At 60.6% G+C, this 57,671-nt stretch carries 52 protein-coding genes and 2 pseudogenes (2 of these 54 running past the window's edge); 6 read left to right on the top strand and 48 right to left on the bottom strand.

Annotated elements, in window-relative coordinates:
* The 3 genes from DIE03_RS10715 to DIE03_RS10705 form a co-directional block, all read left to right on the top strand.
* On the top strand, positions 1–738 hold the 3' portion of the coding sequence (locus DIE03_RS10715) for an aldehyde dehydrogenase family protein (protein WP_124450044.1). It extends 696 nt beyond the left edge of the window; only the last 738 of its 1,434 coding nucleotides appear in the window; its start codon lies beyond the left edge, outside the window; its stop codon occupies positions 736–738.
* A gap of 90 nt (positions 739–828) precedes the next feature.
* Entirely contained in the window at positions 829–2,463 is a 1,635-nt protein-coding gene (locus tag DIE03_RS10710) for a bifunctional 3-(3-hydroxy-phenyl)propionate/3-hydroxycinnamic acid hydroxylase (protein WP_124450042.1), read from the top strand.
* 125 nt (positions 2,464–2,588) lie between these two features.
* Positions 2,589–3,284, top strand: coding sequence for a GntR family transcriptional regulator (locus DIE03_RS10705; protein WP_124450040.1), 696 nt, complete (start codon positions 2,589–2,591; stop codon positions 3,282–3,284).
* Between the two features lie 80 nt (positions 3,285–3,364).
* Here DIE03_RS10705 and DIE03_RS10700 read toward each other — a convergent pair whose 3' ends face one another.
* The 6 genes from DIE03_RS10700 to DIE03_RS10675 form a co-directional block, all read right to left on the bottom strand.
* A complete protein-coding gene (locus DIE03_RS10700) occupies positions 3,365–4,495 on the bottom strand; it encodes a porin (RefSeq protein WP_260434851.1) in 1,131 nt (376 codons plus the stop codon).
* 476 nt (positions 4,496–4,971) lie between these two features.
* The gene (locus DIE03_RS10695; RefSeq protein ID WP_124450038.1) at positions 4,972–6,426 is read right to left on the bottom strand and encodes an MFS transporter; all 1,455 of its coding nucleotides are present in this window, start codon (positions 6,424–6,426) and stop codon (positions 4,972–4,974) included.
* A gap of 25 nt (positions 6,427–6,451) precedes the next feature.
* Positions 6,452–7,648 (bottom strand): cytochrome P450, encoded by a 1,197-nt coding sequence (locus tag DIE03_RS10690; protein WP_185658139.1) that lies wholly within the window; start codon positions 7,646–7,648, stop codon positions 6,452–6,454.
* 10 nt (positions 7,649–7,658) lie between these two features.
* Entirely contained in the window at positions 7,659–8,114 is a 456-nt protein-coding gene (locus DIE03_RS10685) for a flavodoxin domain-containing protein (protein ID WP_109342635.1), read from the bottom strand.
* A 24-nt stretch (positions 8,115–8,138) separates the two neighbouring features.
* Positions 8,139–9,392 carry an oxidoreductase gene (locus DIE03_RS10680; RefSeq protein WP_124450034.1) on the bottom strand — a complete coding sequence of 418 codons (1,254 nt, stop codon included), beginning with the start codon at positions 9,390–9,392 and terminating at the stop codon, positions 8,139–8,141.
* Between the two features lie 104 nt (positions 9,393–9,496).
* A complete protein-coding gene (locus tag DIE03_RS10675; protein ID WP_124450032.1) occupies positions 9,497–10,996 on the bottom strand; it encodes an APC family permease in 1,500 nt (499 codons plus the stop codon).
* Positions 10,997–11,417: 421 nt separating this feature from the next.
* On the opposite strand from DIE03_RS10675, the gene DIE03_RS10670 reads away from it, so the two are divergent.
* Entirely contained in the window at positions 11,418–12,116 is a 699-nt protein-coding gene (locus DIE03_RS10670) for a LuxR C-terminal-related transcriptional regulator (RefSeq protein ID WP_124450030.1), read from the top strand.
* Between the two features lie 757 nt (positions 12,117–12,873).
* Here the strand turns inward: DIE03_RS10670 and DIE03_RS10665 are convergent.
* The 24 genes and pseudogenes from DIE03_RS10665 to DIE03_RS10550 form a co-directional block, all read right to left on the bottom strand.
* Positions 12,874–13,092, bottom strand: a pseudogene (locus DIE03_RS10665) (transposase); the annotation flags it as partial.
* Between the two features lie 85 nt (positions 13,093–13,177).
* On the bottom strand, positions 13,178–14,506 hold the full coding sequence (locus DIE03_RS10660; RefSeq protein WP_124450028.1) for a hypothetical protein: 1,329 nt from the start codon (positions 14,504–14,506) through the stop codon (positions 13,178–13,180).
* A gap of 106 nt (positions 14,507–14,612) precedes the next feature.
* Positions 14,613–15,737 carry a porin gene (locus DIE03_RS10655; RefSeq protein WP_109342718.1) on the bottom strand — a complete coding sequence of 375 codons (1,125 nt, stop codon included), beginning with the start codon at positions 15,735–15,737 and terminating at the stop codon, positions 14,613–14,615.
* A gap of 247 nt (positions 15,738–15,984) precedes the next feature.
* Complete coding sequence (locus DIE03_RS10650) at positions 15,985–16,869, bottom strand: alpha/beta fold hydrolase (RefSeq protein WP_048985707.1); 885 nt, start codon at positions 16,867–16,869, stop codon at positions 15,985–15,987.
* A gap of 78 nt (positions 16,870–16,947) precedes the next feature.
* Positions 16,948–17,721, bottom strand: a complete 774-nt coding sequence (locus DIE03_RS10645) for an SDR family NAD(P)-dependent oxidoreductase (protein ID WP_109342642.1) — start codon at positions 17,719–17,721, stop codon at positions 16,948–16,950.
* Positions 17,722–18,231: 510 nt separating this feature from the next.
* Positions 18,232–18,936, bottom strand: coding sequence for a response regulator transcription factor (locus tag DIE03_RS10640; RefSeq protein ID WP_124450026.1), 705 nt, complete (start codon positions 18,934–18,936; stop codon positions 18,232–18,234).
* Positions 18,937–19,200: 264 nt separating this feature from the next.
* Complete coding sequence (locus DIE03_RS10635; protein ID WP_124450024.1) at positions 19,201–20,133, bottom strand: LysR family transcriptional regulator; 933 nt, start codon at positions 20,131–20,133, stop codon at positions 19,201–19,203.
* Between the two features lie 591 nt (positions 20,134–20,724).
* A complete protein-coding gene (locus tag DIE03_RS10630; protein WP_109342645.1) occupies positions 20,725–21,798 on the bottom strand; it encodes a Gfo/Idh/MocA family protein in 1,074 nt (357 codons plus the stop codon).
* Positions 21,799–21,817: 19 nt separating this feature from the next.
* The gene (locus DIE03_RS10625) at positions 21,818–22,783 is read right to left on the bottom strand and encodes a Gfo/Idh/MocA family protein (RefSeq protein ID WP_109342646.1); all 966 of its coding nucleotides are present in this window, start codon (positions 22,781–22,783) and stop codon (positions 21,818–21,820) included.
* Between the two features lie 60 nt (positions 22,784–22,843).
* A complete protein-coding gene (iolG, locus tag DIE03_RS10620; RefSeq protein WP_109342647.1) occupies positions 22,844–23,836 on the bottom strand; it encodes an inositol 2-dehydrogenase in 993 nt (330 codons plus the stop codon).
* 49 nt (positions 23,837–23,885) lie between these two features.
* Complete coding sequence (locus tag DIE03_RS10615; RefSeq protein WP_124450022.1) at positions 23,886–24,866, bottom strand: Gfo/Idh/MocA family protein; 981 nt, start codon at positions 24,864–24,866, stop codon at positions 23,886–23,888.
* Positions 24,867–25,082: 216 nt separating this feature from the next.
* On the bottom strand, positions 25,083–26,249 hold the full coding sequence (locus DIE03_RS10610) for a Gfo/Idh/MocA family protein (protein ID WP_181365762.1): 1,167 nt from the start codon (positions 26,247–26,249) through the stop codon (positions 25,083–25,085).
* 165 nt (positions 26,250–26,414) lie between these two features.
* The gene (locus DIE03_RS10605; RefSeq protein ID WP_124450020.1) at positions 26,415–28,127 is read right to left on the bottom strand and encodes a biotin carboxylase N-terminal domain-containing protein; all 1,713 of its coding nucleotides are present in this window, start codon (positions 28,125–28,127) and stop codon (positions 26,415–26,417) included.
* Positions 28,124–29,728 (bottom strand): urea amidolyase family protein, encoded by a 1,605-nt coding sequence (locus DIE03_RS10600; protein ID WP_109342651.1) that lies wholly within the window; start codon positions 29,726–29,728, stop codon positions 28,124–28,126. Before DIE03_RS10600 ends, DIE03_RS10605 begins: the two co-directional genes overlap by 4 nt.
* Positions 29,721–30,506, bottom strand: coding sequence for a LamB/YcsF family protein (locus DIE03_RS10595; RefSeq protein ID WP_124450205.1), 786 nt, complete (start codon positions 30,504–30,506; stop codon positions 29,721–29,723). Before DIE03_RS10595 ends, DIE03_RS10600 begins: the two co-directional genes overlap by 8 nt.
* 65 nt (positions 30,507–30,571) lie before the next feature.
* Positions 30,572–30,868 carry a putative quinol monooxygenase gene (locus DIE03_RS10590; RefSeq protein WP_109342653.1) on the bottom strand — a complete coding sequence of 99 codons (297 nt, stop codon included), beginning with the start codon at positions 30,866–30,868 and terminating at the stop codon, positions 30,572–30,574.
* A gap of 54 nt (positions 30,869–30,922) precedes the next feature.
* A complete protein-coding gene (locus tag DIE03_RS10585; protein WP_109342654.1) occupies positions 30,923–31,372 on the bottom strand; it encodes an OsmC family protein in 450 nt (149 codons plus the stop codon).
* Between the two features lie 73 nt (positions 31,373–31,445).
* Complete coding sequence (locus tag DIE03_RS10580) at positions 31,446–31,763, bottom strand: hypothetical protein (protein WP_124450018.1); 318 nt, start codon at positions 31,761–31,763, stop codon at positions 31,446–31,448.
* 16 nt (positions 31,764–31,779) lie between these two features.
* On the bottom strand, positions 31,780–32,619 hold the full coding sequence (locus DIE03_RS10575; protein ID WP_409364418.1) for a putative hydro-lyase: 840 nt from the start codon (positions 32,617–32,619) through the stop codon (positions 31,780–31,782).
* A complete protein-coding gene (locus DIE03_RS10570; protein WP_050011214.1) occupies positions 32,600–33,013 on the bottom strand; it encodes a heme-binding protein in 414 nt (137 codons plus the stop codon). Before DIE03_RS10570 ends, DIE03_RS10575 begins: the two co-directional genes overlap by 20 nt.
* A 27-nt stretch (positions 33,014–33,040) precedes the next feature.
* Entirely contained in the window at positions 33,041–33,838 is a 798-nt protein-coding gene (locus tag DIE03_RS10565; protein WP_260434850.1) for an SDR family NAD(P)-dependent oxidoreductase, read from the bottom strand.
* A 35-nt stretch (positions 33,839–33,873) separates the two neighbouring features.
* Positions 33,874–34,995 (bottom strand): acetoin dehydrogenase dihydrolipoyllysine-residue acetyltransferase subunit, encoded by a 1,122-nt coding sequence (locus DIE03_RS10560; protein WP_124450016.1) that lies wholly within the window; start codon positions 34,993–34,995, stop codon positions 33,874–33,876.
* 6 nt (positions 34,996–35,001) lie between these two features.
* Complete coding sequence (locus DIE03_RS10555; protein ID WP_048985726.1) at positions 35,002–36,009, bottom strand: alpha-ketoacid dehydrogenase subunit beta; 1,008 nt, start codon at positions 36,007–36,009, stop codon at positions 35,002–35,004.
* Positions 36,010–36,021: 12 nt separating this feature from the next.
* A complete protein-coding gene (locus tag DIE03_RS10550; RefSeq protein WP_124450014.1) occupies positions 36,022–36,999 on the bottom strand; it encodes a thiamine pyrophosphate-dependent dehydrogenase E1 component subunit alpha in 978 nt (325 codons plus the stop codon).
* A gap of 548 nt (positions 37,000–37,547) precedes the next feature.
* On the opposite strand from DIE03_RS10550, the pseudogene DIE03_RS39060 reads away from it, so the two are divergent.
* Together DIE03_RS39060 and DIE03_RS10545 are read left to right on the top strand one after the other, a co-directional pair.
* A pseudogene (locus DIE03_RS39060) lies at positions 37,548–37,724 on the top strand (LysR family transcriptional regulator); the annotation flags it as partial.
* A gap of 36 nt (positions 37,725–37,760) precedes the next feature.
* A complete protein-coding gene (locus DIE03_RS10545; RefSeq protein ID WP_260434849.1) occupies positions 37,761–38,441 on the top strand; it encodes a substrate-binding domain-containing protein in 681 nt (226 codons plus the stop codon).
* A gap of 78 nt (positions 38,442–38,519) precedes the next feature.
* On the opposite strand, the gene DIE03_RS10540 is transcribed toward DIE03_RS10545, so the two are convergent.
* From DIE03_RS10540 to DIE03_RS10455, 18 genes are all read right to left on the bottom strand, one after another.
* On the bottom strand, positions 38,520–39,983 hold the full coding sequence (locus DIE03_RS10540) for an APC family permease (RefSeq protein ID WP_185658138.1): 1,464 nt from the start codon (positions 39,981–39,983) through the stop codon (positions 38,520–38,522).
* Positions 39,984–40,216: 233 nt separating this feature from the next.
* Entirely contained in the window at positions 40,217–41,206 is a 990-nt protein-coding gene (gene lipA / locus DIE03_RS10535; protein ID WP_409364417.1) for a lipoyl synthase, read from the bottom strand.
* A gap of 297 nt (positions 41,207–41,503) precedes the next feature.
* On the bottom strand, positions 41,504–42,397 hold the full coding sequence (locus DIE03_RS10530) for a LysR family transcriptional regulator (protein WP_124450006.1): 894 nt from the start codon (positions 42,395–42,397) through the stop codon (positions 41,504–41,506).
* Between the two features lie 79 nt (positions 42,398–42,476).
* Positions 42,477–43,793 carry an MFS transporter gene (locus DIE03_RS10525; protein ID WP_221623679.1) on the bottom strand — a complete coding sequence of 439 codons (1,317 nt, stop codon included), beginning with the start codon at positions 43,791–43,793 and terminating at the stop codon, positions 42,477–42,479.
* Positions 43,794–43,864: 71 nt separating this feature from the next.
* Positions 43,865–44,338, bottom strand: a complete 474-nt coding sequence (locus tag DIE03_RS10520; RefSeq protein ID WP_124450004.1) for a RidA family protein — start codon at positions 44,336–44,338, stop codon at positions 43,865–43,867.
* Positions 44,335–45,402 (bottom strand): DUF4392 domain-containing protein, encoded by a 1,068-nt coding sequence (locus DIE03_RS10515; protein WP_124450002.1) that lies wholly within the window; start codon positions 45,400–45,402, stop codon positions 44,335–44,337. The genes DIE03_RS10520 and DIE03_RS10515 overlap by 4 nt, the downstream gene beginning before the upstream one ends.
* A gap of 51 nt (positions 45,403–45,453) precedes the next feature.
* Positions 45,454–46,440 (bottom strand): threonine/serine dehydratase, encoded by a 987-nt coding sequence (locus DIE03_RS10510; protein WP_124450000.1) that lies wholly within the window; start codon positions 46,438–46,440, stop codon positions 45,454–45,456.
* Between the two features lie 123 nt (positions 46,441–46,563).
* Positions 46,564–47,703 (bottom strand): MFS transporter, encoded by a 1,140-nt coding sequence (locus tag DIE03_RS10505; RefSeq protein ID WP_124449998.1) that lies wholly within the window; start codon positions 47,701–47,703, stop codon positions 46,564–46,566.
* A gap of 211 nt (positions 47,704–47,914) precedes the next feature.
* Positions 47,915–49,366 carry an APC family permease gene (locus DIE03_RS10500; protein ID WP_185640982.1) on the bottom strand — a complete coding sequence of 484 codons (1,452 nt, stop codon included), beginning with the start codon at positions 49,364–49,366 and terminating at the stop codon, positions 47,915–47,917.
* A 589-nt stretch (positions 49,367–49,955) separates the two neighbouring features.
* Positions 49,956–50,291, bottom strand: a complete 336-nt coding sequence (locus tag DIE03_RS10495; RefSeq protein WP_124449994.1) for a ribbon-helix-helix domain-containing protein — start codon at positions 50,289–50,291, stop codon at positions 49,956–49,958.
* A 60-nt stretch (positions 50,292–50,351) separates the two neighbouring features.
* Positions 50,352–51,938: a GMC family oxidoreductase gene (locus DIE03_RS10490; protein WP_124449992.1), complete on the bottom strand. Its 1,587-nt coding sequence runs from the start codon at positions 51,936–51,938 to the stop codon at positions 50,352–50,354.
* 17 nt (positions 51,939–51,955) lie between these two features.
* Positions 51,956–52,567, bottom strand: coding sequence for a twin-arginine translocation signal domain-containing protein (locus DIE03_RS10485; RefSeq protein WP_124449990.1), 612 nt, complete (start codon positions 52,565–52,567; stop codon positions 51,956–51,958).
* Positions 52,568–52,632: 65 nt separating this feature from the next.
* Positions 52,633–53,031 carry a VOC family protein gene (locus DIE03_RS10480; RefSeq protein WP_109342671.1) on the bottom strand — a complete coding sequence of 133 codons (399 nt, stop codon included), beginning with the start codon at positions 53,029–53,031 and terminating at the stop codon, positions 52,633–52,635.
* A 10-nt stretch (positions 53,032–53,041) separates the two neighbouring features.
* A complete protein-coding gene (locus tag DIE03_RS10475; RefSeq protein ID WP_124449988.1) occupies positions 53,042–53,620 on the bottom strand; it encodes a DJ-1/PfpI family protein in 579 nt (192 codons plus the stop codon).
* 51 nt (positions 53,621–53,671) lie between these two features.
* Positions 53,672–54,052 carry a cytochrome c gene (locus DIE03_RS10470; RefSeq protein ID WP_260434848.1) on the bottom strand — a complete coding sequence of 127 codons (381 nt, stop codon included), beginning with the start codon at positions 54,050–54,052 and terminating at the stop codon, positions 53,672–53,674.
* An 809-nt stretch (positions 54,053–54,861) separates the two neighbouring features.
* Complete coding sequence (gene ptsP / locus DIE03_RS10465) at positions 54,862–56,838, bottom strand: phosphoenolpyruvate--protein phosphotransferase (RefSeq protein ID WP_221623678.1); 1,977 nt, start codon at positions 56,836–56,838, stop codon at positions 54,862–54,864.
* A gap of 51 nt (positions 56,839–56,889) precedes the next feature.
* Entirely contained in the window at positions 56,890–57,267 is a 378-nt protein-coding gene (locus DIE03_RS10460) for a PTS glucitol/sorbitol transporter subunit IIA (RefSeq protein WP_124449986.1), read from the bottom strand.
* A 19-nt stretch (positions 57,268–57,286) separates the two neighbouring features.
* Positions 57,287–57,671 carry the final stretch of a PTS glucitol/sorbitol transporter subunit IIB gene (locus tag DIE03_RS10455; RefSeq protein WP_124449984.1) on the bottom strand. It continues 632 nt past the right edge of the window, so only the last 385 of its 1,017 coding nucleotides appear in the window; its start codon lies beyond the right edge, outside the window — the gene reads right to left on this strand; it ends in the stop codon at positions 57,287–57,289.

The raw sequence follows: 57,671 nt of genomic DNA, 5'->3' as shown, positions 1-57,671 counted from the left end.
CTGCAGGGCGCGCGCCAGTTCAAGCGGATGCAGCTCGAGATGGGCGGCAAGAATCCGCTCGTCGTCCTGGACGACGCGGACCTCGACGTCGCCGTCGACTGTGCGATACAGGGTGCATATTACTCGACCGGGCAGCGCTGCACCGCATCATCCCGTTTCATCGTGCAGAAAGGCATTTACACGCGCTTCGTCAACCGTGTTGCGGAGGCGCTCGGGCAACTCCGCATCGGGCATGCGCTCGACGCCGACACGCAAATCGGACCCGTTGTCGACAGCGAGCAACTGCGACTGGATGAAGCGTACGTGGAAATCGGCAGGAATGAAGGGGCGACGCTGACCTGCGGCGGTACAACCGTCGTCCGCAGCACACGAGGCCATTTTCTGACGCCAGCGCTGTTCTCCGATGCGGCACCAACAATGCGCGTCGCGCGCGAGGAGATCTTCGGCCCGATCGCGTGCGCTATCCCGGCAAAGGATTACGACGAGGCGCTGGAGATCGCGAACGACAGCGAGTTCGGATTGTCAGCCGGCATCTGTACGACGTCTCTGAAACATGCGGCGCATTTCAGGCAACACATGCGCAGCGGGATGGTGATGGTCAACGTGCCCACCGCGGGCGTCGACTATCACGTGCCGTTCGGTGGCACGAAGTCGTCGAGCTACGGCCCACGCGAGCAAGGCCGATACGCCGCCGAATTCTTCACGACCGTCAAGACCGCCTACACGAAGGCATACTGAGATCAGTCGGGCGACGGTCCGGTGGACCCGCCCGCACCGCCGGGCGAACGTAGTCGGCTCTGGCGGAACGAATATGAACATGGAGGAGATGTGGACTTCGATTTGATCATTGTCGGTCTCGGCCCGGTCGGTGCAGTCGCCGCCAACCTGGCCGGTCAGGCCGGCCTGCGCACGCTGGTCGTCGACAAGTCGCCTACTGTCTACGACAAGCCGCGGGCAATGGGATTCGACCAGGAAATCATGCGGATCCTGGCCAACCTCGGGATCGCAGACAGGATCGCGCAATACGTGATGCCGTACCGCCCGTCCGAATACCGGACGACCGACACGCGGGTGATTCGCCGCATCGACGCGGCAGCCCCGCCATACCAGCTCGGCTGGGCACCGAACTACGTGTTCATGCAGCCGCAAATCGAAGGGATCCTGCGCGACAATCTCGCCGGCTACCCGTCGGTCAGAGTCGAGCTCGGTGCGGAAGCGACCGCGGTCGAATCGCACGACGATGCCGCATCCGTGACGATCTCGCTGGCGTCGGGCGAGCAACGCACGTTCACCGCGGGCCATGTGCTGGCCTGCGATGGAGGAACGAGCCCGATCCGTACGCGGCTCGGCCTGAACATGGAGGATCTGGACTTCGACGAGCCGTGGCTCGTCGTCGACGTGATGCTCAAGGACGGCGCCGGCGAGCGCCTGCCGGCAACCAACGTGCAGTATTGCGAGATCGCGCGCCCGTCGACGTTCGTCGTCGGCCCCGGCCGCTGCCGCCGCTGGGAGTTCATGATCAACGCGGACGAGACGCCTGCCGAGGCCTGCCGGCCCGAGTTCGTGAAAAAACTGATTTCGCGCTGGCTCGCCGACGACGAATACGAGATATGGCGTGCATCCGCCTACCGGTTTCACGCGCTCGTGCTGCGCCGCTGGCGAGCCGGGCGGATCTTCTTCCTCGGTGACGCAGCGCACATGACACCGCCGTTCCTCGCGCAGGGAATGTGTCAAGGCATCCGGGATGCGTCCAATCTCGTGTGGAAGCTCGCGATGGTTACGCGTGGCAAGGCCGGTACGGCACTGCTCGACAGTTACCAGGCTGAACGGTTGCCGCACGTCAAGCGCACGACACTCGTGACGAAGGGACTGGGCAAGCTGATCTGTGAACGCGATCCGGTCGCGGCCAGCGCGCGCGACGAGCGCTTGCATGCGGAGATGGCCGCCAATCCGCAGGGAATGGTCCGGCAATCGTTGATCCCGGGGTTGAGCGACGGCTTTCTGTCCGCTTCGAGCGACGGGCCACGCGGGCTGCTGTTTCCGCAACCACGCGTGCGGACATTCACCGGCGACGAGCGCCTGCTCGACGACGTGACCGGCGCGACCTTCCGGCTCGCGGTGGACGCACGTACTGATGCCGCGACCGTCGCGCAACTTCGGCTGGCATGCGATCGCCTGCAGTACCCGGCGATCCGGTTCGTCTCGATCGGGCCCGACGCGCTCGCGCCCGATGCCTCGCCGGATACGTATCAGGACGTCAGTGGCGTGCTGACCGGCTGGATGGCGCAACACGATTGCCGTGTGGTTCTCGCCCGCCCCGATCACTATGTGTACGGTGGTTGCCGTGAGCCGCATGCGGCGCTTGCGCTGCTCGACGAGCTCGTGGGCGCGCTGGCGACCAACGGCTCGCAAGCACTTGACGCGCCGGCAACGAGCCTTTGGTCCGGAACCCGCATCATGTAACAGCCCTCAGCGCTCGGTGCTTCGCCCGAGCGCTTTTTTTGTCCGACGAGCCTTGCGACTCAATCTTGCATAGAAGTGAGCTTTGCGCATAAAATTACCGCATTGACAATCCGGAATGCCACGCCATGGATTCGACACCTGCCTCCAATGGTGCCCCGCTCATCGATGTTGCCTTCGCGCGGATGAAAACCTCGATCATCCGGTGTGAACTGGAGCCAGGCACGCGCCTGAAAGTCGAGAGTCTGTCGAAGACCTACGGTCTCAGCAGTTCACCGATTCGCGAAGCACTGAACCGCCTCGCGCAGGACGGAATCGTGCAGGCGACCGAGAATCGCGGCTTCTGGGTCGCACCGATCAGTATCGACGACTTCAAGGACATCACGCGCCTGCGCATCCTGCTTGAACACGAAGCGCTGATGGATTCCATCGAGCATGGCGACGACGACTGGGAAGTTGCCGTGCTGACGGCGTTCCATCGGCTGAGCCTCGCCGAAAAGCGGATGGGGACCGGCCCGGTGGCCCTCGACGACGACTGGTCGGAGCGCCATCGCGCCTACCATATGGCGTTGCTGTCCGCGACGCCGAGCCCGCTGCTGCTGAACATGGTCGGATCGCTGTTCGACCGCGCCGAACGCTATCGGCGCTACTCGGCGCTCCATCGGACGGAGGAACGCCACAAGGGAGCGGAACACGAGGCGCTGATGAAAGCGGCGATCGGACGGGAAAAGGACAAGGCAGCGAAATTGCTGCGCAAGCATATCGAAGGAACGTTGACTCGTGTTGCCGCCGCACTGGAACAGCAATTGGCCTCTGTGCAGTAAGTCGCGCGCAGTGCCCCGATACTGCGTCTGCGAATGCACCCCATTGCGACGACGACTCCCGCCGCCGTCGCACGGATCAATCAGAACATCGTTTGCATGCCGATCCGGCCGATGAACTGCGAGCGACTGCTCGACGGGCCGAACGTCCCGTTGATCGACGCATTCGCCCCCCCGTTCGTCAGCTGATACCCCGATTGCAGATAGACGGCCGTCCGCTTCGACAGATGGTACTTCGCAACGGCCCCCCACTGATGGGCGTGATTGCGGTCGACAACCTCGTTCCCCCACATGTAGGTGTAGGCGACGCTCGCCGAGAATGCCGGCGTGAACTGATACAGTGCGCCGACCTCCGCCGCGTTGACAACCGCGCCGTTGTGCGTGTTGCGCGTGTCAGTGAACAGCGCCGTCAGCAGCAACTTGTCGCCGCGATATTTCGCGCCGAGCCCGTAGTTCCTGATGCTGTCGCCGAGCAATGACGCATAACGCACGTCGGTATAGGCCGCGCCGAACGCAAACGCGCCAGCACTGTAGCTGGCACCGAAGCTTTCCGCGCTGTTTTGGCGGAAATCCCCGGCCACGCCACCGAATGCGTACATTCCGCCGAACCGGAATCCTCCCAGCAACGGACTCGTGTACTTGACCGCGTTGCCAAGAGGCGTGTCGCCGTTCATGCGGTCGAAGTCGAACGCCTCGTTCGGCGGAGAATCGGGAATGCCGAGCTTCGCAAACGGGCCATCCCGGAAGCCGTAGAATCCGCCGCCATACATCGCCATATCGGCCCCGACATCGGCGAACAGCGTGTCGACCATGAAGTCGTACTGGCGTCCGAGCGTGAGCTTGCCGAAGCGAGTGTTATCGAGGCCGACCCATGCATTGCGCGCGAAAAGCCCGGTTCCGGTACCGCTCCCGTTGCTCTTCTGAGCAACCAGATTACCCTGCAGCGTGAACTGCGTTACCAGCTGGAACACCGCGCGGGTGCCGCCACCGAGATCCTCGGTCCCGCGAAATCCCAGCAGGTTGGGCAACGCGATGCCGTCGTCGAGCCGCCATGCAGGGTGGCCCGACGTATTGCTGATGTATGACACACCAGCATCGAGCAAGCCCCAGAGCGTCACGCTGCTTTGCCCATAGGCACACGATACCGGGCCCAGACCCGCTATCGCGCAGGCAATTGACGTAATGACCCACCTTTTCACCATCGTCTCCTCCATACCGTTTACGTAGTCGCCAATATGCACAAGAAATGCCTAAGATGATTTTTTGTGCATATTTATATTCTTTGCGCACACTCTACATGGCTTTGCAAGACGCAAAACTCCGTGTTTACGCGTGAGTGCGCTGCAGCATGAAGACGCACGCCGACGTCGAAGCTGCAGCTACTCCACATGCTGCGGCGGTCGCTACGTGGCACGTCAATGAAGTTGCAAAGGGTCAGCGATCAGCATCCGGGGGGCGAAGGCCGAGAAGCGAGGCTTCGCTTCAAACCGTGATGGTCTTTCAACGCTGCACGTGTTCGTGACTCAATGACTTTCATAACGGTCAAGATGGCGGCGAGTTCGTATTCCCCGATCGCGGCAAGTACGTCATGTCCGGTTGCGATGGGGACACCATGTCGCACGATCCCATCAACTCCAGACCGCGATCTGAAGGGGGAAATGGTTAGGCGAATCGTTGGATTGGATGGCGATTATTCAGAGACTGGCGGGCGATTTCGGCGTGACGAGCCAGGGTGTTGGCCGACTACGGTTCTACCCGTAGCAGGCGAAAACGCCTGCTGCCCGCACGATGGGGCCTTCAGTGTGCATAGGGTCACCAACCCGAGCACGGAGGAAATACACCCGATAGAGAAATCTGCTCGTATGCCCATATGATCGACGATCAGCCCTCCCACGGCGGACCCGATCGCGATGGCGACTTGAACAACGCAAATGAAGAGCGCCGAACCGACTTCGGGGCAGTCAGCGGCATCGTGCTGAGTCCAGATGCTGAAGCACAACGGGATTGCACCGAACGCTACGCCCCAGAGCGATAATGCTGCCGCCTCGCCGATTCGCGCGTGATCCAGTACCACCATCAGCAACAATGCGAAGAACAGCAGAGCCGTCGCGATCGCGGTGGCGACTTTCACGTGGCCATCCATCACCGCCGAAAGCGTCACGTTCGACACGAAGCCGACAATACCAAACAGCATCAGCAGGCTTGAAATCTCCGATACCGAAAATTCCTCTCCGAGACGAGGTTCCAGGTACGTATAGGTGGAAAAATGCGCGCCGAATACGAACCCCACCATCATCAGGCTCAGACGTACGTGCGGCCGACGCAGCAGCGAAATGAAGTCCTGAATGCCCACGGTGGTTTCAGCTGTCAGCTTCGGCACGAAGGCGACCTGCGCAAAAAGCGCTACCGTTGCGAGGACACCGGTCGCAATGAACGATTCCCGCCAGGATGCGAGCGTAGCGATCAGTGTCCCGAGCGGCACACCAATGACAGTAGCCGATGCAACCCCTCCCAGGATGCATGCGATCGCACGCGCAGTATCCCGGGCTTGCACCATGCGCCCCGCCGCCGCGGTCGCGAGCGTCCAGAACGCTCCCAATGCGATCCCCAACAGTGCCCTGCCGGCAAGCATCGTCGTGAAGTTCGTCGAGTACGCACTGACGAAGCTTGAGCACGTCAGCAATCCGGTTAATATCAAAAGTATGTACCTGCGATCCCATTTTCCAGCAACAACCACCGAGGTCGGCGCGGCCAAGGCAGCCATCACACCGGGCAAGGTCATCATCAGGCCCGCCGTCCCGGACGTGACATGCAGATCCAGAGCGATGTGCGCCAGAAGGCCGACCGGTAGAAATTCGCAAGTGACGAACGCAAATGCGCTGACCGCGACGGCAAATACGGCGAACCATTGATGTCGCGAGGTTGGGACATCGATGGGAAACTTCCCGGACGAGCAGCTATTGGAAGGCATGCTATCGGAGCGCGGATGAGGAATGATGGAAGCAACGGACGATACGGTCGACAGCGTGCGCATGACGACACCGGGCTGGTCGCCGATAGCGGAATGAAGGGAGCGCCCCGAGCAGTTGTTGCTCGCGAGACGCTCCTCGAGCGCCAATCCGGAATACACCCGATCAGCGAGCATCCCCCGATTCGCGCCCTTGGTCGCTTCAGGAAAAGCGCAACGGCAAAGTCAAATAGTTGCGAATGCGATCGTCGTGCTGAACCGCGGGAGAGCCGGCGAGTTCCACGCGTGAATAGCGTTCCGCTATGGCTGACAAGATCACCTCGATCTCGACGCGGCTGATCAATTGCCCCGCGCAGCTGTGTGTTCCGATGCCGAACGACAGCATCTGGCTTTCACGCATCGAACGAGTATGGTCGAATGTGTTCGGATCCTCGAACACATCAGGATCCCGATTGACTGCCGCAGTCATGAAGCGAATGACGCTATTTTCCGGGATCACCGTGCCTCTGATCGTAACCGCGGCTTTGTTGTACCGAGTGAAGGACATCTCTGGCGGATACAGACGCAAGAATTCGTTGATCATCGCCTGGCGGCTTTCGCGATCGGCTTTGTAGAGGTCGAAGAGTTCAGGCTCGCGCGTGAAATGCTCCAACGTCGACGCGAGCACGTAAGCCGGATTAGGTGCACCGGAGAAGAAAAAATTGACCATGGCCTGGACGACTTCAGCCTCGGATAGTTCGCCTCGCGCTTGTGCCTCGATTAGTGCGTCCGCAAGACCGTTTCCAGGATTTCGGCGCTTCTCGGCAACAAACGCGTTGCACCGGTCGAACAGATACTTGAAGCCCTCTACCGCATCGTCCAGCTGCGCCTTCGTTGAAGCCGGAGACTGAGCCATGACAATACGCAACCCGTTCTCTATCACACCTTCGATGTCATCTTCCGGTATGTCGAAGATGCGGCACATCGTGACGTGAGTGGGTACGACACAAATAGTGTGATGGGCCTCGACAATGCCATCTTGCGCGATATTGTCCAGCGCGTCGCTCACAAGCGCCTTTGTATGCTTCGCCCACTCCGCGACCATCTTCGGCGTGAACCACTTGTTGAAGTGCCGCCGCAATAGCGTCTGCCGTGGCGGGTCGTAGAACAGCACACTTTCCTTGAACACGTGCCACGGATGGGGTTTCACCCAGTTCGGCTCCTCCATGCTCATCGCCGAATGCTTGGCAAACTCCACATAGTCGGAATACTTCGAGACGACGAACTCACGTTCGCTAATCCGATACACCGGTGCCTCGCGTTGCAATCGCTCATACCACGGATACGGGTTGTCGCGAAACGCGAGGTCCGCCCACGGAAGGTAAGGATCGTTCATGAAATCGCCCGTTTGATTTTTCATCGAAACCACCTTATTTTCCCAAAATCGAAAGGATGCCTTGGGACCATGCCACCGCCACCTGGTTTGCAGGCATGCCTTTCGATGCATTGTGTCGTCCCGTTTCGCCAATTTGCGTGGCACCGCACGAAGCGAGCATCTCAGTCAATAGATCGATTGCACGGTTGTAATTCTCGTAGCTGGAATCCCCGAGCCCAAACGCGGCAAATCTCATCGAAGCCAGATCCGGACGCTTCGCGACGAGCGCGCGATAGAACGGCTCGGTCGTCTCCGGCATATCGCCCTCGCCGTACGTAGAAGTAACAACGATCGCGAAACTGACAGCCTCCAGTTCGTCCACTGCTTGATCCGCCATCGATTTGACGACGCTCGGTATATCTTTCTCGGCGAAGCACATCGCAATATCATCGGCAACCATCTCTGCGTTACCGCTCTCCGTGCCAAACAGAATCAGAATTGATGCATTCATTTCTTTTTGCTCATATTTAGACGATTACCCCATGCTCACGACCTGCCTTGCCACTTCCAGCAGGCGCCTGCGATCTGCAATTTTCTTGCGGAGCCTGTTCGGCCCCGCCGCATCCCGTTCATACCGGTCCACCTCCAGCCAGCCGGCGTAATTCACGAAATCGGCTGGAAACTGGTCTCCGAGCGCGGCCAGTCCAGGCCGGCCGATCGGCAGCGCTCCGTCTTGCACCATCGCAACGATTTGCGCGGCCACGGCTTGTGCGTCTCTGCGATTCGCGGCAACCCCGCCCTTTCCGCCGTTCTTCGCCCAACCGACCTCGAATACGTTCAACGCACGCCACGGCCCGCATCGCGCGCCGATATCGCCGACCTCGTTCGTAAAACCAATCGCAGTAACGATCGTGTCGACGTGAAAACTCACGATACCTTCCGCTTTCGAGTGTCCGCGCAAAACGCTTTTCGTCAGCAGTGCGTCGACCTGCACCGGCGTACATTCGAAGTGGAAAACAATTTCCACCAGCGGTTTGGCATATACGATGCGCCTCGCGGCATTCCGCAGCACTTGTGCCTTTTCGCTCTGATCGTCGTCCGAAAGACCCGATGCAGATACCTTTACATGTCCCAGATCACAGAGTTCACGCAGCATGGCAAGGTCAAATTTCGCGTCGCCTGCGCTGGATCTTCCGACGAGATGAATCCGCTCGAGATGATTCGAGCGAAGCATAGATAGCCGCTCGTCGTCGATATCGGAGTTATCGAATTGCTCGATGCGTTTGGCCAGCAACCGGGCAACGTCTATGGCGACGTTCCCGTGCCCGACAATCGCCAACGATTCACCCAAGGAGCAAAATCGCCCTCTGTTATGGGGCAACCGAGGCTCGGGATAGCCGTTCAGCGCCCTAAGTATTTCGCCTGCCCCAACGACGTTTGCTTTCGGGTGTTGTGGAACCGGAAGAACCGAATCCGTTGCCAAACCAGTCGCGAGCGCCACAATGTCGAAACTCTCTGTCAATCGCTCAAACGACAGGTCTTTTCCGATAGTTACATTCCCGAAAAAATTGACCCCATCGCGTCTAAACAGACGATCGAACTGCATCGCCACGGATTTCGAACCCTGATGATCGGCCGCGATGCCGTAACGCAACAGACCGAATGGCACCGGCTCCGATTCAAACACCGACACTGCAGAATCCGGCCAAACCTTTATCAACGACTGAGTCAGGTAGCACCCGGACGGTCCGCTTCCCACAACGGCAATGGATGGATTAATGATGCGCATGAACGTACCTGGACTGGTCTCTTGAAACAGAGATGAATCGGATGCCGAGTTGCTTCGCGACTGAAGCCGAAGCTATCGAGATTCACATCCGAAGCATGGATATGTCATTGGGTTGCGGCGAGAACGGCCTCGTCGTCCGTGCCACCATCTCGCGGCTCGACGTCAGGATTGCGCCCCAACCGCCGGAACACTTCCGGCTTGGCCTTCCTGAAATAAACGGCCAATGCCATCCCGAAAATCTGCACTGCGCACAGGCTGTAGAGCATCCACGTGCTTTGGCCTGCTTCGCCGCCGACGAGAAGCTCGAAGTGCTTGCCAACGAGGACGACGAGCGCAACGAACAGGACTGCGGAGATGCCGGGCGCAACGCAGGCCTTGAAAACGCCTGCACCGATGAACCGTCCCTCACGGAAATACCAGACGAGACATGAAACATTCACGACGGTCATAAGGATCAGTCCTCCTGCGGTACCGACGCCAGACAGTCGACCGTAAAGCAATTCCGGTTGGGCCCCGGTCACGATGAACGGCAGAAGAACAAGCAGCGTCAGCGTCGAAACCGTGATGGACGAGCGGTGCGGTGACAAATGCTTCGGATGGATCGCACTCAGGTACTGCGGAAATGCACCGTCGATGCCGAGGTTGTGAAGATAACGCGTCAGCACGTTATGAATGGACAAGCTGGATGCAAACGCCGAGGTCAAAACCAGGATCGCAACCGGCGTGCGCATCCGCGCACTGACGAATTTGTCGAAGGCATTCTGAAACATGGTGGCGGGCGATTGCGTTGCGACGGAGATTACGTCGTGTCCATACACGCGAATCAGTGCATATGCGCAGAACGTATACAACAGACCGATGAAGATAACTGCACCATAAGTTGCTCGCGGAATGGTTCTATCCGGGTCGCGCACCTCATCACGGAACAATGCTGTCGCCTCGAACCCCATAAAGAAAGAGACGGCAAACAGCATGGCAAACGGGCTGTTCGCGTTGAACAATCCGGATGGGGAAAAAATGGCGTTCGGCGGCAAGACGCTTGGGGGATTGCTGCCAATAACTCCAGTGCAGAACGCGATGCAAACGATGACTTCGGCGACCATTACCCAAGTCAGGAATTTCGCGGATACTTCGATGTGCAGATATCCGAAAATCGCGATGGCAAGCCAACATGCGAGCGTAAAGTAGTACCAGGGAAATGCCCATCCCGTAAGCGTCCGCTGCAGATCAGCGGACGCAACGCCAAAATACGCCGGAACGCCGGCCAGGATGATGAAGTACGTAATCGTGGCGAGCAATCCGGCTCCAAGCCCGGCACTCTTGCCCAAGCCATGCGTGATGAATGCGTAGAAGTCGCCCGGTCGCTTCGCAGCATGGTTGAGTGTCAGATACCCTAGCGAGAACAGCATCAGCAGAACCATCGTCGCGATGAAGATGGTGGGGCTGGCTGCACCGCCATACATCAACGCGACCGGCACATATCCCGATACGGTCGTGAGAGGGGCCGAGAAAGCCAAAACGCTCAGCGCAAGACCAAAGGCGCCCATGTTCCCGGTAAGTTTATTTCCCTTCTCTGCAATCGCCCTGTAACCGCTTGTCTTCATTCGAGCCACCTCTTTGCTGTGCGCGGTTCTCTCGGTATCGCACTTTGATGCGCGTACCGCAGAACCCGTTGACTTGGTAGCCGAACTATATTCAGCGAATTTCTGGCCAGCATCCTCCGAAAGTATCTATACGTTGCTTCAAGATGGAGCGCCGATCGCACGTGGTGCGCCATGCACGAGCAACGTGCAACGACGCGCTTCCAGATCGTGCGTCTACCTCTACGGCACCCGGGCACTCTGTCAGATTCATCGCCACCGTCGCCGTATACGGGAGCGTGTGACCTGTCAGTCTTCTTGGTTCGGTTCTTGCTTCCTATCGCTGAACATCGTGCTAGCAGCCTTTTCGCGTAGGCCGCCAGCGTTCCAGCCTCCGTCAGACAGGTTCGGAAAGGATCTTTTGTCTATTCCACTTGGATAAACCATGCGATATCACCTGAACGACGATTGCAAGGACTTCGCCAAGCGGACCATTGCGTTTTCCCAAACCCTTCTGGAATCGTCTGCCGCAATCTTTACCTGGATTGACGCTACCCAGAAGATTCCACCGTGCACGGAACACGGCCTCGGCGACGTGATGATTCGCGACTATTACCGAGACTTCAGAGAGTTCGATCCGATCTCCCCCGACTTTCTTTTATCAAACAGATCTTCGGTCGTTACTCTCAGAAAGATCGCAGACAATAGATTTAGAGATTGCCACATCCCATACGCACATTTTATGGCGCGGTATGAGTTCGTGGACGAGGCCGCTTTTGTCTTTTGGCAGGACAGCCGAGCCATCGCTTTTCTCAATGTTCTAAAAGGCAGACACGACAAAACGCTCGACAATGAATCCGTACTACAGGAAATGCACAGCTATATCCAGTTCAACCTGCTCGGATTGGATTCGATAAAAACCCATCGACGCAATCGGAAACTCACCGAGCACCATCTATTGACAGCCCGCGAGCTAGCGATCGCCAATTTGATTGCGAGTGGACTTTCCAACAAGGAGATTTGCCACGAATGCCAGATCGAGCTGGTGACGGTCAAAACGCACGTGGGAAGGGTGCTGGCAAAGCTCGGATTGAATACGCGGTCACAAGTCGCTTCATTTCTGCACTCGATAACCGCAGATTGACCGTTGCAGTTCCGCCTCGTGGCAGCGAAGTCTGATGCGTGAGGTCCATTGCGGTTCAGTTGGAGGCGGGGCGAACCGACTCTGACATCAACCAGGCCGTCGAAACGACTTGCGCCCCGCTCCAGGCACCATACGAAGGCACGCGGCACGCTGAACCTGCAAGCTTTCGCAATACCATCAGCTTGACACGCTATGGTTTCGACAGCTTCGTCAAAGGTACAGACGGGAGACCGGGTCCGACTTGGCACGTTCAGTGGCGTTTCCACCGCGTACTTTGACGGTGGCCGCTTCCATGCCGTGATCTGACGTTGGACCGGTTTTTTATTTTCGGCTACGCTCGGCCGGACTCTGCTCTCCATTCCGCGCGTCGAAACGCAGGTGCGCAACCACTTGTCCGAGGCTGTAGTACGTAACCAGGCTGTTTCGGTCTGACTCAATGTTACGTATACCAGCATCGGAATCCGCCTGACAAGCAGAGACCTCTGCTGAGTCAATCGAATGACGGCTATGCAGCGATCGCAGGAATATCTTTCGCATGACTCGGTTCCCTGTTGAGTCCACTACTGAGGTCTGCGCGCCAACCCGACATTGAAGCGCAGAGGTGGTTACGATCGACAAAGCGTGAAGATCATGATCTGTTCAAGTCGAACGCCGGATCGCTCGACGCCAATCACAACGGCATCGGAACGACGACGACCCAGGCGACGTGGATGATCTACACATCGTCTCTAGCGATACCCGATGCCCCTTGCTTGGCCAAGGCTTCCGCCAATAGTTTCCTTAGTCGATTATTCTCCCCCTCAAGGTACTTCAACCTTTGCGATTCAACGCCGTCGTTGCCACCAAACTTCGCCCGCCAGGAGTAGAAGGAGGTATCGCTGAAACCGTACGTCCTGCACAGATACTGGACCGCCTCGCCAGCTTCGGCCTCTCTCAAGAAGCCGATGATTTGCTCGTCCGTAAAGCGCTTCCGCATTCTCAAACCTTCCTCGAAAGTGACCTTTGCTGGCGTCAGGTAGCCTAGCGCTCCAGAGAACAGGTCCGTTTCTCACGTGGCCCCTCTAACTTGAGGCAGCATGTGACGACAGTTCCCTTCGTCGATTGCAGTACGATTCGATACCAACAAAGAGGATCACCTGGACAAGCACCGACACCGGTGTCGCCCACTGGTACAACGATGGGAAGAGCGATGCGTTACCGATGCACACTCCACATAGGGTTGCGATCAGGCATGAGCTCAATCCCGTCCATCGCCAGTTCTTGATCACTTGAGGCACGACATCGGGCACATCTCGGGATCGTCCAACCCAGAACTGATCGACGAGAAGCAACGTGACGAAGCAAGCCATGGACATACCAATATAGTTCAGGGCACTCGCGAGCAAGTGCGTACCATCTGAAATCAGCACAGTGGCCGCAACCGCGCAGAAAGCAACGATAACGACTCTTCTGCTGACGGAAACGCCAAATAGATGCTCGAGTGCGTTGACGAAGGCAACGGTGCCTGAGTAGATGTTCCCGAGATTGATTCTGAGCTGCGTCGTACACGCGAAAATGATTCCCCCCGCACCCAGCAACGAAACGAAATAGACGCCAGGATTGCTTTCCCGCATCTGGATAGCGAACCAGATCCCCAAGATCCCGGTGATCCCATAACAGAACGCAGGAAACAACGCGCCGACAAACACGGTCCCTGCTCGGAGTTCTCGTTTTCGCACAAATCTTGCATAGTCGGCCGTCACGAGACCAATGATGAAGGCGAGGCCGTTAACGATGCCCAATACTTCAAGCTGGCTGGTGAAGGGGTCTGCAGCAAGCCGAATCTCCGGGAGCGGAGCTCCAGCCACGGGAACATCAAGCGCGTTTCTTATCGCCCACACAACAAACACAACGAACAGCACCAGACTCATCGTCTGGAATCTTGCAAGGACCTTCATGCCCGACCACACGAGCGGCAACATGACGAAGACAAGGCAGATGTATATCAACGCATGAGGAGCTTCCGGAAAGAGAGCCTGCAACGAAGCCCCCATGATGCTGGCTTCTGCGACGAAGTAAGTGAGGCAGGCCACTCCGTAAGCCAGGCTGAACAATCCCGCTCCACGATACCCGAGCACGGTTCTGGCCCAGATATTGATGCCAAACCCTGTCTGGATGGATCGACGAACGAGCAGCATACCGACGAATGTCGAAACGCAGTATCCGTAGGCCAGTCCGATCAGCGCTGCCGCTACGCCAAACCTCACGGTAATGATCGACGCAATCTGAGCAAAGAAAAGCGCGGTCGCAATACCTAACGTAGCGAAAAATATGCCCTGCCAACCGGTCCTTGCATCTTCAGGAACCGGACTGGACGCGTAATCGTCATCGGAGTGAGTTGATGCCGGCATACAGAAATCCGAATACCTTCATGTCAGGGAAAGGAGCAACGCGGCGCCACGGAACTCACGAAGGAATCGCCCTCGTATCGGTCCGCGGCGCCTCATACAGATTGCTTCAGAACTTGTGCCGCAGGCCGACGGCTACAACTTCCTGAGTACCTTTGCCCGCCGCAATTCCGTACGACCCGATGGAAGCCTCGGCGGCGCCTTGCCCGTTCTGCCCGCTTGCATGCTGATACCCTGCGAGCGCATAGACGTCGGTGCGCTTGCTCAAGCTGTAGTCGGCCCCGATATTCACCTGGTGGTACTTGGCAGACGAATCCCCCAGTGCGCGCGTGTAGTTGTAGCCGGCGATGAGCAGGAACGCAGGCGTCACCTGATACTGGGCAAAGACAGAACCGTTGTGATACTTCTCCGACCCCGTGAACGTCGATGCCGAATCGGCCGAATACTGGGCATAGCCATACGCCGCGCCCACCGTGAACGGGCCCGCAACGTAATTGGCACCGATCCGGGCGATATTGATCGACCGGGCTGACGCATACGCCGCATTTACCGGCGAATTGAACAGCGAGTCGGACGAGGAGGTGCCGCGATTGCCCAACGTTGCGTTGCCGTTGTCGATGTGGAGAACGCCGCCGCCGACGCTAAACGACGTGCTTTGATAGCCAACTGCTGCGCTCCACGTCTGCCCCGACCCCGTGGATCCGGCGACGCCACCGAGCGCATACATGACCTCGGCCGAAACACCGCCCCACGACGGACTCACCCATTTCACGGCGTTGTTGAATCGAGCACTCGAATCGTAATTGTCGACGTCACCCGGCGTAGCGAACCAGCCGCTGTAGACATCAGCGGTCAACTGCTGTTCGAGATCCGTCAGCGGATCGTACTGACGACCGAGCGTCAGGGTGCCGTACTGGCTCGAAATGCCCACGAACGCTTGTCGGCTGAACAACTTGCCCGGTGTCGCAAGCGCGCCGTTCGTGCCGTCAAAGCCGCTCTCTACTGTAAAGATGGCCGAGAGCCCGCCACCCAGATCCTCCGTTCCCTTCAATCCCCACAGGGAAGCCGAAAGATTGCTGGGCAACATCCTCACTTGCGAACTCTGCCCGCCGCTGTTGTGTATATAGCCCACACCCGTGTCGATGATCCCATAGAGCGTTACGGAACTTTGAGCCTTTGCTTGCGAGTAAGCTACGAAGCTCAGCGCGGCGACTGCAATGATCTTCTTGTTCATTTCCCCCCCAAAAATCACCAAAGTTAATTTCACTCGGAATACTAATTAAATGAACCATCGAATTTCGTCGATGCCAGCCGTTTCCATCTCAAGATCGACAATCTCTCATCGGGCAGAGCGCAGCGCCCGCGACGCACTGACATCGCTCGGCAGCATGCAGCGCGCTCCATACCCGTTCGAACTGGGCGACGAACTTCTCCAGACGCTGGCCAGATCGTCAGAAGCGGCACCTGCTTGTCCGCGCGTACTAGCCGAAGAAACTCTCGAGTTCCTTTGCAAGCGCCTCGGGCGCCTCTTCGGGGATGTAGTGTCCGGAAGCGACCATCGTGCCGCGAACGTCCGCCGCGACCTGCTGCAGCTGCGGGACCAGGTCGGGCATTGATCCCTGATCTGCACGGACCGCGAGAACCGGCATCTTGAGCTTGCCCTTCGCGCTCAATTCGCGATTCTGCTCGGCAGACACCGAGATAGCACGGTAGTAAGCGAGGCCACCTTTCAGGCCATTCGTCAGGAACACGCGATGGTATTCCTCGAAGTCCGCTTGGGAGAACACCTGCGGATTTGCCGCCTTCCGTTGCAAATACCACTCGAGATAGATGTGCTCGCGACCGGCCAAGAGCGCTTCGGGAAGATCCGGGATGTTGTGGAATGCGACGTGCCACGTCCGCCACGCAACGTCGGAAGCCCACGGCAGCGTATCCGGAAGACTGATGCCCGGGATACCCGTGTCGAGGATCGCGAGGCCGGTGACCTTGTCGCCATTCATCGCCGCATAGGGATAACCGACCCATCCGCCGATGTCGTGTACGACAAGTGCATGTCGATCGACACCGAGTTTCTCGACCAGGCCACGAAGGAGCCTGGCGGCCTTAGCCGTGTCGAGCGTACCCGCGGGACGATCTGAGTCACCTTGCCCGGGAAGATCCGGGGCAATAACACGGTACCGATGCCCCAGCAGAGGCAAAACCTTGCGCCATGCATACCAGCTTTGAGGGAAACCGCAAATCAGAACCAGCACGTCGCCGTCCGCCTTGCCGCCGCTCACATAATGCATCCGCACGCCATCAACCGTCTGAAAGCCTCGCTTGAAACCTTCGATGCCGGTCTCCGGCCATTCACGATTCGAAAACATTCACAAGCTCCTGTTGTTCCACCGACATGTGCAGGCGCGGGTACCTGCGCCGCGCCACGCGTGTAGCCAAACGCCCGCTCAGAAGGGATCCCGGGCAGCAGCAAGCCAGCCGCCGTCCATCACGTACTCGCTGCCATGCACGAAGTCGGCATCGTCGCCGCCCAGATACGCGGCGAGCTTGGCAATTTCTTCCGGCTGACACCAGCGGCGGGCCGGGAATTTCTGAAGGGCCGCCTCCATATCAGGCGAATTCGCCGTCGTGTGCTCCGACATCGCCAGCGGGGTTGCGGTTGCGCCCGGGCAAATCGTATTGACGCGAATGCCACGCGCGCCGTATTCGAACGTGAGTTGTCGAGTCAGACCGATCACACCGTGTTTGGACGCCGTGTAGGCAGTCCCGCCGCCCGCAGCACTGAAGCCCGAGGTGGACGAAGTGTTCACGATCGCCCCTTTGCCTTGCTTCAACATCTGCGGAATGACCGCTCGGGACATCAGGAACGGTCCCGTGAGGTTAACGGCGATGACGCGGTCCCACTCTTCGACGCTCACCTCGTGAGCCGTCGCGTGTCCATCCAGAATGCCGGCGTTATTGCACAGAAGATCGATGTGCCCCCAACGCTCGATCACCGCCTTGACAGCGGCCTCGACGCTACGCGGGTCGCTGACGTCCACTTGATGTGCGTACGCCATCGACGGATTCGCCAACGCTTCGACAGTGGCAACGGCATTCTTGAGATTGATGTCGAGTGCGGCTACGTTCGCCCCTCTCGAAACGAACTCGCGAACCATTGCTCGCCCCATGCCGGAACCAGCACCGGTTACGACAACCACGCGGCCGGAATAATCATTCACCGAAACGTCTCCTTGACTTCACTTTAACCAGCACGTGCGCTGCTCACTGAGCCGGCGAATCGTGCGCTTTCTGTTTCCAGGATTCGCGTGCATGCATCGTCTTGCGCCAATTAGACGAGGTCCAATTGTGATTCTCGATGAATGCAGATCACGAATTTCTATCAATTCAGCGAACTGGACCGAATACGGTCCACAATCAACCGGCACTCGGCAAACATCCGTCACGCATCGTAAGTTAATTCGTTATGCGAATTGACAGCCGGACGCCGCTCAAGCCATGTGTAACGCGCACCATCCTCAAGGTTGAAGATCGTGATCGATGAAGTGAGCTGTCAGGCACCGCAACAGGCGTGAACCATTGCGAGCGTTACGACCGTCTGGATGATGTCCGGCGGCCTTGAAACCATTGTATGTATGGCCAAGACGCCGTTCGTCCATCCAAAGGATGAGAAAAATTTCCATTTATGCAACCGGCGGCGAGGACGAACGCACCGCCCCGGTGCACTCAGGCTATTTCGTTGTCGATGTGCCCAGGTCGGCGGAGAATGCCGCAAGCTGGGTTCGGCTCTCGATGCCCAGCTTGCCCAGGATTCGAATGACATGTGACTTGACCGTGGCAAGCTCGATGCCCAGTGTCTCGGCGATATCCTTGTTGGACAGGCCGGCGGTCATCAGGGACGCGACTGCAAGCTCCCGCTCCGTCAGGAAATACTCGTTTCTCAGCGCCTGGTCTGCCTGGACCTTCTTGACGGATGCAAGCATCGAGAAGCTGTGCTGCATGTAGTCGTACATCTGTCCGAAGGGTTCGGGAGTCGAGAACGGGCTATCGCCTTGCTTCTTGATGACGGAGAGGCACGCTAGTGGCGTATCTCCCGCCCAGAACAGGAACCCGACTTCGTCCACGAGCCCGTACTTCCGCTGGTAATCCGACCAACTGGAGTGCTGGTCGTCGCGCTTTGCCCCTTTGAGGGTCACTACGGTCGCACGCTGTTTGATCAGACGATAGACGTTCAGCGGATCGGCCGACGCGAATACCGTGTAATAGTCCTTGATGGTCTCTTCGGGCCATCCCATCTGGGTGTGCGGCAATAGCTGGTCGTGCGAATCGAGCCATGTGAACACGGCTGCCGAACAGTTGAGCATCGACCGCGCAAAGTTAACGGTCTGAAGAGCGAACTCCTGGGATTCTCTGAATTTGCTGACTTCGACTAACATCGCCAATTCTCTTTGCCGGTAGGGATGAGCGCGAGCGCTGATCGCCCGAAATCAGCGGCCCGACAGGTGCGCCAGCACCGAAACCGCAAGCCTCACGAGCGGAGAGCATGAAATTCGCACCAGACTAACATCTGATACCTACTGCGACAGCCTACCGTAACGCGCCGCCAGATCATATTAGGGAAGTCATATACCCGCCGGCGACCATATTCCGAAAGTCAACCGGTACCCCCCTGCCGGACCGACCGCAATCGGGATGATCAGTCACGCCGCCCGGATCAGCGTCTCGGGTTTTCCTCGGCAGTATGTGGCGCACACCTCCCGGGCCGCGTCGGCTGCCGCCACGACGGCCGGTGATGCATTGACCGGCATGCACAACGACACGTCGATCGCCGGCGGCTGCGGCTCCAGCGCGAACTCGGCGATTCGCCCGTTCTCCAGTTCGTCATGCACGAACAGGTGCGGGACTGCCCCGACACCGTATCCATCACGCACCAATTGCACGATCGCAGCGACCGAAGAGGCACAGGTTATGCGTATCGCCTCGTCCGGGATGCCGGCTCCACCGGCCAGTGTTCGGACGATGCGTTCCACCGCCAGGTGCGACGTCGTGCCCCTTCCGAATGTCAGTATCGGCCGCGCCAGGGCGAGGCGAACCGGATCCATGTCCGAACCGGAAAGCAGCTCTCGGCTGACAATCCATCGAACCGGATAGCTTGCAATCCTGCTCGACGTGACCTTGTCGCTACCAACGACCTCCGCGCAGACAGCCAGGTCGAGCTCGCCCTGCAAGATTTTCTTGTTCAGCGCCGGGCTCGAATCTACGGTCAGCTCGACCACCAAGCCCGGGACGCGCTCCCTCAACTGCGTCACATACAAGGAAAGCCAGCTGTGAACGATCGTGTCTATCACGCCGAAACGTATCGGTCCGCGTAATGCGAGATCGAGACCGGCTGCCTTCTTGAGCGCACGGGTCGCGTCTACCACGTTCATCGCCAGCGTCAACAAGCTCTGCCCAGACAGGGTGAGACGAAAATCCGCCGCCGTTCGATCGACGAGCTCGGTCCTCAACTCGTCTTCCAAAGCCTTGATACGTGTCGATATCGTCGCGGGCGAAGTATGAAGAAGACGCGCCGTAGCCCGGAAGCTGCCTTGTTGCGCGAGCATCACGAACGTCTCCAGGAAGCGTGTATTCATTGCCTCACCATCGAGGATGCGGGGTTTCGTCCCGTCACACACCACAGAACACCTGCCTGCGCCCGTCGATCTTCTCTAGTCAACACGGCGAAGACAGCGCATTGGCGTCGAACATCGCTACGTTCGTCTCCGCTTGTCAGGAAAATGTTGACAGCTGTGTGCGGAATTTCTCGTTGGCTCAAGATCATTTCCGATCCTATTATTTATTCGCATTCCTTCTTTACGACGTAGAGTGCGAAAGCCATTCGGCAAACCGCGAATCTCGAAACGACGGATATATCTGGACCCTCGCCCCATGACGCCACGGAAAGTTCTCGGCACCGCCCTTCACAGCGCTGCCCCGATAACCCGCACGAACCATCGAAACGTATCCGCCACGGACCAGCGTAACGTCTCTCCGTACACCGCCCTTCTGCGTGAACCGATGTCTTCCATCGCGGCGAATGTTCCCGATCGGCCCGATCTCCGGTCGGTATCGATCCTCGGCTACAACTAAGTCTCGCGCCACGGATCTGCATCCGCGACAGGAATTCGAGGTTCGCCGAGCGAGCCTCGGGCAGCATGTCGCGCAAGTTCTCCCGACTTGAACGCCTACAGCAGCAGCCGCTTCTCCGTTCTCGGTACGGCGCGCACATCATCGAGCGTCAGGTTTCTGCGGCTGAAACGCGTCGGTTCGACGGACACCACCGTTCCCGTGCGAGCAGACGCCTCGATCGCCAGCAAGGCCCTCAGGTCAGCCAGGCCCTCTTCGACACTTGACGCAGGTTTGCTGCGTTTCTCAATGCATTCGGAGAACTGCTGAATCAACCCGCCGAAGTGATCGCAGTGCCGGAAATGCATCGTCTCCGAAGCATCCTTCGTGTTCAGTACCATTCGCGTCGGCGTTTCTAACCTGAAACCGGGCTCCATGGTCAGGTCCCCATCGGTTCCCAGCACCCTGTACATATCGATCGACGCCGTGCCAAAACTGCAATAGAACTGCGCGATTCGATCGCGAGGGAAGCGCAACGTGACAGCAATGGCGTCGTCGATGTCCGAGAAGCGAGGATCTCCGGGCCGGCGCGTCGTGATCGCCGACGCATCGACAGGTTCGTCGGAGAAGACATGCCGCGCCGCGTTGACGCAGTAAATCCCGATGTCCTGAAGCGGGCCGCCCCAGTTCCTGCTGTCCAGCCGGTGATTGCCCGTCGCGGACTGAAATCCGAACATCCCGCTGAAGTACTTCGGATCACCGATGCGGCCTTCCCGGATCGCTTCCAGTGCCGCGATCGTCCCTGCCTCGTGATGCAAGCGGTAACAGGTGCTCAACAACACGCCGGCCTCGGCTGCTGCCACAATCATCGCCTCGGCATCCGCGACGTTGGTCGCCATCGGCTTCTCAACCAATACGTGCTTGCCGGCCCTCGCCGCGCGAATCGCGTAATCGGCGTGAAGTGGGTTGGGTACCGCGATATAGACGGCATCGACGACATTGCTGTTCAGCATCCGCTCGTAGTCGTCATACCCGACGATCGTGTCGACACCATGGAATCTCGCGAGCTTCCGCGCCCCATCAGGATTTCCGGAGACCAACGCGCCGATCGTCGAATTTCCGGTCTGAGCAACGGCCGGCATGAACGCCTCTTGCGCTATCCATCCAGCGCCTACAACAGCGTATCTGATCATGTTTGCGCCTCTGTGTGGCTCAAGAGCCGTAGATGACCGGCACAACGCTCCGCTCGCGCAGAGACCGGCGTGCCGCGTCCAGAACGGCGGCCGCGTCAAATGCGTCGTCGAGCGTCGACAACGGAGCCGTGCCTTTCGCGACGCACTCGTTCACGAAGAAGCTTTCGACCTGAAGAAAGCTGTCCCAGTAGGTCGCGTCATCCCAGAACGGAAGTCTCGCGGCGCCGAACTTCGTTACATCCCAAGGGATGACACCGCTTCCGTCGGAACCGATGATCTTGAAATAGACGGACCAGGGATCGCGACTACGATCGTCAGCTGAAAAACTTCCCCACAGATTCGCAATCGTTCCGTCCGGATATTCCGCGGTGATCATCAACTGGTCGTCGGCATTCGGATCGTCGAAGTGCACATTCGAACCGGTCGCGAATACCGACGACGGACGGCCGACGAAGTACAGCATGCAGTACGCGTGATGCACCATCAGCTCGCGCATCGTGAGATCCCGCGCGCCAATCGATGCGTCATGCCGCTTGTTGTAGATCGCCCAGAAACTGACGATCCGTCCCATTTTCCCGGAAGCGACATGGGCGTGCAGTCGCCGCATGCTCTCTGCATAGACGTAATTGTGGGAAGGCATGCAGATCCTCGATTGCGAACGTGCGATCTCCGCAAGCTCGCAAATCTGCGCCGCCTGCTCGCACAACGGCTTCTCGAGCAGTACGTGTTTTCCTGCCAGTAGCGCACGCCTGGCCATGTCGAAGTGCGACGCGGCATTCGTGCACACGACAACCGCGTCGACCGCCTTGTCGCCTAGCAGTTCGTCAACGGTTTCGTATGCGCGCCCACCGAACCGGTCGACGAATGCCAGCGCCTTGCTGTAAGTCCGACTCCAGCCGCCGCAAAACAACTGCGGATCCATTTCCGCGAGAGCCGTCACGTGTAGCTCTGCGACGTTGCCGAGGCCGACGATACCGATCTTCATGGAAGCACCCGATATGTATGAAATGGCGACCGGCCGGTTTTCCCGTGCCGGCCGTGTCGATCAACCGGCGATGTCCACCGGCTGCCCGCGCTGCCACGAAAGCGTGGCCGCGTCGGCAATCAGCTGGGCCTTCAGGCCGTCGCTGGCGTCCGGTTGCGGCATTTTTCCTGCCGACAAGGTTTCGACGAAGTAGCGCATTTCGGCAAGATAGGCGGCACCGAAGCGCTCGAGAAAGAACGGCTGCGCGACCGGCATGGCAAACCCGGATTCCGTGGCACGCTCAACCTGAGACTCGTGCACGTTCTTGACTCGCAGCATGCCGCGCGACCCATGAACTTCGATTCGCTGGTCATAGCCGTAGGTCGAGCGGCGCGAATTCGAAATCTGGCAGAGCCGCCCCGACCTCGTCGTCAGGATCACTGCCGCCGTGTCCACGTCGTCCACCTCCTCGATGGACGGCTCGACCAGCACCGATCCGGTGGCGAACACACGCACCGGATCTTCCCGCAACAGAAATCGTGCGAGGTCGAAATCGTGAATCATCATGTCGCGAAAGAGGCCACCGGACGTCTTCAGATACGACAGCGGCGGCGGCGCCGGATCGCGAGACGTGATCGCGATGGTCTCGACATCGCCGATTTCACCCTCGTGTACCCGGCGTGCCAACTCGCCGAAGTGCGGGTCGAACCGCTGGTTGAACGCCGTCATGAAAGGCACCCCCACGTTCTCGACGGCTTCCATGCATGCTCTTACCCGAGCCGACGACAGGTCGATGGGCTTCTCGCAAAAAATGGCCTTTCGCGCGACCACTGCCGCGTGAACGAGATCGAAATGCGTCGACGACGGTGTCGCGATCACAACCGCATCGATGTCCTTCCCGTCGAGAATTTCCGATGCTGTGCGTGCGTCAGCCCCGAATCGGTCGGCGCAGATGCCCGCGGCACGCTCGTCGACGTCTGCAACCGCGACCAGCGTCGCCGACGGAATCTGCTTGATACCCAGTGCATGAACCTGACCAATGCGCCCACATCCGAGAATGCCGATTCTGATCATTTTTCCTTCCGAGTCGCATAAACCGCTTCATTTCCGTGGATCGGTACGACTACGCGTACATCGTCGGACGGTAACGCTCCGTCGCGAACGTCACTGACGTTCCGCGGCCCATTGCCACGACGATCTGCTCCGCGACGGACGTCGTGACATAGCCGTCCCAGGCATGTGCGCCACCACTAGACATGCCGGTTCCGATCGATCGGACCCACTCATTGAGCTGCTTCACATAAGCCGGCCTGAACCGGTCGATCCAGTTACTTGCATAGGCCGTCATGCCGTAGCCGTCGGCATTCCTGCCAACACATCCGAGCGGAGCAGTCTCGATCGTTCCGTTTCGCCCTACGACCTGTACGTGCACGTGATAGCCATACTGGCAATTCATGAACACCTCCGATGACACGATTACGCCGTCGGCCATTTCCATCACGACGACCAGCGGATCGCCGTTTCCAGCACTGTAGACACGTGCGCCAACAGGTTCGGAATCGAGCAACCAGCGGCTTGCATCGATTTCGTGAACGAACGCATTGGTGATGGACATCGGGCCGTTGAACCAGTCCGGCGCGATGGGATTTCGGTGGACGTTGTGCACGACAACCGGTGCGCCGATGTCGCCCTCCCGGACAGCACGCTTCATCTCGATGAACGGTTGGTCGAAACGACGCATATAACCGACCTGGACCAGCCTTCGGCCCTTCGCAATTTCCGCGTCGACGACCTTAAGTGCCTCGGCCGCCGTACTGGCCAGCGGCTTCTCGCATAGAACCGGCTTGTCGGCCTCGATGCACTGCAGTACGAGGTCGCCGTGCAGCGTGTCCGGTGCGGCAACGAGAATGGCGTCGACATGCTCGGAGCGAATCAGCTCCCGCGGGTCCGTATAGACTCTCGAGCCGCCCGCCACGGTCCGCGCGCGCCCTTCATCGGCATCGCAGACCGCGACCAACTCCGCACCCGACGTCTCTTCACGCAGAATGCGCGCGTGCTCCGATCCCATTACGCCGACACCGATCACCCCAATTGCCAAGGTCATCCCCTGCCTCCGATCTATTGACACGCTATCGTTCGAACGCGGCCGTAGTGGAGGCCGCATCCGGATCTATCGCAGTTCGCCGCCGGGACGGTGATGCTTCGACGCTGACCGCAGATGAGGAGGCGCTCGCCGGATCCATTACCGACGAGCCGCGTTACCGATTCGCCACTCACCGAGGAACTCACCGCCTCCGCACGGCTTCAGGCGGCGGCCGTGTTATCCGCGAGCCGGCTGCTGGATGTGTTCCCACACGCCGCTTTTCCCCGACACGAGGATCGCATCCGCGATGCGCTCGATCTGGACACCGTCCTCGAAGTTCGGCGCGGCAGGCTGGTTCCCGGCGATGGCCTGCAGGAAGTTGTACCACTCGATCGACTTGATATCGATGTAGCCCTGCCCCATCCCGGCAACCGGCCACAGCTTGTCGCCGAACGGTTGATGCGGGCCCGAGTAGATCGTGCGGAAGCCGAACGCGTCCGACGGATCGTCCGCGAACGCCACACGCAGTTCGTTCAGGCGCTGATAGTCGAACGCAATCGAGCCACGGGTACCGTGGATTTCGAAGCCGAGCTGGTTGTGGTGGCCCCACGCATTGCGCGTCACTTCGATCGTTCCGCACACGCCGTTGCTGAACTTGATCATCGTCATGGCCATGTCGTCGACGTCGACCTTGCCCTTTTCCGACGATGCCTGACCTGCCGGGCCGAAGAAACGGCCAGCCGGCAGCGGCCGCTCGGCGATGAAGGTCTTGACGATCGAGTTCACCGATTCGAACTCGCCGACGAGCAGGCGCGCCGCATCGATGACGTGCGTGCCGATATCGCCAAGCGTGCCCGAACCGGCCTTCTCCTTGTTGAAGCGCCACGACAGCGGCGTGCTCGGATCCGCGCCCCAGTCCTGCAGGTAGTAGCCGCGGAACGTCAGGATCTCGCCGATACGCCCTTCGTCGATCAACCGCTTGGCCATCTGCAGCGCCGGCGTGTGGCGGTAGTTGTACGAAATCATCGTGACCACGCCCGTTTCCTTCGCGGCCGCATGCATGGCTTCCGCGTCGGCTACCGTCATCGCCATCGGCTTCTCGCACATCACGTGCTTACCCGCCTTCGCGGCGGCGATCGCGATCGCCGCGTGCGTGTCGTTCGGCGTGCAGATGTCGACGATATCGATATCCGGGCGCGACACGACTTCTCGCCAGTCCGTCGCGTGCTCGGCGAACCCATATTGCGCAGCTGCATTGCGTGCGAGTTCGTCGTCGATGTCGACCACGACCTTGCGTTCGATTTCCACCGGCGAGCCGAACAGGATCGGCACCACGGCAGTAGCGATGGAGTGGGCCTTGCCCATGAAGCCAGTGCCCACCAGAGCGACATTCAGTTTTTTCACGGTTTTCCTCCAATAAGGCTGTCGTACTCGTGACGCACTCAGCCGATTCCTTGACTCTTCCGACATCAATTTGATTGTTCGCCAGTCACTCAGGATTCCGAATCACATGACGTATACCTTCTACATCTCGACAACTCAAATTCGATTCAATGTCTCCTTCGCTCCTTACTCGATAACCGCGATCTTTTCGCCCGCCGTGACCGGACATCCGGCTTCCCCCTGGATCCGGATTCGCCCACCTCTCGGTGCGACTACACGCATTTCCATCTTCATCGCTTCCATGATGGCAACGGCATCGCCCTCCGCTACAGTCGCCCCTTCTTCCACCAGCCATTTCTGCAGCGTGCCGGGAACCGGCGCGGTCACGATGTCGGCACCCGTTTCCGCCTTCACCGCGTCGTCGAATGCGCGCGAGGAACCAACGTTCGCAAACAGCGACGCGGGCAAACCGATCGTGTGACGCTTTCCGTCGATCTCGATGAAGCTCTGCAGCAGGCCTCCGTCAGCCGGCGCGACGCGTCCGGAAGGCTCGACCCCGCCGAACTCCGTTTCGATCCAGTTGGTATGAACCTTGAAGCCATCGTCGCCCGTGAAGCGCTTGTCCTCGAGCACCGCCCGATGGAAAGGCAACACCGACGCCACGCCTTCGATATCGAATTCGGCGAGCGCGCGACGGGCGCGCGCGAGTGCTTGTTGGCGCGTATCGCCGGTAATGATCAGCTTGGCCATCAGCGAGTCGTACAGCCCAGGAATCTGCGAGCCGGATTCGACCCCGGAGTCGAGCCGCACCCCGGCCCCCGCGGGCGGACGAAAGCGCGTGATCGCGCCTGGTGTCGGCAGGAAGCCTCGGCCCGGATCCTCCGCGTTGATACGGAATTCGATCGCATGACCGCGGGGCTCCGGCGTCGCCGTAATCGACACAGGAAGGCCATCCGCGATGCGCAGTTGTTCGATCACGATGTCGACACCGGTGGTTTCCTCCGTCACCGGATGCTCGACCTGCAACCGCGTGTTCACCTCGAGAAACGAGATGACCCCGTCTTGAGAAAGCAGAAACTCGACCGTGCCCGCCCCCGTATAGCCGGCCTCGGCACATATCCTTCGCGCCGCGTCGTGAATGCGCGCGCGCTGCTCGTCGGTGATGAAAGGCGCGGGAGCCTCTTCCACGAGCTTCTGGTTTCGGCGCTGCAGCGAACAGTCGCGCGTGCCGAGCACGACGGTGTTGCCGTGATGGTCGGCCATGATCTGCGCCTCGATATGGCGCGGACGGTCGAGAAACTGTTCAGCGTAGCAGTCGCCCCGGCCGAACGCCTCCGTCGCCTCGCGGACGGCCGAATCGAACATCTCCGCGACGTCTTCGATGCGTCGGACGATCTTCATACCGCGCCCTCCGCCCCCGAACGCGGCCTTGATCGCCAGCGGCAAGCCCACCTCCCGTGCGAAGGCCACCGCGTCCGACGCACTGTTCAACGGCCCATCGGATCCCCTGACCAGCGGCGCGCCGACCTTCGATGCGATACGCCGGGCCTGCACCTTGTCGCCGAGCGCGGTGATGACCTCCGGCGACGGGCCGACCCAGATCAGTCCGGCATCGATGACCGCCTGGGCGAACTCCGCGCGTTCGGACAGGAAGCCGTAGCCCGGGTGGACCGCGTCGGCACCGGCGCGACGGGCGATCGCCAGAATCTTCGAGATGTCGAGATAAGTCTCCGCCGGGCGGCCCGCACCCAGCCCGTACGCTTCGTCGGCCAGTTCGGCATGCAGCGAACCGGCATCCGCGTCCGAGTAGATTGCGACCGATGTCACGTTGTAGTCGCGCGCGGCGCGAATGACGCGAATGGCGATTTCGCCGCGATTGGCGATGAGCAGCTTCTTCATCGAACAAGTTCCTTCACTTGCGGATCGAATGCGGATATCGGGTTGAAACGGATGCGGGCGCCTATCGGAATCTGCCCGAGCATGCCGAGATGATGGGCCGCGACGACGGCAATCACCGGGTACCCGCCGGTGACGGGGTGATCGGTCAGGAACACCACCGGCTGACCGCTGTGCGGCACCTGAATCGATCCGAACAACGTGCCTTCCGACGGTAGCTCCGCGTCGTCGCGCCGCGCCAGTACCAGGTCGCCCGACAGTCGCATGCCGACGCGGCTCGACTCGGGCGTGACGCGCCATTCCTGCGACAAAAACCGTGCAACGCTTTCGTCGGTGAACCAGTCGGTGCGCGGCCCCGGGACGACGTCGACATCGACTACGTCGCCTTCGCACGGAAGCGGCCGCGCGGCCGGCAGCTCCGACTGGACGAACGTAGCGGCCTCGTCGGCCGGGACCAGGACATCGCCGCAAACGATCGGCGCCGGGCCGATCCTCGAAAGCGTATCGGTCGACGCAGACCCCAGCGTGCGCTCGACGACGAACCCGCCGCGCAATGCGACGTAGCTCCGCATGCCGCGGCCGGGCATATCGAGCGTGACTTCCTCGCCCGCATCGACGGCAAAAGGACGCGAGTGAGGGATCACCGTCACGCGGCCATTCGCATCGCGAATCGAAATCGGGCACGGCGCCCCCGTCACTGCGAGGGTCACCGGGCGATCGGGCACCAGCGAAAGGCCGCCGAACATCACTTCGAGCGCGGCGCGACTGCCCGGATTGCCGACACAGGCGTTCGCGAGCCGCAGCGCGGCGCTGTCGACGGCACCGCACACGGAGACACCCTGGTCAGCCTGTCGGGGCCGCCCGAGGTCCTGATACAGCACCGGGCGATCCGCACGCGTCACCAGAATGCCGGTGCCCGAAACCTGGCGCACCGGCGTCGGCGCCCGCACCGGCCACCCCGCTACCGGAACGGCCGAACCTTTGCTCGCATCGCGGAAACGAACCCGATCGCCGGGTGCAAGCAAAGCCGCACGCGGACGCGTCGCGTCCCACATAGGCACCTGCGTCGTGCCGAGAAGCTGCCACCCCCCGGGGCTATCCGAGGGATAGATCCCGCTGAATTTGCCCGCGATCGCGACCGAGCCCGCCGGGATGCGCACTCGAGGCGTCTTGCGTCGGGGAACGTCGAATCCCGGATCGTCGGTGGTCATATACGCGAACCCCGGTGCAAATCCGGTAAACGCGACCGAGTGGACCGCATCCAGATGTCGCTGGACGAGCTCGGCCACGGACCATCCCAGCAGTTCGGCAACCGCGCCCAGATCCTCTCCGACGTAGGAAACCGGGATATCGAACATGCTCCCGCCGCGCTCCCGGCGAACGGACACGTCCAGCTGCCCGAGCCGCTCGATCAGCGCCGCGCGATCGATGACAGCCGGGTCGAAGCGAACCAGCACGGTGCGCGCGCCCGGAACGACTTCGTCGACGCCGTCCACTTCGCTCGCGAGCAGCCGGTCGAGAAGCGCCAGCGTCGTTTCGAGACTCTCGAGCTCGACCAGCATGCCGGCAGAGCCGGCCGAAAGGATGCGCATCTGCTCAGACACGGTTCTCTCCCCTGCACTCCCCGGCAAATGGCCGAAGCGCGACGCCGCGCGCGGCGAGTTGCGTTTGCAGCAAGCGAGCAGTTGCAACGGCCGACGGGTTGTCTCCGTGGATGCAGATCGACTGTGCGTCGATCGTGATGTCTGTGCCGTCGATCGCGGTCACGACACCCTCCTGCACGAACCGCAGCATGCGACGCGCAACGACGTCTGGATCGTGAATGACCGCCCCTTCCGCGCGGCGATTCACGAGGCTTCCATCCACGTTGTACGCGCGGTCGGCAAATGCCTCGCCGACGACAGCAAGGCCGGCTTCACGCGCCTGATCAGCAACAGGTGCGCCGGCGAGCACCATCAGCACGAGCGTCGGATCGATCGCCAGAATCGCGTCGATGACAGCCGCCGCCTGGTAGGTATCATGCGCGATCGTGTTGTACAGCGCGCCGTGAGGCTTCACGTAGCGAATCGACGTGCCCGCGGCCTTTGCAAGCCCCTGCAGCGCACCGATCTGGTAGATCACGTCGCCCGTCAGTTCTGCGTGGGATGGCTGCATGTTGCGACGTCCGAAGCCCACCAGATCGCGATAGCCGACGTGCGCGCCGACGGCGACGCCGCGCCGTGCCGCTTCATGCAGCACGGTATAGATCCCCGCCGGATCGCCGGCATGAAAACCGCAGGCAACATTCGCGCTCGTCACGATGTCGAGCATCGCCGCATCGTCGCCCATCCGCCAGGCGCCGAAGCTCTCACCGAGATCGCAGTTCAAATCAATGCTTACCATGACGCTGCCCACAGGATTTCTTCAGTGCACGAACACGCGATGCCGCTCGGGCGTTCGTGCGCGGATCACGCGATTTTCCGGAACTTGCTGAGCGAGACGGATTCGATCCATTGCCCCGCCCGTGCGCCGAACGCCTTCGCGAACTCAGTATTCGAATGGGTCTCGAGGGCGGCTTCGTCTTCCCAGATTTCGTAGAAGACGAACTGCCCCGGTGTATCCGCGGATTCGTGAAGATCGTATTGGATGAACCCCGGCTCCGTCCTTGCGTACGGCACCAGCTCCTTCAACGCTTCGCGCAGCACGTCTTCGTTGCCGGATCGGGCAACGACGGTTGCAACCACGACCAGACCTTCCTTCTTCATCTCACTTTCCTCACTACGTTTGTTGATCGGCTGGCAACCGATCCCGGTCAAAAATCAGCCGAGATCGATTTCCACTTTCGACTTGATCGAATTGGCGATGAAGCACCCTTTGTGCGCTCGGTGATGCAGCCGCTCGAGTTGCGCCTGGTTCGGCTGCTTTTCGGACGCGAAGGTCACGCGGGGCCTGAGCACGATTTCGGATACCCAGTGAAACCCGTCCGCGCTTTTCTCGACTTTCCCGACTGCATCGTCGGAGTATGATGCGACCGCATACCCGCTTCCTTCGCAGAGCGCGAGGAAGTACAGCATGTGGCAACTCGCGAGCGCGTTGACGAGCAACTGCTCCGGATCGGCCAGACGTTCGTTCCCGAGATAGTCGGGAGCCGCGGATACAGGGATCGTCACCGTCGGGCTGATGATCGCCCGGTGGTCCCGGCTATAGGTCCCTTCCCGCTCGTGGTGCTGCTCGATCGTCCATTCCAGTCGGACGCCATGCTCGGACATCGGTGTCTCCCGGCGAGCTTCCCCGCCAATCAGTCAATTTCCATTGCGGGCAGGCTGAGACAGCCTCGCCGTATCATTGCGCCGCAATATATTTGTTCGCACTCTTTATCGATTCGGCGCCGCCGGATTTCGCAATCGAAACCCATTCGCTCCAGCCCGTTTGCGCACCGTCGGTACGAATGCGCAACGCGCGGGAGCCGTCGCCGAATGTCAGCCATTCGATTTCGCGAGGAACCTCGGAACCGGCGCCCTCTACGGCTAGACGCTCGATTCGGTGAGAAAAATCGAGCTGTCCCTCGCGCAACACGTCAAGGTATTGCCTGCCACATTGGTCCGACGCCTGCGATGTGCCGCGATTGAGCAGCTTCGCGGCGATTTCTGCATCGAACATTGCAACGACTCCTGGCTCAAACGGCCGCCGCATTCGCCGGCAAATCCGTGACGAGCATGTACCCCGGTTCATGCGTGATCGCAAAGACCGGTTTCGCCGCCTGAAGTGCCATCTGCGGCGTGACCCCGCAGGCCCAGAACCCGAGGATGTCACCGGCCTCGATCACCGGCGGATCGCCGAACTCCGGCCGGGTGACGTCGCGAATCCCGATGGTCGCCGGGTCGCCGATATGAACCGGTGCGCCGTGCGCGAGCGGAAACCGTTCCGACAGCACGATCGCCTGGATCGCATCGGCGGGCTTGAACGCACGCATCGACACGACCATCGGGCCGCGAAACGGCCCCGCGGCCGTCGTCTGGATATTCGTCACGTACATCGGCACGTTCCGGTTCGCACTGATGTGGCGAATGTCGATTCCCGCCTGCAGAATCGCGCTCTCGAACGAGAACGAGCAACCGAGCGCAAACGTCACGAGATCGTCACGCCACAGATCGACCAGATCGTCGACCGTATCGGTGTGAACCCCGTTCCGGTACACGCGGTAGCGGGGCACATCGGTCCGAATGTCGATCGCGCCCAGTCCGTCCAGCCCCGGGTTGCCGGGCTGCCCGACTCCCACCAGCGGACAGCTCTTGGGGTTGATTCGGCAAAACTCGCGAAAATCATCTGCGTACATCTTCGGCAGAATTGCCAGATTTGCCTGCATGAAGCCATCGGCGTATCCCGTCGTCGGCGCACGCAGCTTGCCGTCGCGAATCAGCAGCCGAACCTGGTCGGCCGACATCGTCCGCGTACCTGCAGTCGATTCCATTGAAAGCACCTTTGCAGGAAGATGTTCAGTTCTCGCCGAGCGCAGCAACCATCGCACGCGCAATCGCCACGTCCGCTTCCTCCGGACCACCCGACACGCCTACCCCACCGATGACCTCGTCGCCGTGCTTCACCGGCAGGCCGCCGCCGAACACGACCAGCGGGCGGGACGCCGCGCGCTCGAGCCCGTAGAGCTCGGCTCCGGGCTGAACGAAATTCATCCAGTAATCGGTAGGGAACCGCAGTGCTGCGGCGGTATACGCCTTGTTGTGCGCAATTTCGATCGTGCCGAACGCCGCGTCGTTCACGCGTGTGAACGCAACAAGGTGGCCGCCCGCATCCACGATCGACAACGACGAGCGCTGCGCCAGTTCGTTCGCCTTCGCGACGCCCGCTTCGATCGCCCGCCGTGCGGCTTCATTTGTGATCTGCTTGCTCATTGGCTTCTTCCCGATTCTGTCCGGCAGTCAGTTGTACGCGCCGCCATCGACATTGATTGCCTGCGCGGTGACGTAAGACGACTCGTCCGATGCGAGGTAGACAAACAGCGGCGCGACCTCGTCCGGCGTCGCCTGTCGGCCGAGGGGGATAGCCGTCCGAACCACCGACTCCTGCTTGTCGCGGCCACCCATGAAATCGATCACCGGTTGATTGAACGGCGTATCGATCCAGCCGGGACACACGGCATTGACACGCACGCCGTCCGGCGCGAGCTCGATTGCAAGCGTGGTCGTCAGACCAATGATGGCCGCCTTAGACGCCGAGTAGCATGCGAGGCCGGTGCCGCCGCGCTTGCCCGCGAGCGACGACATCATCACGATCGACGACTTCTTCGCGGCTCTCAGGTGACGGAGCGACTCGCGCGCGAAAATGAAGTTGGCGCGCACGTTGATCCCGAAGACCTTGTCCCAGCTCTCGGTGCTGAACTGCTCGATCCGCCCGGAGAGCTGGACGCCGGCATTCAGACACAACGTGTCGATGCCGCGCATCCATTCCGACGACTTCTCGATGACGGCCTTGATCTCGTCTTCGCTCGAGATGTCGGTTCGAAAAAAACGCACCTTGTCGCCGAACCGGGATTCGAGCGCGCGGCCCTTGACCTCATCGATATCGACGACCGACACGGTCGCACCTTCGGCAACGAACGACTCCAGAATGGCGAGACCGATATTGGCAACGCCGCCGGTCAGAAGTACCCGCTTGCCTGTCAAACGTCCTGACATGACTGTTTCCTCAAGATCACTGCGCCGATAACCGCTCCACATCGCCGAATCGGCGTCCCGCCGCCCGGCACGAGCGGTTATCGGGCGCGACGGATGTTCTCCAGCAGCGCATCGTTCACGACCGACGCTGCCTCCATTTGCGGCATATGGCCGACGTCCGGAATCACGCGCAACTGCACCGTGGACGGCAGGTCGTTGGCCTGCGCGACCGGAATGATGGCGTCGCGCTCGCCCCAGAGCAGCATCACGGGGCAGGTGAGTCCAGCCAGCATCGCACCGATCGTCTGAACCTGGCCGTTTTCGTCGGCGATGGTGTCGGCGATCGCGGACAGCGCCTCCTGGACGCCTTCCAGCCGCTTGAACTGAAGCGTGCCCTCGACCATTTCGCTCGTGATCTTCGACGGATCGGCAAACAGCTTCTCCAGCGCGGCCTGAAGCGGACGGCGGCGCTCCGCAGCGACGAATTCGGTCACGAACGAGCGGTTGATCTCTTTGCCCAGGCCGATTGGCGCGATGAGCGTCACCGATGCGACCCGCGACGGGTTGGCGGCCGCGAAGGCCGCGGCGATCGCGCCGCCAAACGAGTGACCGACCAGGTGCAGTTTCCCGGACGTGATCGCGCTCGCCGCTTCCTCGACCGCCACAGTGATCTTTTTGATCACACCGCCACCGGTAATCGGCGTCGACGCGCCGTGCCCGGGAAGGTCCACCGCGATCGTCCGGAACTGCTCGGCGAGCGTGCCCTGGTTGAACAGCCAGGTCGACAGGTCGCCGCCGAAGCCGTGAATGAACAACACGGTTTCGTTGCTTTCGGGGCCGAGCTCCAGCACGTTCACGCTGCCGCCGGACACGGCGACCGCCTTCGGTGCGACCACACCGCCCGCCTCGCCGTCGTCCGCATTCAGGCGATGCGCGTAGCTTGCGACAAGCGCGTCGATTTCCTCCTCGGTCGCCGCTTCATCGGCGATGACGCCGATCAGCGCGCCGACCGGCGCGATTTCGCCCTCGTCGATGACGATGCGCCGCAGGATCCCGGACACGGTCGCCTCCACCACGTTGTTGACCTTCGTGGATTCGACCTCGAGGAGTTCCTGGCCACGTTCGACCTTGTCTCCCTCCTTCGCGTGCCATTCGAGCACGGTGCCTTCGGTCATCGTCATCCCCCACTTGGGGATGGTGACGGCTTCAATGAACGACATGATTGATTACCCCTTCAGAATCGACTTGACGGCATTCACGACGGCTTCCGGCGACGGCACGTACGCGTCTTCCAGGTTCGGTGCATACGGCACCGGCGTGTGCGGCGCCGTCACGAGCCGGATCGGCCCCTTCAGCGAGTCGAAGCACTTGTCGGCCAGCAGCGCGGAGATATCCGTCGCGACGCTGCAGCGCGGATTCGCCTCGTCGACGATCACGACCCGTCCGATGTCCTCGGTGTATTCGAGCAGCGTGTCCTCGTCGAGCGGCGACGTCGTGCGCGGATCGATGATGCATGCCGACACGCCGTCTGCCGCGAGGAGGCGAGCGGCCGTCTCCGCCACGCCGACCATGCGGCCGAGCGCAACGATCAGCACGTCTTTCCCGTCCCGCACCACCCGCGCCTCGCCGAACGGAATCGTGTATGCGCCGTCGGGCACTTCGCCCACGGTGTCGTACAGCATCTTGTTTTCGAGGAAGATCACCGGATCGTCGTCGCGGATCGCCTGGAGCAGCAGGCCTTTCGCGTCGTACGGATTCGACGGGATCACGACCTTGAGGCCGGGAATGTGCGTGAAGATCGGATAAAACGCCTGCGTGTGCTGCGCGGCCGAGCGCGTGCCGGCACCGTACGTCGCGCGAATCACGAGCGGCGTCTTGGCGCGACCGCCGAACATGTACCGGAACTTCGCGATCTGATTCATGATCTGGTCGAGACACACGCCGGCGAAGTCGACGAACATCAGTTCGGCGATCGGACGCAAACCCGTGAGGGCCGCGCCGGCGGCCGCGCCGACGAATGCGGCCTCGCTGATCGGCGTATCGCGAATGCGCTCGGGGCCGTAGGCGTCGAGAAGCCCGCGCGTCACGCCGAAAGCACCGCCCCACGCATCCTTGACGCCGTTGGCGCCGGCGCCGCCGGTCAAATCCTCACCCATCATGATCACGCGCGGATCACGCGCCATCTCCGAGTGCAGCGCGTCATTCAACGCTTGACGGAACGATTTCTTTGCCATTGCTGTGGGTCCTTACAGATACTTCACGTAAACGTCGGCGGTCAGTGCCGAAAGCGGCGGGAACGGGGCTGCGCGTGCGGCACTCACGGCGGCGTCGATCTCGGTCTCGATCTGCGCGTCGATCGCGTCCAACTCGCCGCTGGCCACTTGCGACCCTTCCTGCACCTGCCTGCGGAAATTGGCAACGCAATCGCGCTCCTGGCGCATGGCCTTCTTTTCTTCCGGCGTGCGATAGTTGTCGGGGTCTCCGCTGTAGTGACCGTAGTAGCGCGGCACGTGAATCTGCAGCAGGCTCGGGCCGCCGCCATTGCGGGCACGATCGATCGCCTGGCCGGCGGCCTCGTAGACCGCGAACAAGTCGGTGCCGTCGACTTCGGCAGCAGGAATGTCGTAGCTCTGCGCGCGCCGCGTGAAGCTGCCGGCCGAGACGAACGAATTTGCCGTCGCTTCGCCGAAGCCGTTGTCCTCGATCACGAAGACGATCGGAAGCATCCAGATCTTCGCGAGGTTGAAGCTCTCCGACATCACGCCTTCGTTCATCGCACCGTCACCTGCGAACGCAACCGCCACGCCACCGGTGCCGAGTAACTTCGCCGTGAGCGCGGCGCCGCACGTTATCGGCGCACCGCCGGCCACGATGCCGTTCGCGCCCAGCATCCCCTTGCGCAGGTCAGCGATATGCTGCGAGCCGCCTTTGCCGCCGCACGTTCCCGTCGCACGCCCGAACAGCTCGGCCATCATTGCGCCGATATCGCATCCCTTGGCAATACTGTGACCATGCCCGCGATGGGTCGACGAAATGTAGTCCTTGTCCGTCAGGTGCAGGCACACGCCGACGGCACTCGCCTCCTGCCCGGCACAAAGATGGGTGTTGCCCGGAATGTCGCCGGTCGCCATCTCGTCCATCACGCGCTCCTCGAAGCGGCGAATCGTTCGCATGGCGCGATAAGCGTCCACGAGCCGCTCACTGGGAAACTTCAAGGCGGACATTCCAATCTCCTTAATTTAAATGGTGTGCGTAGCTGTGCGCTTCGACGCGACACACTCAACCGTGTTGCAAATCCGGCTCGCCCCACGAATATCGCGACAGCAGTGCCGACATGCCATTTCAATCGTCGCCGTTCAATTTCGTCCGGTCCAATTGTGATTGGCGATTTCGCGCGATCACCGATTCTTATCAGTGCGTGAGCGCCAGTCCGCATCCCGATCATGGAATCACGTCGACACCGGAACCGTGCGATCGCGATCGATCATCGACTGCTCGCTTCAACCGCCACGAAGGCGCCGTTCGTTTCAGCGTTGTTGAAATTCTAGTGGTGCGCCTGATGAGGTTCGTCCACCTAAAGGTGGAGAAAGAAATCGCAGCGCGTCAGCTTTCCCCCGAATCAGGTGTTCTGTGTTGAGCACCCCAACCTTCGTCGCTATGATCGATCGAACCTTCCCCGCATCGGGGATATGCGTCGCCTCGTCCGATCGCCGATCGACATTCGGATACGCGCGATCGAATCGCTATTCCCCACGCGGGTGGAGTTCGCCACATGATCGATCTTCGAAACCTGGAGACCTTTTACGCCGTCGCCCAGCTGGGGGGATTTCACCGTGCCGCGGAAAGGTTGCACACGACACAGCCCGCTGTATCCGCGCGCATCGCGCAACTCGAACAGCAACTGAAGGGACGTCTATTCGAGCGGGACAAGCGAGGTTGCTTCCTGACCATCAAGGGCAGGCAACTGCTTGTCTACGCGGAGCAAATGATTTCGCTGAGTGCCGAAATGGTCGAGGCCGTCGCTGGCCGGACGGCCCTGAGCGGGACGGTTCAGCTCGGCGCGTCGGACACGATCGTGCACACATGGCTGTCCGCGCTGCTCAAGCGGCTCAGCATCGAATATCCGGAGATCACGCTCGAGGTCAATGTCGACGCCACGCCGAACCTGACCGCGGGGCTCGCCGACGGCACGATCGACGTCGCGCTCCTGATGGGCCCCGTGAATGCGAGCAACGCGGAGAATCTGCCGTTGTGCAGCTATCCGATCAGCTGGATCGTCTCGTCGGATTTTGAATGCGACGCGGCCAGCCTCACGCTAAGCGATCTTGCGCGGCATCCGATCATCACGTTCTCCAGATCGACACGTCCGTACATGCAGCTAAAGGAGATGTTCGATCGGTCGCATCTGCATCACGTGAGAATCTTCGGCAACTCGTCGCTGTCGTCGATCGTCCGGATGACGCTCGACGGCATCGGCATCGCGGCGATTCCGCACCACGTCGTGGCCGAACACCTGTCGAGCGGCCGGCTGCGCCGAATCGACACCGGCCACGAAATGCCGGTGATGCCGTTCACCGCCAGTTTCGTTCGCCGCGTCGACATGCCGCTGAGTGCGATCGTTGCCGGGCTCGCGCAGAACGTCGCCGCGCATTACGAAGGGCGCTAGTCGCCACGCCACGCCGCGCTTGCTTGGCGCAAACGCAAAAAAAGCCAGGACTCTGCGAGTCCTGGCTTGTCACCATCGTCAACCGTTCTGGCTGCGCCCCAGGCATTCGAAGACTTCGGGGCGCCGGTGCTTGAAGTATTGGGCAAGTGCCATGCCCGCGACCTGCACACCGATCAGGCAGTAGAACATCCAAACGTACTGCCCGGGGTCACCGCCCGCAAGCACGTCGAAGTGTGCAGCCACGAGATAAACCAGCGCGATGAAGAATACCGATGAAATCGCCGGTGCCAGAAACGACTTGGCGAAACTCACGCCCTGTTGCCTGCCTCGACGAACGTACCAGACCAACGACGAGATGTTGACGATGGTCATCAGGATGATGATGCCCGACGTCCCGACGCCGGAAAGTTGCCCGTAAAGCAGATCGGGTTTGGCGCCCATCAGGATGAACGGCATCAGCACGCACAGCACCATGACCGAAACGGTCATCGAAGCAAGATACGGAGACTCGTGCTTCGCGTGCACCTTCCCGAGGAAGCGGGGAAGCGCGCCGTCCGTGCCAAGGTTGTGCATATAGCGCGAAAGCACGTTCTGTGTGGACAGGCTCGCCGCAAACGCCGACGTCATTACCAGCACCGAAACGATCAGGTGCAGGCCAGGGTTCACGAATTTCGCGAAGGCGTCAGGGAACATCGCCGCGGGAGTCTTGGCCGCGATCGACTGAACCTGCGGCCCGTAAGCCATGATCATCGCGTACGCACACAGCGTGTAGATCACGCCGATAAAGATGACGGCACCATACGTCGCACGCGGAATCGTCCGGTCCGGCATCTTCACTTCGTCGCGAAACAGGGCGGTAGCCTCGAATCCCATGAAGAACGACACGGTGAACAGCATGCAGAACGGTACGTTGGTACTGTTCGCCAGTTGACTCGGCATGAATGGCGCGGATGCGGAAACACCCGGCACGCCACCTTTCGCCAGCACACCGAACGAGAACGCCAGACAGACGACGATCTCGAGAATCATCACCCACGTCAGCACCTTGGCGGACAGCTCCACATGAAGGTATCCCAGCATCGAAACCACCAGCCAGCACGCGAGCGTCGGCCAGTACCACGGAATCGACGTACCAGTCATGTCGTGCACGAGATCGGAGCACGATACGCCGAAGAACGACGTGACGCCTGCGAGGAGCAGGAAGTACGAGACCGCTGCGAGTATGCCGGAACCGAGGCCCGTCGATTTTCCGATGCCATAGCTGATGAACGCATAGAAGTCACCGGGACGCTTCACGATATTGTTGAGCGTCACATAGCCGACGGAAAACAGCAGCAATACGAGCGTCGTCAATACGAAGATCACGGGACTGCCGACTCCACCGAACATCAGCGCGAACGGAATGTAACCCGATACGGTCGTCAACGGGGCCGAGAACGCCAGGACGGTAAGCGCCAGACCGACGGCCCCCATGCTGCCCGACAGCTTCTTCTGCGGAGACGCTTCTATTTGAACGTCTTCCATATTCAGTTTCATCTCCATCTCCACCTCCATCTCCTTACGCCTCCAACATATCGCCAGCATTGCCGAACTTGCGCTGCTTCGCGCCTCGATCGTTTGTGTGTCCGGGCACTCATTTTCAACTCGCGGCCGACATGGTGCCCGGTTCGGTTCGTTACGCGAGCCATCGTCCGCCGCCAAATTGATCAGGTCCAATTGCCGTTGGCGATGTTCTTCGATAACCGCTCTTTATCACGCGCACCGGCCTCGTCGCTTCACGCAACGCCAGCCTCATGCGCCTGCAGATCGGCGTGATAGCTCGAACGCACCATCGCGCCGACGGCCGCGTGTGTGAAACCCATCTTGTATGCCTCTTCCTCGTACATCTTGAAGGTATCGGGATGCACGTACGCACGCACCGGCAGGTGGTGCTCGGACGGCTGCAGGTACTGGCCGATCGTCAGCATGTCGACATCGTGCGCGCGCAGGTCGCGCATCACCTGCAGGATTTCCTCTTCCGTCTCGCCGAGGCCGACCATCAGGCCCGACTTCGTCGCGACGTCCGGATGCTGCGCCTTGAAGTCCTTCAGCAGCTTCAGCGAATGCGCGTAGTCCGAACCCGGGCGCGCTTCCTTGTACAGGCGCGGCACCGTTTCGAGGTTGTGGTTCATCACGTCGGGCGGCGCCGCGTTCAGGATCGAGATCGCGCGATCGAGACGACCGCGGAAGTCCGGCGTCAGGATCTCGATGCGCGTTTCCGGCGACTGCTCGCGCACTTCGCGGATGCACTCGACGAAGTGAGCGGCGCCGCCGTCGCGCAGGTCGTCGCGGTCGACGCTCGTGATCACCACGTACTTGAGCTTGAGCGCGGCGATCGTGCGCGCGAGGTTCTTCGGTTCGTCCGCGTCGAGCGGATCGGGACGGCCGTGGCCGACGTCGCAGAACGGGCAGCGGCGCGTGCACTTGTCGCCCATGATCATGAACGTCGCGGTGCCCTTGCCGAAGCATTCGCCGATGTTCGGGCAGCTCGCTTCCTCGCACACCGTATGCAGGTTGTGCTCGCGCAGGATCGTCTTGATCTCGTTGAAGCGCGTGTTGGGCGTCGCGACTTTGGCGCGGATCCACCGTGGTTTGCGAAGCGGCTCGATCGGAACGATCTTGATCGGAATGCGCGCCGTTTTAGCCTGTGCCTTCTGCTTTTCCGATGCGTCGTAGCACACCGACGCGCTCGTCGAGGTCCCCCTCTGCTCGCTCGCCTCGGTCATTTTCGCCTCCTGTCCGGCTGTCTTGCGAAAACCGGTGGTCAACAGCCTATTTGTGGGTCGAGATGATCGCCATGCTGCTCTTCACTGAGACCCCATCGAAGAGCTCGCAACGAGCGAATCGCGTCAAGCCGGACGGTGATATCGCGCGTCCGACAATTGATTTCATTCTAGAAATGACACGCTCGCCCCTCGTCCACCCAAAGGATGATAAAAATCTCCAAACTACGTCAGGCGGCAGGGCTTACCATGATGCAGCCCTATTAATCGCGGCGCGCCGTCGAGCATCGGAACACGCGTCTACCCGGGCGTCGACGCGGCCGCGTCGAGCGCCAATCCGGTCAGGATTTCGTGGATGCGTACGTCGAGCCCGCGGGCGTATGCCGCGCTGAATACGAAATCGTCCAGCGTGAGCGTTGATTCCTTGACGACAAGGGCGCCGGCCTCGATTTCATGCCGGGCTACTGCGCCCGGCATCACGGCAATGCCGATCCTGTCGACCGCCATCTTCACGATCGTCGACAGGGACCAGTTCGCGAAGATGCGTGGAGAAGGCTTGTCCCGCGTCGCAATGGCGTCCCTCAGCGTGATATACGGATGAGTCCGCTTCGGCAGCGTGATGATCGGGAAGCGAGCGAGGATCTCCGGTGTTAACGGGATATCGCCGACATCGAGATCGGGGGACACGAGGAAGTCGACCGGATATCTGCACAGCGGCACTTCGACGAAATCGGGATCGACCACGGGCCCAGCCAGCAGAAACGCCATGTCGATCTCGCCGGATTTGAGCGCGTCTCGAAGCGCCGGTGTTATGTCGACCACAATGTCGATGACGATACCCGGATGTTCGCGATGCACGCGCTCGATGAACTCGGTGAGCCACATATGTACGATGGTTTCTGCGACACCCAGACGAACCACACCGGACAGCGTCTGAGGACTCGCGATCGCCGAAATCAGTTCGGACTCGAGCGCCAGAAACCGCTCCGCGTATTCGAGCAGCGTTCGGCCACGGGGTGTCAACCGGATGGTACGCGCCGCGCGCTCGAACAGCAGCACGCCCAGCTCGCCCTCGAGGCCGGAAATCCGGTGCGACACCGCGGATTGCGTCGTGTGCAACTTGGTCGCCGCCTTATGAAAGCTGTTGAGCGTTGCGACCCAGTAGAAGGTTTCCAGGCTTTTCAGATTGATCATCTGCTCTGTTCACGTCGAACATGAAGAAAATGCCGGCCCGCAATCGTTCAGACACAACAGGTGTCAACGGCCATCGATCTCAGCGATTGACGAGCTTCTTCGGAAGGCACAGAGTCAGCACCACGCCGATTGCGGCCATCAACGAAATAAAGAAAACACCATAATCGGTGCTCCCGGTCATGTCCTTGACGACGCCCACGACATAGGGGCTGACGAATCCGCCCAACCCGCCGACGCAGTTGATGAAGGCGACACCGGCAGCCATGCCGATCCCCGTCAGGAACAGCCCCGGAATCGAAAACAGCATTGACGTCGTACTGTACGCGCCCACGGCTGCGACACACAGCGCCGCCAATGCAACGACCGGCGTGCCGCGCGTGAATACGCTCGCGATGAGCCCGGCAATCACGCACAGAAACGGCACCACGAGATGCCAGCGGCGTTCGCGCAGTTTATCGGAGCTACGCCCGATCAGATACATTCCGACAAATGCCGCGCTGAACGGCAACGACGTGTAGAGCCCGATACGCAGGACGTCGCCCGGCGCCAGTTGCGCGACCAGCGTAGGCAACCAGAACGAAACGCCATACGAGCAGATCGCCGAACAGAAGCAGATGAGCGTCATGTGCCAGACCTTGCGGTTTGTCACCGTCTGCCGCAGGCTCATCCCGGCGCCCTGTCCGTCTATCGCTCGACGATCCGCGTCCAGCTCGCGCTCGATGAAACGTCTGTCTCGATCCCTCAACCAGCGAGCGGACGCCGGGCTGTCGTCGAGGAATACGAGCGTCAATAGCCCGAGCACAATCGACGGTATCGCCTCGATGACGAAGAGCCATTGCCACCCTGCCAATCCATGCGCGCCCTCGAGCGCCGACATGATCGCACCCGATACCGGCGCTCCGATCATGCCAGACAAGGGCACCGCACCGACGAAGAGCGCCACCATCTTCGCGCGACGCGCGGACGGAAACCAGTATGTCAGGTACAGGATGATGCCGGGGTAAAAGCCGGCCTCGGCCACCCCGAGCAGGAAGCGAAGCACATAGAACTGGGCTGGCGTCGAAACGAACGCAAAGGCCGCCGAAATCAGCGCCCAGAGAATCATGATTCGCGAGATGGTCCTTTTTGCGCCGATCTTCGCCATCAGCACGTTGCTCGGCACCTCGAACAGGAAATAGCCGATGAAGAACAGGCCGGCCCCCAGCCCGTACGTCGCGTCCGTCAGCCCAAGATCCGACAGCATGCGAAGCTTCGCGAAGCCGATGTTGATGCGATCGAGATATGCCGTGACGTAGCACAGCATCAGGAACGGCATGATCCGAAAGGCGACCGTCCGGTACGTACCTTCGGAATGCACGCCGTCACGTATCGGACCGGCTGCTGAATCGAATTGCATGCTCACCTCTCTCCCTTCAGGTTTCGTACCGACTTGATCTGCTTACGCCCGGCAATCCGCACATGCGGGCATCAGGCGATCTCCACGGTCGCCTCCACTTCCACGGCCATGCCGGACGGCAAGGAATTGGCGCCCGTCGCAATACGCGCGTGCCGCCCCGCTTCTCCGAGAACGGCGAAGAACAGGTCGGAAGCACCATTCAGCACCTTCGCGTGCTCGGTAAAATCGGCGTCGCACTGCACGACGCCGGCAACGCGAACGATGCGAACGACGCGCGAAAAATCGCCCTCCAGCATTCGTCCAATGTGACTCAGGATGTTCAGTGCACAGAGCTGAGCTGCGCGCTGCCCGTCCTCCACGCTGAGGTCGGTGCCGACCTTTCCGGCATAAAGCAGGTCACCGCCCAGGCGCGGTCCCTGCCCCGCTATCTGGAGGTAGTTTCCCGACCGCACCGCGGGCAGATAACTGCCGCGCGGCACGCTCGCCGGCGGCAGTTCGAGGCCCAGTTCGGCGAGGCGCGCATCGATCGTGGTCTGTTCCGTCATTTCAATTGCCTCCAGTCGCCACGTTCTCCCTGCCAGTTGATCGAGTCGCCAAGCGTGCGTCGGACACTTGCACGAAGCGTACGAAGCAATCCTTCCCATTCGAGCGCGCTGATACCGTCCACGGCGGGCTCGGGCGCCATGAACATGCCGTCCACCCCGCCCGAATTAACACAGCATTCGATGCATCGGATCTCGAGCTCCGGGTCATGAAACACGACAGGGTTCTCCAGCAGTGCCGAAAGCGCTGCAATGATGCCCGTCGCGCCCCAGTTCGACACATTCGCGACGACGAGGTGATCGGCTGCATTGATCGCCGCAACGCCTCCTCGCCCGGCAACGCCGGTTGATGCAGCCTTCGGGGAAAACGCGGGCAGATCCGCCGCAATCACCCCCATGCCGAGTTCATTGCCGCCATCACCCACGCCGATATGCAGAATGCCTCGCTCCTTTCCCTGATAGAACAAGTAATCGAGGTCGGCAACGAGTCCGTCGAGCGGACGGCCGCCCAAGCCGTGGTAGAGCCCCAGCGCATTGCAACCGGGACGCTCGATCGAAATCATGACGCTCGGCCGGGTGCGCTCGAGCAGGTCATCCGAAACACGATGACTGCCTTCCTTGTCCTTGGGGACGGTCCGAATGTAGACGGGCCGCAGGTACTCGATCCCTTTCACCACGCCGTCTTCCGGGAACGGCATCGGCGCCAGTCCTGCGCCGCGGCAGGTCTGCACCATCATCGCCTCCCAGTCCTCGTCGATCACGATGACGGTCGGCACCCCCAGACCCAGGAAGAATGCGCGCGCCATTAGCGCAGCACCAACCGGCCCATCGGTCTCGGGCGCACCGCCCCCCTCCGGGAATCCCGTGGCGATGAGCACCGGACCGCCTTGTCGCCTTACCGCCTCGACGATTCGTTCGGCCGCGCCCATGCATGCGTAGCCGGGCTGCCGCCTCTGCAGCGCCTCGTAGATGTTGCCGATGAGTCCGACGCCCGTGTAATCGAGCGTCATGAATTCGTCGATCGTGCGCGCGACGCGTTGGTACTGCTTGCTGTCTGGTTGCAGCATGGCAATTGCCTCCTGGCAGGAATGCGCTTTGGGTAGATGAATACCGGATGGTCAGGCCAGTGCACTGACGAAGACGTCGTGGTCCACGTTACCGCCGCTCAGCACCAGTACGACGGTCTTTCCGGCGACGTCGAGCTTTCCGGCAAGGACTGCCGCGAGCGGCACCGCGCCACCGGGTTCCACGACGAGCTTCAGTGTCTCGAAGGCCGCGCGCATCGCCCGACGCACCTCGTCGTCGTCGACGACGAGACTCCCGGCCAGCAGCCGCTTGTTGATCGGGAACGTCAGCTTGCCGGGAGAGGCGACCTGCAGCGAATCACAGATCGATCTGGCACCCGCGGCATTGGCAACCTGCTCCCCCTTCGCCAGCGATCGTGCGTGATCGTCGAACCCCTGCGGCTCGACAGCGTAGATACGCGCTTGCCGGCAGTACGCGTTGATCGCCGTCGCGACCCCGGCGACCAGGCCGCCGCCGCTGGCAGCCGCAAGAACCACATCCGGGACCACCGAGAGCGCCTGCGTTTGCTGCACGATCTCGAGACCGACGGTGCCCTGCCCGGCCATCACCTGACGATCGTCGTAAGGGGGAACGGTCACGGCGCCGGTGCGCTCCGCAATGTCCCGGCCGATTGCTTCCCGGTCGTCGGTTTGTCGATCATAAAGACGCACGGTTGCACCATAGGCCCGCGCACCCTCGATTTTTGCCTTGGGTGCATCGGCCGGCATGATGATGGTGGCCGGCATGCCGAATCGCGCGCAAACCGCCGAGATCGCCAACGCGTGATTTCCCGACGAGAAGGCGACGACGCCTCGCGGCCGCATGGCAGCCGGAATCTGCAGCACGCGATTGCACGCGCCCCGGAACTTGAAGGAGCCCGTCTTCTGAAGGCTTTCCGCCTTGACGAGCACACGGGCCCCTACCGCACGGTTGAGCATCTCGCTCTCGAGCAGAGGCGTTCGCATGACGAACGGCAGGATGCGCACATAGGCGGCTTCGATGTCGGCGACCGAGAAATCGCCGGATGAGAGATCGGTCATGGGATTCGCTCACGGTGAAAGACGTCAGCGCATTACATCAACCTCGACCGATTCAATCCAATGAAGAACAAAAATGCTTACTGATCGAAATTCGTAATTGATCGGCGGCGCACACCGAACACGTCACGACTCGATCTTCCGGCCGCCAAACGCGGCGAGTACAAGCAGCACGGCGAGCAACGCAAATGCAAGATGCAGGCCGATCGCATGCGCAAAGAAGCCGACAATTGCCGGTCCGACCAGATTGCCGCCATAGCCTAATGTCGTGATCGACGAAATTGCGGCAGAAGGATCCATGGCCGTTTGCCGCCCGGCGGCCGCGAACAGGATGGGTACGATGTTCGCGCACCCGGCCCCGCACACGGCAAACCCAATGATCGCGCCCGTGCCCGACGGCAAAGCGATCGCGATGGACATCCCGACCGCACCGAGGATCCCGCCCGATACGATCATCACGCGCGAACCGACCCGGGTAATCAACGCGTCACCGAAGAGTCGACCGATCGCCATCGTCATCGCGAACGCGGTATAGCCGAAGCCTGCGCGATCCTGCGCATACGACTTCACGGAGGTCAGGAATAGCGCGCTCCAGTCGAGCATCGCACCTTCGACGAGAAAACACCCGATCGCAATGGCCCCCATCAAGACGACGATCCCCTGCGGCAGGATCAATACCGAGGCCGTGCGCTCGCCGGGCCCTGCCGGCTCCAGGAACCGCGCGTAGCGAAACATGAGCACGGCGATGACCGCAACTATGGCTCCCGCTACACCGAGCGGATTCGCGCCGGCCGACAACAGCGAGCCACCGACCAGCGAGCCCGCAATTCCGCCGACGCTGAACAGGCCGTGGAAGCCAGACATCAGTTGCTCGCCGCTTTGCCGTTCAATCAGCGTCGCCTGGATGTTCATCGCCACGTCGACGAATCCCAGGCCGGCACCGAAGATCAACAGCGTGATCGCCATCGCCGGCATGCCGGACAGCGTCGCCAAGAGCGGAAGCGATGCGCAGATCATCGCGGCGCCCGCACCGATGACGTTGCGACAGCCAAATCGATCGACTGCGCGCTGACAGAGCGGCATGCACCCGACGGCCCCGATACCCAGGAAGAGCAGCAGGAAGCCGAATTTCGCTTCGTCGACGTCAAGGCGTGCCTTCGCGTAAGGTACCAGTGGCGCCCACGTCGCAACGCTGATTCCCGCGAGAAAAAATGATGCGCGTGTTGCAGCCCGTTTGTTGTTTTCGCTTGCAGTCTCGAAGACCATGGTCTGGGATGCATCCGACAAGTCGGACGTCTTCTGGATGAATGGATGAGGTGAACTCGGTCGTGACGTTTCTGCATCGGCCGTTACAGGTAGCCGGACGCGCCGGGAACGACGAGCCGAAAAACAAAAAAAGATCCCGAAAATTATTCGGGATCAAAGGAGAAACGACCCAGGATGAGGCGGAACATCTCCGCCCCGGTCGCTCAACGATTCAGTCCTTGTGGCTGCGGCCAAGCCGCTCGAAAATTTCCGGGCGCAGGTACTTGAAGTATTGAGCCAGTGCGATGCCGACGAGCAGCACGCCGATCAAGCAGTAGAACATCCATACGTACTGCCCCGGATCACCACCGGCCAGAACATCGAAGTGCTGGGCAATCAGCACGACCAGCGCGATGAAGAACACCGAGGAAATCGCGGGTGCGACCGCCGACTTGAAAAAGCTGACGCCCTGGTGCCTGCCGCTTCGGCTGTACCAGACCAACGATGAGATGCTGACGATCGCCATCAGAACGACGATTCCCGACGTACCGACTCCGGAGAGTTGCCCGTAGAGCAGGTCCGGCTTGGCGCCCATTACGATGAACGGAATCAACACGCAAAGCACCATCACCGACACCGTGATCGACGCGAGGTAAGGCGACTCGTGCCTCGGATGAACCTTACCGAGGAATCGCGGCAGCGCGCCGTCGGTGCCGAGGTTGTGCATGTAGCGCGCCAGGACGTTCTGGGTGGACAGTGCCGATGCGAACGCCGACGTCAGTACCAGCAGCGAGATCACGACATGGAGACGACCGCTGACGAATTTCGAGAATGCGTCGGGAAACATGGCGGCCGGTGTCTTGGTAGCGATGTCCTGGACATGCGACCCGTAAGCCATGATCAGCGCATACGCGCAAATCGTATAGACGACGCCGATGAAGATGACCGCACCATACGTGGCTACCGGAATCGTCCGGTCGGGCATACGGACTTCGTCGCGGAACAGCGCGGTCGCCTCAAATCCCATGAAGAAGCCGACGATGAACAGCACCGAGAACGGTACGCTCGCGCTCTTCGAAAGCTGGCTCGGCGCAAACGGAGCGGCCGCCGAGATATCGGACGCCCCGCCCTTCGCAAGCACAAAGAACGAGAAGATGAGACATACCGCGATCTCGAGCAGCATGATCCACGTCAGCACCTTCGCCGACAACTCGACATGCAGGTAGCTGAGGATGCCGCAGGCCATCCAGCACGCGATCGTGGGAATGTACCAGGGGAGCGTAGCGCCGGTCGTTTCATGCAGGAGATCGGAACACGACACGCCGAAGAACGACGTCACTCCCGCGAGCAGCAGAAAGTACGACACCGCCGCAAGGATGCCCGAACCGAGGCCGGTTGACTTTCCGATGCCGAAACTCACGAACGCATAGAAATCGCCCGGCCGCTTGACGATGTTGTTGAGCGTCACGTAACCGACGGAAAAAAAGAGCAGAACGATCGTCACCACGACGAACAACACCGGGCTGCTCACCCCTCCGAACATCAGCGCGAACGGAATGTAACCGGACACCGTCGTCAAAGGTGCCGAGAACGCGAGCACCATCAGTGCGAGGCCGATCGGCCCCATGTTTCCCGACAGCTTTTTGGGCGCTGATTCGCTTATGCGAATCTCTTGCAAGTTCATCTCCATCTCCGTCCCACCTCCGCCATTATGTGGATCTTCGTCACACGAAAACACCAGGAAACGTTCGATAGCTCGTGCAAGCACTGCTTGCCTCTCGACTCGTCGCGCATGCCATATCTTGAGGGGTTCGTTGCGGAGATCGCGCGGCACGTCCGAGATGACGTTGGGCAAGATCCATCGAGGTAGGCAATGCAGCGGCGACTGGTATTTGTCGGTTTATTCCGCTACATTGGTCTCACGATTTCGCTTCACGTAGCCTTTATGTACGGCAGGTGAAACGATCGTCCACCTCCAAATTGAAGAGGTCCAATTGCGATTCGCGATTTGGACTGATCGCGAAAATTTATCGATGATCAGAGGTCTGGTGTGTGGGTTCGGCGTGATCCGATACATGTATACGCCCGGTCACGCAAGCCTCCACAATGCCGGGGGAAATCGTTCTTGAGATGCTGCGAGGCGTTCACGAACGCGGACGTACTACGGTCCGATTGAGCACGGTCGATACCGGATGCGCGCCAGGTGAGGCCAGCGTGTGCTCAACGGCGCCAGCCTCCGCGGCGCTGTCGACGTTGGAAAAGCGATTCCTTTCCTAGACCGCCTTCAGAATTTTCGGCGGAAACGCTGCCGCGCGAGACCCATCCCCTGCTGCGTCACCTCGTGACGCCGAAGTCGACAGATAGCGCAAACAGCACACCCGCAGAAACGACGCGAAGTTCAGCGGCTCTTCTCCACGCAAAGAGAGCAGCTCGTCATAGAGCTTTACGGCGAACTGTGTCGTCGTCATGCCTTCGCGGTTCGCAATCTCCTGCAGGACATCCCAGAAGAGATTCTCGAGTCTGACGGTCGTCACGACGCCATGAATCCTCAGTGCGCGCGTACGGGATTCGTAGAGAATCGGGTCTGCATTGACGTAGATCTGGCACATATGAAAGCCTCCCGGCAGTTTTGCGCCGCGGCGCGCCATTGCACGTCGCGGCGCGTTCGTTCAGATGTCCCGCCGGCTCATCTTTCCTGCGATGTAATCGGCCTGGCGAATAGCAAGGGCGACGATGGTTAGCGTTGGGTTTTCCCCGGCGCCAGTCGTGAACTGGCTGCCATCCGAAATGAACAGATTCGGAATGTCATGCGTTTGCCCGAAACTGTTACAGACGCCATCCTGCGCGCGTGCACTCATACGCGCAGTGCCGAGATTGTGCGTCGACGGATAAGGCGGCACACGGTATACCGTCTTTGCGCCTGCCGCCTCATAGACTGCAGTACCCTGCCTGAACCCGTGCTCGCGCATCGCCTGGTCATTGGGATGATCATCGAAATGCACGTTGGCAACGGGCAAACCGAACTTGTCCTTGACGTGATGGTTGAGTGTCACACGATTGTTCGCACGCGGCATGTCCTCGCCAACGATCCACATACCCGCCGTGTATGGATACGCGTCCATCGCGCTCGTAAAGTCGGCTCCCCAGGTACCGGGATTCAGAAAGGCAGCGTAGAACGGTAAGCCGAGCGAAATCGTCTCCATGTGGTAGCCCCCAGCGAAACCGCGCTTCGGATCGAAGCGCGCTTCGTCTTCGATGATGCCCGCCATCGTCGTACCCTTGTACATTTCAACCTTTTTGTCGAAGACAGCGTACACCGAGCCGGTCGTGTGGCGCATGTAGTTGCGCCCCACCTGGTCTGAAGAGTTGGCGAGGCCGTTCGGATAGCGGCTCGATGCGGATGCGAGCAGCAACCGCGGTGTTTCGATCGAATTCCCGGCGACGGCGACTACACGTGCCTTTTGCCGCTGCAGCTTTCCTTTCGCATCGAAATACAGGACCGCGTTGACCTTGCCGTGCGCGTCGTGCTCGATGCGCGCGACATGGGAGTTCGGACGTAGCTCCATACGGCCTGTGGACTGCGCTCTCGGTATCTCGGTGTAGAGCGTCGACCATTTCGCACTGAACCGACATCCCTGAAAGCAGAAGCCGCGTTGGTAACAGTGACTGCGGTCGTCGCGATTTACGCTGTTGATTGCCATGCGCCCCGTACTGCATTCGCGATAGCCAACCTTCGATGCCCCCGCAAACATCACTTTGAAGTTGTTGTTGCCCGGAAGTCCCGGGAAGCCGTTGGTACGTGTCACGCCCATCTTCTTCTCCGCGCGGTCGTAGTATGGATCAAGATCCGCGCGGGTGACGGGCCAGTCGAGCAGCGTTGCACCGTCGATCGCACCATAGGTCGTTCTCGCCTTGAATTCGTGCGGCTGAATGCGCAAGCTCGCGCCGGCCCAGTGCGTCGTCGTGCCACCGACAGTCTTGCAGATCCATGCCGGCAGCGCCGGAAAGTCCTTGGCAACTCTCCATGTCCCGGATGTCGTGCGCGGGTCCAACCATGAAAGGAGCCTGAACGCGTCCCATTCCTCGGTCTTGAAGTCAGCCGGCGTATTATGGGCACCTGCCTCTAGCACGACGACGTCGATGCCCTTCTGTGCGAGTTCGTTCGCAAGCGTGCCCCCACCCGCGCCCGAGCCAATGACGACGACGACATGACTGTCGTCGTTTGAAAAGCGCTTGCTGCCCTGAGTCGTTGCCATATTCGCTCTCCTCGTCGTCACGCTGCCGGCACAGGACCACTGTCCTGCTCCGACGGGTTGGGCAGCCACGCAAGATCGTTGAATCCCTTGAACAGGTAGCCGCCGTCGCCTTCGCTGGCGCCGTACCCGAAGTGCCGATACGCGAGCGTATTGCTGTACAGCGAGACAACGGCCGTGCTGCGCACGGTCTCGAAGAACGACGTGGCCGAAATAGCCTTGATGTCGCTTGCCTGCGACTGCGCTGGCTGCTTCGTCCAGTCGCCGCCGCGCGCCTTTTTGTCGAGCGCCTTCACGCCATCGGCGATTTGCTTGCGTGTGGCCTCGTCATTCCGGACCCTCACGTCGAGATCCTTGACGACCAGCGCGTAGACGGCATCGTCCAGTGTCTTATGCGGATATATCTGCCTGACCATCGCGAGCAAGACTGCGCCTTGATGCGTGTCGAGATGCTTGAGTTCAAGCGCCCATACGCGGCTGGGCGCTAACATCGCAAGCGTGGACGACAGCGCGAGCGTGCCGACCAGCACGCCACTGCCCTTCAGCAAGTCGCGGCGCGTGAGAGAAATCCGCATCCGCGTCCCGCTCGCCCCTCCAGCGTCCGGGGCGATTCGTATCGTCTTACCTGTCATCATCGTCTCCTTCCATGTTGGCGCGCAGACTGTCGAGCGTCCGTACGCGCGGGCGGGCCGTCGGGCTAGCGATAGTGCCCGTGCTTTTCCAGCACTTCGATCTTGTAGCCGTCCGGATCCTCGATAAAGAAATAACGCGCTAGCAATTCACCTTCATCCGTTCTGAATTCGCGCAGCTCCTTCGGCTCGATTCCTCGCGCGCACAGCCGTTCGCGCTCCGCATGCGCGTCGGTCACTGCGACGGCGATGTGTCCATAGCCGTCGCCATGGGTGTAGGGCGTGTCTCGCCCCTTGTTCCACGTAAGTTCGATCTCCGCGTCGGCCTCGTCGTTGCGCAGATAAACGAGCGAGAAGTCGTCGAAATCGAGCCGATGACTCGGCGTCATTCCGAGCACGGTGTCGTAGAATTTCAGCGCCAGATCGAGGTCGCGCACACGGATCATCGTGTGAATGAATTTGGACATGGGACCCCGCTCAATGTGTAACCGTCGTGCCGAGCAAAGTGAAAAACTGCGCGAGCCAGTTCGCGTGCGCAGTCCACGCAGGGGCCGTCACGAAGTTGCCGTCCGTGACGGCATCGGGCCAGTCAAGCGGCGCGTAGTGCGCCCCCGCCAGCTTGACCTCCGGTTCGCACGCCGGATAGGCCGAAATGCGACGCCCTTCGATGACTCCCGCAGCAGCAAGCAACTGCGCGCCATGACATACGGACGCAACGGGTTTGTTCGCCTCGGCAAAATGACGCACCCATGCAATGACGTTCGCGTTCAGCCGGAGATACTCGGGTGCGCGCCCCCCCGGAACGAGCAACGCATCGTATTGCGCGGGGTCCGTCAAATTGAAGTCGGCGTTCAACGTAAAGTTGTGACCTCGCTTTTCCGTATAGGTCTGGTCGCCTTCGAAATCGTGAATGGCGGTGCGGATCGTTTCTCCCGCACACTTCTCCGGTGCGACGACGTGCACCGTATGTCCCACGGCGGTCAAAGCCTGGAACGGCACCATCAGTTCATAATCCTCGACAAAATCGCCGGCGATGATAAGAATGCGCTTGGACATCTTTCGTTTCCTTTCAGGTCGAGTGGGAGGAAAAGCCGCGAGGACCGTCGTCTACTTGTCGGCACCCAGGGTTGCGATATACGATGCCAGATTGTCGATATCCTGGTCGCTGAGCGCCTCGGCCATGGACTGCATGATGTGGGCAAGGCCTCCATTGCGTTGCCCGCTTTTGTATGCGTGCAACGCGGCCGCTACATACGATGGATTCTGACCGCCAATCTTCGGAAAGCCGGGCGATGTCGGAGTACGGCCATCCGCACCGTGACAGGCTATGCACAAGGCAAACTTCGCCTGGCCGGCCGCGGAATCGGCCGTCTCGGCAGCATCAACGTGCTTCGTCGTGAGCAAACACGAACCGATCATTGCAAATATGGTGACGATGCCAACTGCACAATGCGTCGCTCGCGGGCGAGAACTGGGCTTCAATGACATAGATGCTCTTTGTGGGTGATTTGCGCCGGCTCACTTGCAGACCGACAGTAAGCGTGCACGGCGTCAGAAGCGTTGCCACGCCGCTCGTTCCAATCGCCGCGAATCTGTTGCGCCTGCCGTCGTCAGCTGTTAAACCGGACTGTAGCGATGGCAGTCGTCCGGCAGGTAATACAAGGCTAAATGATGATCAGGGATTACACCGACATCGCCCGGTATGCCTGGGTGGAACGCAGCGGGGGTGAGACCGCACACGCCGGACGCTGGAGAACCGGGTCTGCGCGGCGAGCAGCTTCGCTGCAGGTGGTGCGGCCGAACGTTTCACCTCGCGGCTCGTCGCCCGTTCTTGATGCAGACGCTCGACTGGACGAACCGCGGAAGGAAACCAGACAATTTTGGGGAAAGCTCGAACGGCTCTCGCCAGCGACAGAGCGGCGCGACGCGCATCCGGCTCGGCATCGTGCGATTACAAACGTGCCGAGCTTCCCGTGATGATGAACCCGGCGACGCGACGGATCGGCCGGAGATGCAATTGTGGGTGTGGGCGCATCAGCGCCGATGCTGTGAAGCCTGCGCGTGTTCGCGAAGACGGGCTTGCAGTTCCATCCGGCAAAATCGCCTCCTCGAATCGCGCCATGTCGACCACGAAGCAGTTCGGGAGGCATAGTGAAACAACCCGACAAGACTGGATACCCGTAGGGTCAGACAGGTCGTCCGGCACCTCGTGGATCCAGCCGAATGTGTGAAGCAGTGGCAAATACGAATCTTGTGGACCGTCGATGCCACGCTCCTATCGTTCTCCGATCCGGAAATCAGAGTTCCGTCACGATTTTTTTTGCACGCAGTATCGAGTTGGGACTCATACTGAGTTCGTCGACCCCCAAGTTCACGAACACGGGAATCATGTTTGGCCGGGACGCAGCCTCACCGCACACGCCGACACTGATGTTCGCCCGCCTCGCCGCGTCGCACACCATCCTGATCGCCTGAATGACAGCCGGGTGCTCGGTCCTGTAAAGCGACGCAAGGCTGGGATTCATGCGATCGACGGCCATGACGTATTGCGTAAGGTCGTTGGTACCGATTGAGAAGAACTCGACCTCCTGCGCCAGCAAATCGGCAGTGAGAACCGCAGCCGGCGTCTCGATCATGATGCCGAGCCTTGGAACTGCAAACGGCACCCCCGCGTCGGTGAGTTCCGCGGCGATGCGCTCGATGATCGCCTTCGTACGGCGAACCTCGTCGACATCGTCGACCATCGGCAACATCACGCAGATGTTTCCGTGCGCGGTGGCACGCAGTAGCGCTCGCAGTTGCGGCTCGAACACTTCAGGGCTGTCAAGACACATCCGGATGCCTCGCCACCCCAGAAATGGATTCTCCTCCTTCGGGAAGCGAATGCCCGGCAACGGCTTGTCGCCGCCAGCATCGAGCGTCCGAATGATGACGGGCCACGGGTGAAAGCGCTGTGCGAGCGTGGCATAAACTTCGTATTGCTCGTCCTCCGTGGGCACTCGCTGATGGTCCATGAACAAAAGCTCGGTACGGAATAGCCCCACGCCCATCGCGCCGGCTTGCAGAGCCGAGTCGAGCTCCGACAGAGAACCCATGTTCGCGGCGATCTGTATCTTGCGTCCGTCGCGAGTGCTCGGCTCGACGTCCCGATAAGCAAGGAGCGCCGATTGCTGTTCGCGCTGCGCCTCGATGCGGCTCGATAGCTCCTTTTCATGCTCGTCCGAATGGTCGAGCCAAACCTCCCCGGTCGTGCCGTCGATCGATACGCGCGCGACCGATCTCAGCCTGTCCTTGTCGATCGGCAGACCCAGAACTGCCGGAATGCCATGCGAGCGTGCGATGATCGCAACGTGAGACGTCGCGCTGCCGGATGTGCAGACGATTCCGAGGATATTGGCGAGGTTCGCGCGCGCGAGATCCGGCGCGGACAGTTCCTCGGCAAGGATAATGCTCGGTACGTCCAGTTCCCGCAGCGACTTCTGCTGCTTGCCAAGAAGCACGGCCACGATCTCGCGCGTCAGGCCGCGAATGTCGTCGGCGCGGCTACGAAGATACTCGTCCGTCATCGATTCGAACGCGAACGCCAGATCCTGCCCGCATTTCAGCGTAGCCGCCGCCGCGCTCCACCGCGTTGCAATGAGTTCGCGAATGGTGCCCGCATAGTCGTCGCTCCTTGCGACATCGGCGATCGCCTCGATGATCTCGTTTCCCATCGTCCCGTCGCCCGGCTCCAGCATCGCAGCCAAAGTGGACTCGAGCGTCGCGGTGAATCGCGCGGCCTCGTCTGCTACCTCGTGTTCCGACACGAACTGGCGATCGACCACGAGCTCGTCACGAACATACGCGAGCGCAACGCCAAATGCCAGACCCTCACTCGCCGGAACACCTTTCAATGCGCCCGGAGAATCGGCATCGTCGACGGATGGCGCGGCGGCCGTGTGCTTGAACGCTCTCGGAGCCGTCGCTGAACTGTCGGACCCGCGATGGCCGTCCGGCGCAGTGGCGCCCTGCACGATTGCGCTGACATTCGACAGAAATTGCGTCAACCTGTCGACCGCCTCGCATTCGTCTTCGCCGTCCGCTCGGAGAAGTATCTGCTCGTCCTGCTTCACGCCTAGCAACATGAGCTTCACGGCGCTCTTCGCGTCCGCCCATGCATCGCCTCTCCCGATTTTCAGCGCGCTATTGAACTCCTTCGCAAGCTTTGCGAATTGCGTCGCGGGGCGCGCGTGCAGACCCTCGTGTACCTTGACAACAACCTGAGTTTCCAACATGACGATGCCTTTTCGTATTCCGTGGGTGACGACGATTGACGTCGGCGCAATTCAGGCGTCAACGATCTCGATGACGGTCCCTTTCTGCATGTTCTTGAAGAGCCGTTCAAAATCGACCGTCGATGCGCAGATCTCTCCCGGGCGCTCCGCCGAATGGGCTCCATTGAACGTGATGACGACATGACCCAGTTCGCTCACCTTGTTCCAGGCCGACGGCCCAACGGCAGTCACGATCGCGGAAATTTCGCCGATGCGCAGCACGGAACCGATACGCGGCGCATGGCTGTGCGCCTGCTCTACGCGGTGAAGAACCGACACTTCAGCCAGTTCAGAAGGCGCGCCATCCGAATACAAAATCAGCACGCCACCTTCGAGAAGGGACTCCACCTCTTCGCCGATACTGGAAATGATTGTCTTGTAGTAATGCATGCGTGACCTCAAGATGTTTTTAGAGAGCAAAGCTGACCACCCAGGCGATCAACACCGAGACCGGTCCCATGATCTGGCGACTGATCAGTACGGCCGGCACGCCGACGCGAATCGTCTCCGGTTTCGCTTCGCCGAGTGCCATCCCGACCGGCACGAAATCACAACCAACCTGGGTGTCATACGCGAACAGCGCCGGCAGCGCCATATGCGGCGGAATCGTGCCATTGCCGATGGCCGGCCCGATGATTGCCGCGCCGATGACTTGCGCGATCACCGCTCCCGGTCCGAGTACGGGCGACAAGAACGGAAGACCGCAGATCGCCGACAGGATCACGAGGCCGACGATATTGCCCGCCAGCGGCGAAAGCAGATGAGCGAGCCCGGTTCCCACCCCGGTCGAATTG

The sequence above is a fragment of the Burkholderia sp. Bp8992 genome (assembly GCF_003853705.1).
Lineage (GTDB): Bacteria > Pseudomonadota > Gammaproteobacteria > Burkholderiales > Burkholderiaceae > Burkholderia.
Note: the sequence above shows the minus strand (reverse complement) of the source record. Positions and strands in the feature narration are given on the sequence as shown.

Excerpts from the sequence above, each read along its gene's own strand:
- DIE03_RS10705 (WP_124450040.1), top strand. The coding sequence starts at position 2,589 with ATGGATTCGACACCTGCCTCCAATGGTGCCCCGCTCATCGATGTTGCC.
- DIE03_RS10700 (WP_260434851.1), bottom strand. The coding sequence starts at position 4,495 with ATGGAGGAGACGATGGTGAAAAGGTGGGTCATTACGTCAATTGCCTGC.
- DIE03_RS10695 (WP_124450038.1), bottom strand. The coding sequence starts at position 6,426 with ATGCTCGCTGATCGGGTGTATTCCGGATTGGCGCTCGAGGAGCGTCTC.
- DIE03_RS10690 (WP_185658139.1), bottom strand. The coding sequence starts at position 7,648 with ATGAAAAATCAAACGGGCGATTTCATGAACGATCCTTACCTTCCGTGG.
- DIE03_RS10685 (WP_109342635.1), bottom strand. The coding sequence starts at position 8,114 with ATGAATGCATCAATTCTGATTCTGTTTGGCACGGAGAGCGGTAACGCA.
- DIE03_RS10680 (WP_124450034.1), bottom strand. The coding sequence starts at position 9,392 with ATGCGCATCATTAATCCATCCATTGCCGTTGTGGGAAGCGGACCGTCC.
- DIE03_RS10675 (WP_124450032.1), bottom strand. The coding sequence starts at position 10,996 with ATGAAGACAAGCGGTTACAGGGCGATTGCAGAGAAGGGAAATAAACTT.
- DIE03_RS10670 (WP_124450030.1), top strand. The coding sequence starts at position 11,418 with ATGCGATATCACCTGAACGACGATTGCAAGGACTTCGCCAAGCGGACC.
- DIE03_RS10660 (WP_124450028.1), bottom strand. The coding sequence starts at position 14,506 with ATGCCGGCATCAACTCACTCCGATGACGATTACGCGTCCAGTCCGGTT.
- DIE03_RS10655 (WP_109342718.1), bottom strand. The coding sequence starts at position 15,737 with ATGAACAAGAAGATCATTGCAGTCGCCGCGCTGAGCTTCGTAGCTTAC.
- DIE03_RS10650 (WP_048985707.1), bottom strand. The coding sequence starts at position 16,869 with ATGTTTTCGAATCGTGAATGGCCGGAGACCGGCATCGAAGGTTTCAAG.
- DIE03_RS10640 (WP_124450026.1), bottom strand. The coding sequence starts at position 18,936 with ATGTTAGTCGAAGTCAGCAAATTCAGAGAATCCCAGGAGTTCGCTCTT.
- DIE03_RS10635 (WP_124450024.1), bottom strand. The coding sequence starts at position 20,133 with ATGAATACACGCTTCCTGGAGACGTTCGTGATGCTCGCGCAACAAGGC.
- DIE03_RS10630 (WP_109342645.1), bottom strand. The coding sequence starts at position 21,798 with ATGATCAGATACGCTGTTGTAGGCGCTGGATGGATAGCGCAAGAGGCG.
- DIE03_RS10625 (WP_109342646.1), bottom strand. The coding sequence starts at position 22,783 with ATGAAGATCGGTATCGTCGGCCTCGGCAACGTCGCAGAGCTACACGTG.
- iolG (WP_109342647.1), bottom strand. The coding sequence starts at position 23,836 with ATGATCAGAATCGGCATTCTCGGATGTGGGCGCATTGGTCAGGTTCAT.
- DIE03_RS10615 (WP_124450022.1), bottom strand. The coding sequence starts at position 24,866 with ATGACCTTGGCAATTGGGGTGATCGGTGTCGGCGTAATGGGATCGGAG.
- DIE03_RS10605 (WP_124450020.1), bottom strand. The coding sequence starts at position 28,127 with ATGAAGAAGCTGCTCATCGCCAATCGCGGCGAAATCGCCATTCGCGTC.
- DIE03_RS10595 (WP_124450205.1), bottom strand. The coding sequence starts at position 30,506 with ATGGTAAGCATTGATTTGAACTGCGATCTCGGTGAGAGCTTCGGCGCC.
- DIE03_RS10590 (WP_109342653.1), bottom strand. The coding sequence starts at position 30,868 with ATGAAGAAGGAAGGTCTGGTCGTGGTTGCAACCGTCGTTGCCCGATCC.
- DIE03_RS10585 (WP_109342654.1), bottom strand. The coding sequence starts at position 31,372 with ATGTCCGAGCATGGCGTCCGACTGGAATGGACGATCGAGCAGCACCAC.
- DIE03_RS10580 (WP_124450018.1), bottom strand. The coding sequence starts at position 31,763 with ATGTTCGATGCAGAAATCGCCGCGAAGCTGCTCAATCGCGGCACATCG.
- DIE03_RS10570 (WP_050011214.1), bottom strand. The coding sequence starts at position 33,013 with ATGAGCAAGCAGATCACAAATGAAGCCGCACGGCGGGCGATCGAAGCG.
- DIE03_RS10565 (WP_260434850.1), bottom strand. The coding sequence starts at position 33,838 with ATGTGGAGCGGTTATCGGCGCAGTGATCTTGAGGAAACAGTCATGTCA.
- DIE03_RS10560 (WP_124450016.1), bottom strand. The coding sequence starts at position 34,995 with ATGTCGTTCATTGAAGCCGTCACCATCCCCAAGTGGGGGATGACGATG.
- DIE03_RS10555 (WP_048985726.1), bottom strand. The coding sequence starts at position 36,009 with ATGGCAAAGAAATCGTTCCGTCAAGCGTTGAATGACGCGCTGCACTCG.
- DIE03_RS10550 (WP_124450014.1), bottom strand. The coding sequence starts at position 36,999 with ATGTCCGCCTTGAAGTTTCCCAGTGAGCGGCTCGTGGACGCTTATCGC.
- DIE03_RS10545 (WP_260434849.1), top strand. The coding sequence starts at position 37,761 with ATGATTTCGCTGAGTGCCGAAATGGTCGAGGCCGTCGCTGGCCGGACG.
- DIE03_RS10540 (WP_185658138.1), bottom strand. The coding sequence starts at position 39,983 with ATGGAGATGAAACTGAATATGGAAGACGTTCAAATAGAAGCGTCTCCG.
- lipA (WP_409364417.1), bottom strand. The coding sequence starts at position 41,206 with ATGACCGAGGCGAGCGAGCAGAGGGGGACCTCGACGAGCGCGTCGGTG.
- DIE03_RS10530 (WP_124450006.1), bottom strand. The coding sequence starts at position 42,397 with ATGATCAATCTGAAAAGCCTGGAAACCTTCTACTGGGTCGCAACGCTC.
- DIE03_RS10525 (WP_221623679.1), bottom strand. The coding sequence starts at position 43,793 with ATGCAATTCGATTCAGCAGCCGGTCCGATACGTGACGGCGTGCATTCC.
- DIE03_RS10520 (WP_124450004.1), bottom strand. The coding sequence starts at position 44,338 with ATGACGGAACAGACCACGATCGATGCGCGCCTCGCCGAACTGGGCCTC.
- DIE03_RS10515 (WP_124450002.1), bottom strand. The coding sequence starts at position 45,402 with ATGCTGCAACCAGACAGCAAGCAGTACCAACGCGTCGCGCGCACGATC.
- DIE03_RS10510 (WP_124450000.1), bottom strand. The coding sequence starts at position 46,440 with ATGACCGATCTCTCATCCGGCGATTTCTCGGTCGCCGACATCGAAGCC.
- DIE03_RS10505 (WP_124449998.1), bottom strand. The coding sequence starts at position 47,703 with ATGGTCTTCGAGACTGCAAGCGAAAACAACAAACGGGCTGCAACACGC.
- DIE03_RS10500 (WP_185640982.1), bottom strand. The coding sequence starts at position 49,366 with ATGAACTTGCAAGAGATTCGCATAAGCGAATCAGCGCCCAAAAAGCTG.
- DIE03_RS10495 (WP_124449994.1), bottom strand. The coding sequence starts at position 50,291 with ATGTGCCAGATCTACGTCAATGCAGACCCGATTCTCTACGAATCCCGT.
- DIE03_RS10490 (WP_124449992.1), bottom strand. The coding sequence starts at position 51,938 with ATGGCAACGACTCAGGGCAGCAAGCGCTTTTCAAACGACGACAGTCAT.
- DIE03_RS10485 (WP_124449990.1), bottom strand. The coding sequence starts at position 52,567 with ATGACAGGTAAGACGATACGAATCGCCCCGGACGCTGGAGGGGCGAGC.
- DIE03_RS10480 (WP_109342671.1), bottom strand. The coding sequence starts at position 53,031 with ATGTCCAAATTCATTCACACGATGATCCGTGTGCGCGACCTCGATCTG.
- DIE03_RS10475 (WP_124449988.1), bottom strand. The coding sequence starts at position 53,620 with ATGTCCAAGCGCATTCTTATCATCGCCGGCGATTTTGTCGAGGATTAT.
- DIE03_RS10470 (WP_260434848.1), bottom strand. The coding sequence starts at position 54,052 with ATGTCATTGAAGCCCAGTTCTCGCCCGCGAGCGACGCATTGTGCAGTT.
- ptsP (WP_221623678.1), bottom strand. The coding sequence starts at position 56,838 with ATGTTGGAAACTCAGGTTGTTGTCAAGGTACACGAGGGTCTGCACGCG.
- DIE03_RS10460 (WP_124449986.1), bottom strand. The coding sequence starts at position 57,267 with ATGCATTACTACAAGACAATCATTTCCAGTATCGGCGAAGAGGTGGAG.